The following is a 57671-nucleotide window of genomic DNA, read 5'->3' as shown; positions in this document are numbered from 1 at the left end:
AAGCCTAGCGGCGTAGTGACACCCCCATCTTTTACACCGACGATTTCGTTCGTTTTAACTGCTTGCATCATCGTTCCTCCTCTCGTTTATGGATAAATCGGTACATTGGTGAGTCCTGTTTGTTCATCCCATCCCTGCATCAGGTTCATATTCTGGATCGCTTGACCAGCCGCACCTTTGACGAGGTTATCGATCACAGAAACGATCGTCACCCTGCCAGTCCGGTCATCCACTGTAAATCCGATGTTGCAATAGTTGCTTCCGTACACCTCTTTGGTCGCTGGGATGACACCTTCCGGCCGGATGCGAACGAAAGGATGATCTTTGTAAAATGATTTGTATAACGCGATGAGTTCTTCTGTCGTTTGTCCTGTTGTCAACTTCGAATAGATCGTACACATGATGCCTCTTGTCATTGGAACAAGATGAGGTGTGAACGAAACCTGGAGATCGACGCCGCTTTCATTGGCGAGAACCTGTTCAATTTCCGGGATATGCTGATGCGCGGCCACTTTGTATGCTCGAAAATTTTCGTTCGTTTCTGAGAAATGCGCGGTCAGTGATTGGCTTCTCCCTGCCCCTGAGAGTCCAGATTTCGCGTCGATGATGATCGATTGCGGCTCAATCAGCTGTTCTTTTAAAACTGGAATGAGTGCGAGCAAAGTCGCTGTCGGATAGCATCCCGGGTTCGCAATCAGGGTCGCATTTTTCACATCGTCCGGATAAATTTCGCTCAATCCGTAGATTGCTTGATCTGTATATTGCGAAGGTGGCGCGGTTTTCTTATACCACGTTTCATAGATGTCAGGGGACTTCAATCGAAAATCACCAGCCAGATCGATACACTTCACTCCGTGTTCCATGAATTGCGGGATCAGTTCTGAACTGACTCCTGATGGTGTTCCGAAAAATACGAGATCCACTTCTTCACTGACTTTCGCCACGTCCATCTCAGCAAAAGAAGTGTCGATGATGTCTGATAAATGCGGGTAAATCGATTGAAGCTCCTTGCCGCTGTTCGAGTGGGAAACAATAGTGGAAATTTCAACTAGGGGGTGGTTATGCAGCAACCTTACAAGCTCAACTGCCCCATAACCGGTTCCTCCGATAATCGCTGCTTTCAACTGACTCCATCTCCTATCTGCTCTTCTGTCTTCTGTTTCGGATTATTATACATAGTTAAGTATTTTTATTCAACAGCTTTTATGAAAATTCTTTATTAAAGCGCTTTCATTTTATTGAAGTATACATTTATTAAATAATAATACATTTTATGGGATTGGAGATTGTGAGATTGCGCTTGAATATCGATCGATAATTCCAGAAATCCAACCCATAATTCTAGATTTGCAATTTTTCCACATAAAAAACCGATCCACTAGTCTGGATCGGTCTTTTTGATTCACTTTTGATGTTGATGGTTTAGCGGGCGTTAGGGAAGACGCGTCGGATCGTTTCGTTGAATTCATCGAACAAACCTTGTACAGGCTCTCCGCGGCCGAACTTTTCAGCGTAAGTCTGTGAGCGATCAAAGAACTCTGGGTTTGTCGAAACGAAAACATTGTTGATGTCAGGGTCAGTTGATTTGACTCTCTTAGAAATTTCTTGCTCAATTTCCTTCGTCACTTCGCCTTCTGTTTTTACAGCAGGAGTGAACTGTGCTGCAACATATGCATTCTCGTTTGTAACGAATACATTTGCATCCTCAATTTGTTTCATAGCTTCAATCTTTTCTGCAGCTTTCTCAGCAACTCGGACACGTTCGTTGTTCATGATACCGGCACCATTGTTATCATTGTCATCAATGATCCCGTTATCGCGATCGCCGATGTTCTCCGTTTCAGCGCCGTTTTCACCCATATTACCGTTATCGTTATCGTTGCCCCCCATGTTACAAGCTACCAATGCCGTAGCGAAAAGACATGCAACCAACAAGAACTTTGCTTTCAAGAACATGTAGATTCCTCCTTAAATTTTGATTCGAACTTAGTTTGAAAACATTCTTGGAAAATTATGCATGTCTTATTAAATTTTAGTTTTGTACAAAAAAGCTGCCTGACAAAATATCAGACAGCTCCTCATTATTAAGGCGTTATAAAATCTCCTTGAATAGGCTCATTTTCTTTATCAGACGTGATCCGAATCGATTGTGCTTCCCAAATATCCGGGGAGTCCATCACCTGGAAATGGATATGCGGCTCACTTGAATTTCCTGAATTCCCGCATAATCCGAGCAGATCGCCTTGTTGCACCCATTCACCAACCACAACCGAAAGCGAATCCTCTTTAAAATGGGCAAGCAAGCTATATTCTCCATTCTCATGTTCAATAATGACATGGTTTCCAAGCGGCTTCTCCGAATTCATTTCGCCTGGCACATTATCCTTAATGCCATTGACGACTTCGACCACTTTGCCAGCAGCCGGTGCAGTCACTTCCTCACCGAAGGCATAATAGTGCTTATTTTTCGCAGGGTTTCCATGATAGCTGCTGCCGTTCTTCATCATCACTAGATCATAGGCATACCGTTGATTTTCTGAAGAGTAATGATAATTGAGCAATTGGTTGGTGCCTCCCCAAAAAACAAACCATTTGTCCTGGATCGGCATATTATACGCATTTTCAGTATACGTTTGATCTGTTTCTGGATAAGATTCAAGCGGGGCTAGCTGAAAACCTTCAATTTTGTTGTGTTTATTATAGACAACCTGCATCCCTTTTGTATTATGGTCATCGATCCATACATCCCTTTGCATATGTTTGTTGAATGTAAAACTACTTGCCAATTTATAAGCTTTCACACCGTGATTGAAAGATTCTGCGAGCATTTTAAAGTCTTCATATGGAACGTTATTCTGAAATTCTTCGCTCATCTGCTGATAAATCTTCTTGAATTCACCATCCAAGAAAGCATCACCGAAGTCCTCTGGTGAAATTTTGTAATCGATCTTTTGACTTTTGTTTTCTTCGTATTCCGTCTCTCCGGCAATTCCATACAGAGATTGACCAGGATTCATAGAAAAGATGAGTAATCCAGCAGCGGCAAACGTCATCAGACTGCTTTTTATTTTCAAAAAACACCCTCCTAAATTTAAAACGTTAGTACATTTACGAGGGACACATGGAAAAGTTCCAATACTTTTGAACTGACTTATTTTGTTACGCGTATCCTACATAATAATACCCCCGACATCGATGCCGGGGGTTGAAACAATCATTTATTCAGCTTGCTTTTTTGACGACTAAATCTGCTTGATCAGCATTTTTCCATTTTACAAGTCTGGTGATGAACCAGATGAAAACGACTGTCCAGATCGCAGCACCAATCACCATCGATGTCATGTAAGTCAATCCGAACCCTTCTGGTGCATAAAAGAGATATGTGCTCACCACGGCTGTCATGAATAGGGCCGGCACACTACAGATCCAATGAAACTTCTGATGCATGATCAAGTACATAGCACCTGTCCAAAGCATGACAGTCGCAACGACCTGATTCGACCAACCGACATAACGCCATAAAAAGCTGTAATCGATTTGAGTGAGCAAAAAGGCGGGTGCAGCAACTGGAATGACGAGCAATGCATTCGTCTTCTTTCCGGCTTTTTTGAGAAAAGGCTTTAAAAGGTCCACAAGCATCATACGGGATGACCGTAATGCTGTATCCCCTGTGGTAATCGGTAAAATGATCACACCAAGTACAGCCAGGATGCCGCCCAGTGTGCCAAGGGTCGTCGAGCTTATTTCGTTTACGACACCTGCAGGACCCCCTGCCGCAAGAGCCTCCTGAAGCCCCGCGGTACTGCCAAAGAACGTCATTCCGGCAGCTGCCCAAATGAGCGTGATGATCCCTTCACTGATCATGGCACCGTAAAAGACTTTCCGCCCTTCACTTTCCTTCTTCAACGTCCTGGATAAAATCGGACTTTGGGTACTATGGAAACCTGAAATTGCCCCGCACGAAACCGTGACCATCAGCAGCGGCCAAATCGGCAGTTCCTCAGGGTGCAGATTTTGAACAGTTAAATTAGGAATCGGGTTATCGAAAAAGAACATTCCAACCCCGATCGAAAGCGCCATGAAAATGAGGATTCCACCGAAAATCGGATAAATCCGTCCGATAATTTTATTGACAGGCAATAATGTCGCTACAAGAAAATAAGCGAAAATGATCATGATAGACACCGTGAAGCTTAAAGGTGTGATCTCAGCCATCAGCTGTGCGGGTCCAGCAGTGAATGCTGCTGCGACCAGAATCATCAAACCAATGGAGAGTACATTGATCATGGATTGCGCTGGTTTTCCTAGATATTTGCCTACAATGGTCGGAAATTGGGCACCGTTGTGGCGTAGTGATAACATCCCCGAAAAATAATCGTGTACAGCACCTGCAAAGATACTACCGATGACAATCCAGATGAATGCCACTGGTCCATACAGTGCCCCTAAGATGGCACCAAAGATCGGGCCGAGGCCTGCGATGTTGAGCAGTTGAATGAGGGTGGCTTTCCACCAGCTCATAGGTGTGTAATCGAACCTGTCATTCTTCCTATAAGCAGGGGTCCGATTTAGGTCGTCGATGCCGAAAATTCGTTCAACCACCTTTGCATAGAAAAAATATCCTAGAAGTAATAACATGATGGATGCAAGAAATGTAACCATCGCTAAGCCTCCCTTCAAAATAAACGATAGGGAGTATTCTATACGGAATCTTGTCGAATGACAATAGGTTTTCTGAAAATTATATATATTTCCATTGTTTCGTCATATTTGAAGCGTTTTCATCTCAATGAAAGGGTTTTCGCATTGTTGATATCTACGAAATTCACCCTTTTCCGGGAGCCTTCTCCCTTGTACAGGATGTCAACACAAAAATGAAATCATTTTCGTGTCTGCGAGTAGAATTCTTAGGAGTTTTCCTTATGGTGGCCTTGACGTTCACCACAAGGCCTCAGACTTAGATCCATCATTGTAGTTTTGCGCCGAGTAACCGCAGGCGACGTCGTGGCTTTTAGTCGAAGTTCATCATGATCCGAAGATACTTAATTCTCCGGGGTCTCGCTTGCTTGCTCTTCCAGCAGGAATGTCGCAAATGTCGCTTGAAATCAAAAGGGTCCTTAATGAGAGTCTTAATTAATGGAAAAAGAGGGTTTTGATAAGTTCCATGGTTGCAAATAAAATTTAACGGACATAGGAGACCTTATTTCGTTCATTCCAATATAATTTATAATAATAGCGGACACCAGTGCTCTTATTTTGTGGTTTTCATTGAAATTCAGCTGTATTATTGACAAATAACGGCTCTGGTGTCCGCTAAATTTCCGAAACACGCCATTTTGGCACAAATAACGGCTCTGGTGTCCGCTAATTACTTTTTCTATGTTATCAATCGTATAATCCTCTACCAATCAAATTTGCCGTGACTGGTTTTCTTCCCAATTCACGTGCCCACACAGATAACTGACCGATGTGGTGGATTTCGTGGGCAATGACATGACGCATGACCTCACCATGCTTGAAGCTGACCGTTTTTCCATCGGCATCGGGTTCTGATAGAATCCGGTACTCCATTTCATTTGTCCAGGCTCTCACAAAAGGTTCAACGTCGGCATGACATCGACTTGAAAAATCCTTCACTTTTTGCAAGCTTGCAAATTCTTCAAAAGGAAGTTCTGGCTCCGGTTCACCCTGTAAACCAAGAATCCAACTCCATTCGACATCCACAATGTGAAACAATGTATAAAGGATACTTCCGACTCCTCCAACCCGCTCTTTCAACAATTCTTCCTCAGGCAAATCTTCACACCATCTAAACCAATCCTCACGAACCTGCCAGTTATATTCAAACATTTTCAACATCACACTAACCTCCATTTTTTAAAATCCGTACCGCTTTGTTGTTGTCCATATGATCAAACCCGTGACCCAAAGGATCAGAGCTGAACCAAAACCAAGTAAAGCCAACGAAATCAGTATAGTTCGGTCTCCAACTTCAATGGTCGTCGATAAAAAGGTGAATGAAATAAGCGCAAGTAAACAGAGAAGAGCACCTGTAACATGGTAGAGTTTAACCTGAAAAAGATGTGCTAAAGGAAAAAAGTGAATGCCGACGATAAGCGCGATCATCCCTGGAATAAGATCAGTATGATTGATGAAGTTACAGACTGCAATGGTAATACCAATCGCGATTCCTTCTCCCAGAAATATCATGTTGAACCAGAAGTTGCGCTTTCCTCTTTCATGACCTTCTTTAGACGTTATGGCTGGAAATTCCTTTGATTTCCTCAATAACGAGATGCCTAAAGCCATCACGACCAATCCTATAAAAATCACAGAAACTGAAACGAAAGGAGACCCCCATCCTTGCAACCCCATATTTCCAGTTACCGACCATAGCATCCCGAAAAAAGCCATGAAGATAATGCCTGATCCAGCTCCTATGAGTTCTGATTTATCTATTGTTTTTTCCGTCATGATTACCTCCCTTTCAACATCGTTGCATTTCAATGGACTTTTACCTTTTGATTTTTTGTGGTTTTCACATTTGATAACTAAAAAAATCCTTTCACGCGAATAACTATCTCTACAATTGGAATTATAAAGGTGAACATATTGATAAAAACGAAATAAATCAGGAGGTAGAATGACAATGAAAATTCTTTTGTCTGTCCTTTTTACGCTGACATTAATCCTTTCATCAGCTTCGATTACAGCTTTTGCAGAAGGCAATAACAATCAAATGGACACAACGGACGATGGAAACTATGGTGAAAGGCCACTGAACATTAATGAGGACGATGGTCCATTAAGAATCGGTGATGAAGCAAATCGAGAGGACCGTAATGGCCGAGCAAATGTGACTGCTACTGGCGCTGAAAATGATACGAACTGGGAATGGCTTGGTCTCTTAGGATTAGCAGGACTCTTAGGACTCCGAAAGCGAGATAAAGAACCCGCAAGATAATACTATTTATAGCCTTCTATTACAGAAGGCTATTATTTTTATAATGAATACATATTACGCCTTTTGTCGTATTTACTCCCCATCGATTATCATCTATACTTTAACGCATAAATCCATTAAAGACCTATCCCCCTCCCCCTAAAAGACAGTGATGACCGTCACTGTCGTAGGCTGCCGACGCGATCGGCAGCCTCTTTTTATTTCACATAAAGTTTCAGTGCAACTATGACTGACCTTTCGCTAATTCGCCAAGTTTCTTTTAAAATCTAATATTCAGGACGGACTTTATTTTCAAGCACGTGGTCAGTATCTAGAAGAGGCGCTAATCTGTGTTTTTGCGTTTGGAGGGCAATACCGTCAATGTGACGGCGGTCCATCATGATCACGCTATTCTCGAATTCTTCCATATATGCTTCAGGTCCGACACCACAGAGGATTTTAAAACCTGATTCCACAAGATCCTTAAATTTCGCTCCTCCTGTTTCGACCCTGCTCCCATACGGATAAACATACACATCTGTCTCGCCGATCAACGGCTCCACTTCCGCTTTCCATTGGTCTGTATCGTCAGCCAGACGTTGAAAACCTACTTTGTTTGCATCCAGATGCCCGTAACCATGAGACGCAAATGTCCACCCCGTCTCTTTTAGTCGCTTGATGACCTTGAGTGCCTCTTGCTTTCGATCTTCAATTTCCGCGTTATTCAATTCATTGGTCCGATAGCCTAGAACACCCTCATACCCGGTCAGTGCTATGAGGCCCTTCGCTCCATTGAAAGAGAAATCCGGATGCTCTTCTACAAATTGATCTAAAATAGGAGCAATCGCATGATCACGTGTAATCAGCTCTTTACCTTCTGGTGTCTTTTCATAGGAGGCAACCTCACCCTCTTCATTAAGCACCAGCTTATAAACATTCCCGTTCTTCCTCATATAGTCGTAGTAATTCATATCATCGATTGAGAGGACCAATGGTTTCTTACCTTCAGGAAGCCTCAATTGCCTCGAAACGATTTTGCCATCTTCTTTTTCCTCGACCAGTGAGTTGATGTCGATTAAGATATAGTCATTTTTGTAAAGTTCATCAAGCGTTCTCTTAAATTCATCTACAGTGACAAAATAATCGTTGTATCCTTTAGCCATAGCATCAAAATCGAATGCCAATTCTGGATAGACGATTGTTGGATGAAAAAAGATATGCTCCACCGGTCCGTGATATTCGACCAAATCCCCATCCGGATCCTCTGTTTGAGGTTGAGAGTCAAGCTCCACATTCTTGTCTCTATTGCTGGACTGTTCACGAGTATGTTCCGGTTGCCGTTCAGTCTCTTCGTCTTGATTTTCCTGGAAACCTGCTACTGGAAAAGAACAAGCCACCAAACTCATAGTCATGAACAAGCAAGCAACTGCAACAATAAATAAACGTCTCATTATTTGAATCTCCTTACATACTTTATTCAACGATTTAGACGATATCTGTCAAATAATGTTACGTTAGTTTCGGAAAATTCAAAAAATGAGTCATATGTCTATTCTTCTTTTGGCCTATATCCCTTGCAAGTTTTTATCAGTTCATAATATTGGGTATCACCTAACCCATAGTCCTTGAAGTTTTCTAAGAGTGAGGATACGAGTTCATCTTCAGAGAGATGCTTATGATCCTGGATATACCGCATCAGATCACTGTCAGGGTCGCGATAATCCAAATACAGCTTGATCCCCTTCTGTAAAGGGGCCAGATCAATAAAATCGGGCATATTTTTGCCGATTAAAACCTGTTGATAAAGCTCATGATACCCGTCTGCCTTCACACGATAATGCTCCACTGGTTGAAAACGTTCTTCGACAATATGAAGCTCAACGGCCTCCGTATAATCCGTCTGATCCAACCAGGCTAAAAGGGTCAAGAGATTAATTTGGCAAAACATATCGGTATCAAACCAGAGGTGCAGCTTTGTGAAATTTCCATTCAAAAGGGGCTGCAGCGGTTTTTCCGTAATTTCAGCATATTGTTCTCGGGTCACTTGGTGGACATCGGTACGGATTTTAGAAAATTCGTCGGAAAAGACATCCTTGCATGTTTCGCCATAGCACATCGCCTCGTTGAAAGGGATCATCCGCTCACCCTCAAGGTAACGTGTTTTCTCGAAATAATCATACATCACCTGGCCATTTAAAATATGAAGGGGGATTGTCTGGTTCATAGAAACACCTCCTGATTGATAGGATTAACTCTACATTTTTTAGGGTTTTCAGGGAAAACTATCTGTAAAATTCACAAATGAAAGGATTTTACCTATGATTTGGACCATCTTATGGATCATACTGATCATCTGGCTGCTCGGTGTCATTTTCAACATTGTAGGCGGGATCATCCATATCCTGCTCGTGGCAGCTGCAGCGATCCTCGTTTATAAGTTTTTGAAAAAGCGCGTTTGATGGTGGGAGGCTGGTCCGACAAGGACAGCCTCATATCACTTTCAATCAATAATTCTGCCATGCCTTCTCATAGATATCGATCAAAATCGGACGGATCAGCGTATTCGGTTTGAGTTCGGACTTTTTCCCCTCCTTATTTGTAAAAGAACGATCTTCGTCCTTTCCGAATTTCGTTAATGAAGGGATGATCTCAGTGGTTAAGTACTCTGTCTCAACATCGATCTCGATTTCATTAACATTGATCGGTTTCCTTGAGGCGAGCACAAATCCCCAGTTGCCGAAGCTTGGTATATCAAGGTGGAAGTTTTCCGTTTTCAAACCCGTCTCAGCAAACGTTTGATCGATCGTCCAATACACTTCTCTTGCAAATACTGGACTGGTCGCTTGCGCCATGATCATTCCGCCGGGATCCAGGTGGTTCCGGAGCAAGGAATAGAATTCGAGTGTGTAAAGCTTATTCAGTGATTCATTGTTTGGATCAGGTAAATCAACAAGAATGACATCATAAAAACCTTCCGACTTTTCCATAAAATCATACGCATCTTGATGGTGGACCTCTACTTTTTCATTTTCAAAAGCATTTCCATTCAACTCTTTCAGAAGCGGATTGGTTTCTGCAAGTTCAACCATTCTAGGATCAAGATCGACGACGGTGATTTCTTTGATATCGTTATACTTTTCAAGCTCACGGAGTGCAAGGCCGTCACCACCACCGAGAATCAACACCTTTTCTCTACGCTCTGCCAATGCCATCGGGATATGGACCAACGTTTCATGATACCGGTATTCGTCCGCGGAACTGAACTGGAGCTGGCCATCCAAATAGAGCCTCAGATCACCCTGTTCCTTCGTCAAGACGATATGCTGGTATTTCGTCTCTTCTGTATAAATGATCGGATCCTTATACAACTTCTGTTCAAAAGAAAGCGCCATTTCTTCGCCGAACATCACTCCACCGATCAGGAGCACAAAAAGGATCCCCCCGATGATCGAATACGTCTTCAGACGAGCGATTTCTTTCCTGAAGGTATACAAGACCCAAAGCGCGACGACAAGATTGATGATCGCCACAAGGAATGCTGATTTTACCAGACCGAATTGTGGACGGAAAAGGAAAATGAATAATAAGCCGCCGATCAAGCCACCCGCATAATCCGAAAAAAGAACCCTCGCTGTACTCTTGTTGATTTGAACGCCGATTTCATTCGCTTTACGGATCAGAATCGGTAATTCCAGCCCAGTGAGTGTACCGATGGTGAGGATGACCGTGTATAAAAAAATCGCATCCGAACCATCCGCGAGATACGCCGTTACCCCAAACAGAAGGAACGCTGAAAAACCCCCGATCAAGGCGACGGAAAATTCAATGATGATGAAGGCTTCAATCAGCTTTTTCATCACCTTTTCACTTAAGAAGGATCCGATCCCCATACCAGTAAGAAACAGGGAAATCGTCAACGTGTACTGTTTCACGCCGTCCCCAAGGATATAAGAACCTAACGCCCCAAACAGGACCTCGAAGATGATGCCGCAGATCGATACGATTCCTGATGCCCAGTAAATCCGATTACTTTTGATTGTCCCGTTATCTATCATGATTTCACCTACGTAAATACTAAAATTATGAATCTATGTGCAAAAAAGAATAGGGGAGCCAATGGTCTGGTCCTCCCCGTTCATCTCATATTCCAAATTGTTGATTTCCCACTACACCTTAACGGACACAGGAGACCTTATTTGACCAAAACCACTGGATTTTTTAAATTTAACGGACACCAGGGACCTTATTTCGCAATTATCATAGAAAATCAGCTACTTTATTCACAAATAACGGCTGTGGTGTCCGCTAAATTTCTGAACACGATATTTTGTCACAAATAACGGCTCTGGTGTCCGTTAGCTGAATACATGGCTGCTAGTGTACGTTTCCTGCAGCAGTGTTGCAAATACGCCAATCAATAAGACACTCTATTAAATGCTGATTGCTTTTTAAGAATAAAATAATTGCTTCTTACGTAATCGAAGCACCAACGACAAAAGCCAGTCCGATTGAAACACACATTGAAACGATCCCGACAGAGACGTTTCCATTTTTCAATTCCATTTCCACTGTGAACCTGCGCGTTAGAAAATCGAACAAGTAATAGGCCACCAATTGCAGGACTACGCCATAACCGCCCCAGATCATGGTTTGAGGGATACCATCATTCGTATAGATCGAAAACGCCAGAATGATACAGATACCGATGATCTTGCCGCCGATCGATAAAGCGACAGCTGAATTTCCTTGTTTGATTTCCTCCCAGTCTTTGTACTTTGTCGTCACAAGTTCAAATATGACAAGGCCGATGCCAACAATTACAACAGCTGCAATGAAATAGAGTAAAGTTAAAATAAATGGACTCATGTTAAACCTCCCAAAAGTTATTTACCTGTACCAGGGCCCCCGCCGCGATTTCCTGATCCTCTGAAAGAAGAAGGGACTGCAGGACCTTTATAATTTCCACCTGATTTGTTGTAGCCTTCATAGCATTTTCCGCCACAACGCTTATTCTGCTTATTTTTCCAATCATCCACGTCGAGAATTTCATCTAATATGTAATAGGCGATAAATCCATTGAAAAAGCCCGGTCTGTAGTTGTCACGGACAAATTCATCCGACGCCACTTCGATATTGGTACTCTCAGCATCATCCTCATCTTGGGTCAACGTTACAAAATGATCATCGTACACCAAGACTTGTTTGTTCTCCTTTATTTCGCTGGCATTATTCGGCTCCATATGATCCTGGATCGCTTTAGATACCTCTTGGATACTTTTGTCCTTGGCAACGTATAGCCTTGCAACATCATCCGGATTCGTGCTGCTTTCGACCACATCCTCCAATGGATAGTGTTCGGCGATCCAGTCTAGTATACTTCCAGAACCACACGCCACCAACAGGAGAAATATCGCTGCTATGAAGATTCCTATGGCTTTCCTTCTCATCGACACACCCCCAATAAAAAGGGAAAGAAGGTTATTCTTTCCCCAGTTTTTTCTTTAACTCCGCTAGTTCATCATTCACACTGTCCTTCGTATTCATCGCCTCAAACTCATCATCGAGGGACTTGTTTGAAGAACGCATGTCATCTGTCGTTTCGGCTTCAGCTTCATACTGGAGTACTTTCTCCTCCATCCGCTTGAAGCCCTGTTGGGAACTGTCGGTGCCGATATTCGACATCGTGCGGTTTATCTTGGTCTTCGTCTTCGCTGATTCAGCTCTTGCCTTGAGGGAATCCTTTTTCAGATTCATCTCATCGTATTCCGCTTTCATTTCAGCCAATCTCTCACGCAAGGAATCAGCATCGTCCTTTGCTTTGGTATGCGCTGCGAGCAGTGTATCCGCCTGTTGATTGTGTTTCTGCTTATCTTCCAGCGCTCTGCGGGCAAGGTCTTCATTCCCGGCTTCCAATGCCTGAACCGCTTGTTCTTCCCTCTTCTCGACCATGCTCTTAGCATCTTCATACTTTTTCTTGAGCATCTTTTCATTAGCGATTTGTTTCGCGACAGCCGTTTCAGCTTCCCGGATATCCGCGGACATTTCGCGCATGTACTGGTCAAGCAGTTTTACCGGATCCTCCGCTTTATCAAGTGCTGAATTCAATTCGGATGAAACCATTGTACGTACTCTCTTAAAGAAATTAAACATGCTTTACCTCCTGATTTTTGTTTTTGCGAAGTCTAGCTTGCTGCAATGATCTTTATTTCATAGCTTTCGATTTCATGACCTTCACTGACTTCGATTTCACTGCCCCATATTTCAACGGAAAGGAAGCGGTCATCTGCATCATTGGCGAAATCAAAATACTTCACTTGCTGGCCGTTCACGTTTCTACCTCGGCCTTCTCCCCGCACTGAAGCGGTTCCTTTTTCATCAAGCGTAAATTCGGTCTGATTGATCGTCACCTTATTCGGGATCGGCTCGGTCAGTTTTTCTTTCGTGCTCTTATAGATGCCGAGTTCAAGCTCGTCATCCATTTCTGCACTTAGCCAGATCGTCTCATTCGTTCCGACAAGCTGATAGGCATACCACTCATACCCACCGTCATTGTAGATCAATTTACCGCTGACCTGATAATCCTCAAAATTGTAGGTGATGATGTCGTTGATCTGGATGTTGAAAAAATTCCGTTCTTCAACCTTTCCAATTTCCTTTTCTTTTTTATTGAACAAACGTGAGAAAATGCTCATAATCCCCTCCATCAGTCTATACTTAACCATTTTCGGATAAATCAAACGATGTTCTGCTCACCCGCCATTATTCCTACGGATGATTTCTTAAAAGGTTTCAAAAATCGTATGAAGAAAACTTGGCAAAGTCAAGCCCTTGGAGCAGGCTGATCCTTAGTTGCGCTTATACTGAAGAAAGTATTCTTATACTTTCTTTAAGTGCAAAAAAATCCTTAGTCGACTTTCTGTAAGGCGACCTGCTCTTCCTTTTGTTCGACTTCTTTAACAACTTTCCTCTTTTTCAAATAGCCGGCTGCGATTACTGCCCCTACAACGAACAATTCGAAACCGTATTTAATGAAGCCGTTGTCGAAAAAGCTATGCAGGAATGGCTCTCCGACTATCATTTTCGAAGCCGTCCAGGCAAGGATCGCTGCTCCGATCGTGATGATGATCGGGAACCGGTCCACCCACATCAGAATCAGTTTGCTTCCAAACATGACGACTGGAACCGAAATCAAGAGCCCTAAGACAACAAGAAGCATATTTCCGTGAGCAGCTCCTGCAATCGCCAATACATTGTCTAATCCCATAAGCGCATCCGCAATGATGACAGTCCGGATTGCGGCCCAGAACCCGCCTGCCGCTTGAACGTCATGGTCTTTATCATCGACCAAGAGTTTATACGCGATGACCACAAGCAGTAATCCACCGACTAAAAGAAGTCCCGGAATTTTGAGCAGCCAGACAACCGCGAGTGTTGCAGCGACTCGAATCAAGATCGCCCCGAGCGCACCCCACATGATGACTTTCTTCTGTTGCGATTGCGGTAAGTTTCTTGCTGCAAGGCCGATCAGGATCGCGTTATCCCCAGCTAGGACCAGGTCAATAATCACAATCGATAATAGTGCAGTGAAAAAATCAGCACTGAATAATTCCATTTCCTTCACTCCCTTTTTAATATGTAAAGTAAACTTGGCAAAGCCAAGCCTAGCGTAGGCTGAGCCTTAGTTGTACTTATACTGAAGAAAATATTTTATACTTTCTTCAAGTGTAAAACAAAAATGGCCTCTACCGTCGATCTGGTAAAGGCCATCAAAAAAGACCTCTACCCGCACAGGTAAAGGTCTTGCTAACAACAGTTTCGTTGCCAACAAAGCCGAGAGCGTGAACTCTGGAATGACGACTTTGCTGTAAAAGCTACTCCCCTTTAGGAGAAACGATTTTCATTTTATTAATTAAAGAATACATTGAATTCCCCTCGTTGTCAATATGCAATCATGGAATTGAGCTTGTTCATTCTCTCAGATTCACTTCAAACGCTGCACGGATACCGGATTCGATCGCCCCTTCCATCCACCCATGGAACGATGATGTATGTTCACCCGCAAAGTGGATTCTTCCCTCTGGCCGCCTGATTATTTCTTCAAATTCCTCTTGTTGTCTCGGTGTGAATAACGTAAAACACCCTACAGAATATGGATTTTCACTCCAGTCGAACCCCACAGCATTCTGAAATTCTGTATATACGACATCCCCATATATTTTCGCAAGATCTTTTAACAGGGTGTAGACGAGTTCTGAAAAGGACAAACTGGTCCACAATTCAGCATCGGCTCCCCAGCTATAGCTTGCCAAGAGTACCGCTGGACCCTCTGAGCCGATATTGTGGCTTGGAATATATGAAAATCGAGTCGGTCTATCAGATATAGCATTCCCGATCCCATTCGCTTCCCAAAATCGACGTTTGAATTGGACTCCGATTTTTACAGCTGGTACATTGTATAGCTCCCGAATCACTTGCCATTTTTCAAAAGGAATCGAATTATACGGAATCACATCGATAAACTGAAAAACAGTGAAAGGAACGGTGGCGATTACATAATCTCCATTGTATTGGCTGATTTCCCCGGTCACAGGGTTACGGGCTTGGACCCGTACACCGTTGTCATTTTGCGCAATCCGAATCACTTTTTGGTTGAATTTGATGTCGTTTTGAAGTTGCGGGAAAAAAGATAACGGTAGACGATCATTGCCGCCATCAATTTCATAGAATTTCAAATCTTCACTGAAGATCGGATAAACGATATCGGTCAAAATATCTAAGAAAGCAAACTCCGGAAAGCCCTCAATACCGAGCATGACATTGATCATACGGATTGCAGGCAATGAAAGGGATGGTCCTAGAGGATTGAACTGCAGAAACTCACCCATTGAATAATCTCCGTACTCTTCCCTCAGCTCTTCCTGTTCTTCTGGAGTACTGATTGCATAAAGGTCAACGAAAGGCTTGGTCGCTTCTAAAAGCAATTCCGTTGCTGTCTTCCCTTTTTCTTCAGGTGCAACGGGAAATTGGAGGATATCCGGGTTTTCCTCATACACTTCTCGAGTAGTCAACACATTGTTGACAAAGATCACGTCCCTAGGCGTAGCGTTGATAAATCTATTCAAAGGCAGTTGGAATTGCTTGATATATTCAAGCACCAATGCATGGTTTTCGGGAATTCTCATTGCACCAACATCCAGATAATTCCCCTCAGTAAATGGTTCCCTTAAAGTCAGCACCCTGCCTCCGATCCGACTGTTACCTTCGAGGATCGTGACTTGATGGCCTGCCTGTTTCAAGAGAGATGCGGCAACTAATCCAGAGAGACCCGCTCCGATAATGATGACCGATTTCGAGGTTTCAGCTGGATCCAACCCGTTCCTGATAATCGACAGCATGCCCTCTGGGTACTGCAGTTCTGCATAAGTCTGTCTCTTCATCGCAGCATCCCCCCTTCTCTAGCTATAAATATGCTTGGAAGGAAGAGGAAATAACTGGGACTATACCCTTGGATCGGGTGGACAAAATAGGAAAATCAGAAGGACACTTGTTCGTTTATTCAAACAAGTTTGCGTTTCATCAGCCTTGCAATGTTCTGTTCTTCTGAGTTTAGGCTTTTTTCGAGTTCTTTTATGATACGTTTCTGTCGGGCCATTGGATGGTTCTGACTCAATTTAGCTTTTGCTTCAATTTTGTCAATTTTGATTTTGAAACCCTGGATCCCTTTACTCATCCCAGTGAGGTATCCATCATCCAAATCCTCCAAACTATAAGGACTATTTGGTGCTTCATAATTCGCCACCATTTCTTGCAAGGATTCCATAACCTCATCCTCCTGAGTCACCAACTCCACTTTACCGTAAACATGCACCGTGACATAGTTCCAGGTTGGGACTGCTGTTTTTGTTTCGTACCACGACGGGGATATATAACAATGCGGCCCATGGAAAACAGCTAATATCGTTTGATCCTCAATATCCTTCCATTGTAGGTTCGGACGTGCAAAATGACCGTATAAAGATTCCTGATCATTATCCACAAGTAACGGCAGATGAGTAGCGTATGGCATTCCATTATGTTGAGAAAATAGCGTTGCAAAGCTATTTTCTTTCATTATGTCAGAGGCAACTTGCATATCGGAAATTTTAAAATGCGACGGAATATACATCTTTTCCACCCCTTTTCAAATGTTAACGGACACAGGAGACGTTATTTCCTCTAAATGTGCTCATTTCATGATTTTAGCGGACACCAGAGACCTTATTTTGTAATTTTAGGATGAAATCAGCTGTTTTGTTCACAAATAACGGCTCTGGTGTCCGTAACTTTTCGAAAACGGCCAAATTGTCACAAATAGCGGCTCTGGTGTCCGTTACGAAAAAATCAACCTCAAGTATTTCCGACCAAGGCTTTGGTCAGCTCGAAAAACTTACCAGCAGCAGGCGATAGCCGCTTGAATGCCGGTGCAGCGATCCCGATCGTGCGGTAAACCTCTTTACAAATCCTCGTCGCTTTGATCATATCCATGTGCTTCGGCAATGTCAGTTCAGGCATGATGCTTATTCCGATTCCGGATTTCACCATGGCAATGATCGAATGGACATCCTTGATCACAAAACGGACATCCGGATCGAGATCCTCCGCTTTGAACATCCTACGAACTTGTTCATCACATCCTTTTTTCGGCATGATGAACGGATACGAAGCAACCTGCTCGATCGAGGGCTCACGTTCCTTGCTGAGGGGATGGTCACATGGAATCAGCAAGGATAAATGATCATCTTTAAGCGGTTGGAATTCCACGTTCATCCGTTCCGTTTCAAGGATGAAGCCTAAATCGAGCCTCCCATCAAGAAGCCATTGGATGATATCCTGGTAATCCCCTTCGATCAGCTCCACTTCAATGTCCGGGAACTGTTGTTGAAATTGTCCAATGATATCTGGCATCCAGTTGATCATCACACTTTCGAATGAGCCGACCCGGACTTTCCCTTTCTGTAGGCCCATGATGCTCTTTGCGTCCTGCTTCATAAGCTCTGTATGCCGCAGTATATTCCGTATATGCGCCAGCATTTTTTCTCCGTTTGTCGTAATGACGGCACCCGAACGGTTACGGATGATCAATTGAAATCCCATGGCGGATTCTAAACTGGATATGGCATGGCTCACTGCGGACTGCGTCATGCCCAAATCTTCCCCTGCCTTAGTGAAGCTTTTCGTTTCAACGATTTTTACGAAAACCTCCATTTGGATAATCGTCATATTCATCCCTTTCCCACCCTTCATTAATTTCATTCATATTACTCATTATAAAGATTCATTTTACTAATGTGAAGAGTTGGCGTATGTTATTACTAAACAATCATTAGGAGGTTCATTTTATGTTGAATAGACTGTCTGATTCTGTTGTCGGAATGTTTTATACCCTTGCAGCCTTTATCGCCTGGGGTGTTCTGCCGATCTACTGGTATTTCCTCAAGGGAATACCTGCCTATGAAATTTTTGCCCACCGGATTCTATGGTCCTTCCTTTTTGCTGCATTCATCCTTCTGTTGATCGGTGGTTGGCCACAAGTGAAAAAAGTGCTCGCCAATCGGGTCCAGGCTTCATGGGTGTTCTTGGCAGCTGTTTTAATCAGTGCGAACTGGTTCATTTTCATATGGGCGGTCACATCGAATCATGTAATCGGAGCAAGCCTGGGGTATTACATCAACCCGCTACTAAGTATTGCATTAGGTGTAATCATCTTTCGGGAAAAATTGAACCATTGGAAGATCATTTCTCTGTTGCTTGCTGCAACCGGTGTGTTGATCATGACGATCCAATTCGGTCAAGTTCCCTGGGTAGCATTGATCATCGCATCGACATTCGCTTTATATGGTGTGGTCAAGAAAGTCGTCAAGGTCGAACCACTCGTTTCTGTAACCCTGGAAACGCTTTTCATTTTGCCGATTGTCCTGTCCTATCTTCTTTTCCTCCAGGTAAAAGGAACCGCTGCTCTCGGTCATGTCTCCATTCTTGAAACGATCTTCCTACTAGGTGCTGGCGCTGTCACTGCGCTCCCGCTCTTATGGTTTTCAAAAGGGGCACAAAAGATCCCATTATCGACGATCGGCTTTCTTCAATACATCAATCCGACCATTCAGCTGCTCGTCGGAATCTATTTCTTTCATGAGACATTCACGAACACACATCTCATCAGCTTCGGATTCATATGGGTTGCGCTCACACTCTTCTCCTTATCACAAATCAACTTTAAGCGGTATTTACAGTTCAGACCACGGTTTAAAAGAACATCTCCTGTTATAATCCAGGAATGCGAAAAAAGCAGCTGTCAATAAAGACGAAGCTGAGCCTTATACGTTCGTTATATGCAAAAAATACCGAGGATGCTTGACTCCAATCAGGAAAAAATCTGATGTATGCCGAGTCCCTCGGTATTTTTAACTAATTATGAGTTTACCGCAATCACACAGACACAGTTCACTGGTTTCATGGCTTTATAATGAAACTCAATTTCTGAAAAACCTGCTTCTTTCAAATAGCCCTCGATTTCATTGGCGACTTCTTTGACGGTTTCGTCGTTAGCCCCCTTCATCAACGGTTGCATCGTGATTGCGATTTTTCCATTGGGATTCATTAATTGCCTTAGCTTGTTCAGAGCAAGGACCGGCTCCTCCCAAAAGATGATGTTATTCACACTCATGATGTGATCAAACTTAATATCAAATGATGGCGGAGACGAAACATCAGCCAGCATTAGATCCACGAGACCTTTAGAAATGGCTTCCCGATTTCTGTCACTTGCCTGCTTCAGCATCACTTCAGAGATATCAATCCCGGCAATATAGCCTTTATCGACCGTTTCGGCCAACGCCTCGATCCCGACACCAGGCCCAAAGCCAACCTCCAAAACATGATCATCACGCTCAGGATTCAATAGCGATACCGTCCACCTGCTTTTCTTCCCGCCTTTGGACATCAGGTAGCCCGCAACCCACCCAAGAAAACCATGCGGCATTCGAAATTGTAAGGTAAAACGCTTCAGCAAGCCCACGTGAGCACCCTCCTATTCCGTATGACTACAATATTAAAGTTATCATACCATAGGTGGGTGCACGATTTTATCGGTCTTCGAGCTTAGATATATACTCTTTCACAACTTCATACACATATTCCTGGTTGGCGGCTGCCGTATCTGGGTTATATTCCCCGTCATTCGTCTTATTGTTGGAGAGGATACGGATTCCGAGGAACGGCACATCATACGCTTTTGCAATTTGTGCTGCTGCTGCGCCTTCCATCTCTTCAACTGACGTCCCATACTTCTCGTGGAACCAGTTGATTCGATCGACTTCATTATTCCAGACATCCGCAGAACCGATCGTCCCTTCGACAACCTTACCTTTTTTATACGTATCCTTTACAGAACTGGCTGCTGCGAGCAAATCTTCATCGCCTTTGTAGTATCGGATTTTCTCGGCATTCGGGTCTTCCCCTGCACTGCCTTCTGAAGCCATCAAGTCCATCGGCTTCCATTTCGTAGGCTCGATCCCTTGCCCTTCATCTCTGTCACCCGTTTTCAACGAGCCGAGGTTGGTCGTTCTTTTTCCTAAAACAATGTCAAAAACCTCAAGCTCAGGGTCATGTCCGCCTGATGTCCCTTGATTGATGATTGCTGCCGGATTGTACTTTTCAATTGCCACAGCGGTAGCTGCCGCCGTATTCTCCATGCCCTTTCCAGTCTTCGCGACAATCACTGGATAACCATCAACAGTCCCTTTGTAAAAGACGAACGTGCCTGATTTTTCTTCTTCCACATTTTCAAGCCTATCCGCAAATTTTTCCGCTTCAATCGGCATTGGCCCTTCGATCAGGATCGGCTGTTGGGCTGTTTCCTTTTCGCCTGAGTCAGAACCTGAAGCAGTACTGCACCCCGCGAGTACAACCAATAACAGTCCCGAAATGATTGTAAGTTTTCCAATAAAGTTTTTCATGATGATTCCTCTCCTTCTTCTGATCGTTCGTAGTTGTGGCATTCTCGTCCATAAGAAAACTTGGCAAAGCCATGCTTTAGCACGGGCTGAGCCTTAGTTGCCCTTATATTGAAGAAAGTATTTAGACTTTCTTTAAATGTAGAAAAAGGCCTAGAAAAGTAGAATTCTACCTTCTAGACCAATCAAGTCAAAGTATGGATTAACCTCACAAGCTATCACGGAAAAAAGCATAAAAAAAATGCGAGACAGCCTGATACTTTAACTCGTAGTCCGATTCTTGCATTGGGAACCTGGTAGAAACACTCGGACCATATCACCGAGCATATACGAGAAATGCTATATAAGATTTCTATGCAAATATAGCAAACTCACAATCAAATATCAACGGAAAACCTGAACTTTAATCCGAAAATGACACAAGAATGTTCGTGTTTACCAGAAAACAGGTCCATTGTCCCTTCAACAATGCTAAAGTCTCGGGTACAAGGAATCGACACCCTCTTCCTATTTAAATTGTAGATTGTAAAAAAATGTAGGTTGATAGAATGATTTAGCTTGGAATGTATTGTAAAATGATTTTCCGTATAGTACCCTGACTTCGATTTAAATCACACCGCTTCATAAGTGGACTAGTTCATTGGTGGTATAACAGCTGTTATCAAAAATCAGGAGGAATCATGATGTCCAGGTTACAAAAGCAACTCTTTTCATCCATCCTCACCCTGTTTTTGGCCATAGGGATCATTGCCCCAAACCAGACACAAGCGAGTTCTGACGGCGGAGGCTATTGGCTTCCGGAAGACAAGGTTGAAAAAGCATCGGAACTCATGAAGGAAGGTAAATCCATAGGGGATCTCGGAATCAAGCAAGATCAGATCCAGCAAGAAGATGGTTTTCAGACGTTAGACAAACTGGAGAAAGCAGACCAACAAAGTCAATCAACCTACAGAGCAAACTTGTCCCCTCCGATCAAGACAGCAGTCGGATGGACACCTCCGGAATTCGACTATGATCATATCCAGACGGTAGAAGAATGCCGCCAAAGTCCAGACAGCGGTTCTCAAACCGGATATATCAAAAACCGCTATTCTTTCTGTTGGTCCCACGTAGCGACCTATGAAATAATCGATTGTAGAGGTTGGATCTGTAATACCGAAGCAGTCCAATTCCAATTTACCGAGATTGGATATGGTTCCAATCAAAGCCGGAAGATGAGGGTCTTTTATACGATTGATGACATCCTTGTCACACACCCTTCGTTGAACGGAGCCAAACTGAAAATCGATATAGTATGTGAATCGAAACTGAACCCAGGGGACTGTCGAGAAGATCCTGATTTCCCAGCAACCGAGCGAACGATCGCCCAATGGAAAAACACGAACTTCAGCCTAGAAATGTTCACCTCGGAAGCACCACCAGCAACAGATGCCAATCCTGACCGACTTGGATACATGGATTTCTGGCCAGAACTCACCCTTACACACGCACCAAACAAGTTCAAAAAAACGATTGATGGCATTAAACAGACCGTCCGTTATGACTCTGCAAGATACATGTTCGCGTTCCCTGATCAATATTTCCGCCAAGGTGCCGTATTCAGCAAGGCTACACCTATTTTGGATGTTCCGATCACAAAACCAGAATTCGAAATGTTAGATGAAGCCGGGGAGCATTGGAAATTCGCGATGGATCATCCGGAACAGACAGTACCACAAATCCCTGGTAAACAGATACCAGGAGCAGTGGGAGAAAGTACGCTGAGACGGATGTATACGAAACGCCATCAAGACGATTATAACCGTAATCGGAATAAGACAAGAAGGGTATGTGCTCGTGAATTTGGCGATGAAGACAATACGGGCAAGCAATGCGACGAATATCCGTTTGCTTCCACTTGGCAAGGTTCCGCCACAAACGGTGCAGACGATTTTTCTGTGAGGATGATTTCGGCAGACTCCAATCAAGCTGCAGGTACATGGCTCGGAGCCTGGTACGCATATGATCGTATTCTGGATGGAGATGAGTTTCACGTGGAGGTCGAAGCACCGGAAAAAATAGCGACGATCCGATCGGAAGGCCAGCCTCAGGACGGACAAGACAACCGATCAAGTGATAACTTCACAATCGATAACATTCCTCCATACGCGACCAAGTTACAGTGGAAAATCGTCGATGGGCCTAAGGATGCCAAATTCGATGTCATGAAAGACATCAGCTTTGGCGTAGACGAAACAATCTTCTACGACCTTACAGATGGATCCGAATCAGAAATTGAAACGAGCGAAGATTTCTACATCGCCAGACCGGAAAACACCGGAGGAGAAAGCTTTACAGTCGAGGTCTATGCCATCCCATAAGGATTGCGTTATCCAATTCAATACAAAAAGAGATTGAAGTCCCGATATCTAACGATTCCAGTCGTACCATGCACATATGTAAACGCATGTGATTTTCATGTCCTAAATCACATGCGTTTTTTCTTGGAGCATTTAAGCCTAATTATTATTAAATAAATGGATAATTCCTTTACAGGAATATTCCTATAATGGTATATTACAAACATGGATTAATAAAATTAAAAAGGTAGGTGTTTGTATGGAAAATGAAAACTAGAATCTTAAGCGCTCTTGCCGAGTCCAGTAGGTTGAAGATTGTTGATTTACTACGCGAGGAACGCTAACAAAATTACGGATCGACTGCACATGCGCCAACCTCAGGCGTCCAAACATCTCCGTGTATTACATGAAGTCGGAGTGGTAGAGTTTAACGCAAAAGCGAATCGTCGCATCTACAAACTGAGGCCAGAGCCCTTCAAGGCTTAGACTTATGACTTAAAGTATATCGTGATATTTTGGAAAAAACTAAAATTATTGGGGGAAATACAATGTCAACTCAAGTCAAAATCACTCATACTTTCAATGCTCCACGTGAACTTGTGTTTAAAGCTTTCACAGAATCAGAACATTTACAGAACTGGTGGGGGCCAAAAGGATGGACGTTTAATGTTTCTGAATCAGATTTCCGCGCGGGTGGTGTGTTTCATTACAGCCAGAAACCTGCTGAAGGTGATGCAATGTGGGTTAAATTTGTATACAGTGAAATTATTGAACCAGAGAAAATCGTTTACACCAGTTACTTTTCTGATGAGGAAGGTAACATTGTACGTGCACCCTTTGACGCAAATTGGCCTTTGGAAACCATGAATACTATGACGTTCATCGAGGACGAGGGAAAAACAACTGTTACAGCGATTGTGACTCCTGTATCAGCAACCGAAGAGGAACTTAAAACCTTTGGAGAATCACAAGATATGGTTCACGAAGGATTTTCAGGCACCTTCAATCAATTAGAAGATTATTTGTCAAAGGAATCAGAATCAGCAGAACTGCGGTAAGCAAATGGTGAACCACCTACCACAAACGGACGCAATTCAAGAAAATCGGATTGCGTCCATTGTTCCGTTAAAGGGGGCCGCCCGACAAGTTCTGTTTTAAGTGTTCAGATGCATGAAATACAGAGGATTATGGTGAATGATCTCAACTTTACAACGGAGGATGGGGTTAACGACTCTTCCACCTGTGTAAATTCTCCGTTTTTTTGCATTCAAAACAGAACCCACTTGAAATTAAGCTCTTTTTGCATAGGTTTCTAACGCATTCTTGGGAACACCCCTTCTTATTCAAAATGGCACATAAGGAAAACACACTAATCATTTAATCCTTTTCCATCGAGGATTTGCTTCATATATTTTTCAACCCTCGACGCTCGAGTTTTGGATTGTTTGGCTTTAGAAAAATAAAGAATGTATGCTCTTTGCCGTCCAGGCGTCAATCTTTCAAAAGCAGTTTTCAAATCAGGGATTTCATCGAATTTATTTTGAAGTTCTTCAGGAATGTTGAATTCTGTATTCTTTTTCACTTCCAAACCGGCTTTTTCAACTTCAATGGCTTCATGAATATAAGCTTTCAAAATCGTTTCCATTTCAACGATCTCTTGGACATTAGTGAATCGAATCTGGCGCGCAGCCTGTACATTTTCCGTTTGTTGGACCAGAATCCCATGGGCATCCTTCAACAAGGCACCTTTGTGAAAGAGAAGTGCACAATAATCTTTAAAGCCATGTATTAAAACGATGTTTTTATCCTCATGCATGTAACAAGGATGCATCCACTTAATATCTTCGTCCAGTCCACATTCAAGAACGATCTCTCTCAACGTCTCAAATTCTTCTTTCCACTGTTTTGTTTTCTTTAAAAATCCATCAACCTTACGACTCTTTTTACTAGTTGTCATCAAAGCACACCTCTTTTTAATTTTTCGTATAGCTGACAGTCAAAAAATGAGGCTGACCTTGTCTCAAGATAAGCCTCATTGCTGGTAGTGTTATTCATATTGGAATTCGTCTTTTAATAAGCCCATCACGATGGTGTCATAATAGTTCCCATCGATAAAGGCATCCTTCCTAAGTCGTCCTTCCACGACAAAACCGCATTTTTCGTAAGAGCGTATAGCTTGTGCGTTTCCACTCCAGGTATCGAGCTGTACACGGTTCAAATTCATTGACTGAAACAAATAATGAATAAGTGTTTTCATCGCATCTGTTCCATAACCCTGACCCCAGTAGTCTTTGGCTCCGATTCCAATCCCTACCGTACATCGTCTTGAAACAATATTCAGATCCCGGTACCCGATCAAACCAATATGTGTCGGATTGTCTCCAATTGTATAAATGGAGAATTCTCCATCCTGACGTTTATCTAATTTCTTAACCGCTTTCTCATAATCGTCTTCGATTTTTTCCATAGGTACATGACTATGGCGAAAGAAACCACTTCCTGCTTCCAATTTTGCGGTTTCTTCATCGTTCCGCCATTCATACGTTCTTTTAAAATCTTCTAGCGACACAGGTCGCAATTCTACTTTCAACCCAGTGATCATAGGTGTGATCCCATCCTTTGTATTGGTTTTTAGCTGGTCTGAAGGAACGAGAGATAGAGTGACTACGACGAACCATCAGCACCACACCCTTTTCTTGAACTACCCGCCACTTAGCACTCTTGCGAGTGGCTTGAAGTGGGGATTCCTAAGAACACCAGCGTAACCGCCGGTTATGGATTAGGCGATCCCCGCAGTTCCTGCGGTTAATCGTAAGGCTTCCTTACGAAGATTCCTACTTGCGTTAAGATCTCGATCATGATGCGTCGTGCATTTTGGGCAGTCCCACTCACGTAATGCAAGATTCTTAACGTCTTTATGCCGGTAGTCACAATGGGAACATAGTTGACTGGAAGGAAACGTCTTGGATACCACCACGATCTTTTTCCCGTACCACTTTGCTTTGTATTCAAGCATGGAACGGAAGGTTGACCAACTCACTTCACTTATGGCTTTGGCGAGGTTGTGGTTCTTAAGCATATGGGACACCTGCAAATCTTCCATACCAATAAGGTCGTGGTTTTTGACAATATGGGTAGAGATTTTATGCAAGTAATCGTTTCGTGCATTTGCAATTTTCTCGTGCATTCGGTCAATTTTAATCCGTTGCTTATGCCAATTCGAAGAGCCTTTTTGACGTCTGGACAGGACTTGTTGGGCTTTCACCAGTTTCTTTTCTAAGGTTCGAAAAAACGCAGGGTTCTTATACACCGTTCCGTCTGACAATATGGCAAAGTCCTTTAGTCCGACATCAATCCCCACTGACGAGTTGGTTTTAGACCCATCACCTACTTCTGTTTCAACCAGAATGGACACAAAATAGTTACCACTTCGGTTTCGTCTGATTGTGGCATTGAGGATCCGTCCTTTAACCTCACGACTCTTTGCCAATTTGACGAGGCCCAGTTTGGGCAATTTGATTTTGTTTCCAACAATCGAAATATTTCCGTTTGTATATTTGGTGGTATAGGATTGGACCTTATTCTTTTTAGACTTGAATCGAGGAGGGGTGTTTTGTTTCTTGAAGAATCGTGAAAAGGAATCCGCAAGGTTCCTCAATGAAGATTGAAGGGCAATACTGTCTACGTCGTTCAGCCAAAGGAATTCCTTTTTCAGTTGCGTTAATTGCTTCGAACAAGTCGGATAGGTCAATCCTTTTCCTTTTTCTTGGTAGGTGGTGTTCCATCGTGCTAAAAAGTGATTAAATACAAATCGACTGCAGCCGATTGTCTTCGCAATTCGAATTTCTTGTTCTTTGGTTGGATAGAGTCGAAATTTATAGGCTCTATGAACCAACATGGATTCCACCTCCTGAAAACGAACGTTTGTTCCTATTATATCATAAGATTTCTTTTTAGGGATGAAAAAAGGAACAATTCCAAAAAAATGAGACAAATCATAAGTCGGACAATTGAGATGGTAAGATCCATCCCTTGTCCGAAGGCGATTCATCCCCACCCTACTCATTGGGCTATGCCCTTCCCATTCCTTGAGGATGGGGTCTTCTCGCCTGCTTGATAAAATTTGGAACGATGTATATCTTCTGTATAAACTTTTGATTTCCTTCTCATAATTCTTCGATAAAATCTTTTCGTTCTAAAATAATTTCGGCGTAACTAAACTAAAATAGCGATTCTTTTATGAGAGGAGGGAATTATGATGAATAATAATCAACCAACCCCAGGGCACTTTTATTTGGATCCTAAAAACCCTATGCTTACCCCACCTGAAAAGCAAGCAGCACAACCTGAAGCGATAACGGAGAGGACATTCATCGAAAGGTCGTTAGCCGAAAATAGGTTTTGGCTCCGAATAATGAAGGAACATGCACTCTTCTTAGGAGAAGGCTTCAATCGGAAAGATAAGAACTTGATTCAGCAAACAGATCGATTTTTCCAATATTTCGAGCAACTAGAGAAACGGGCACTTCAAGCACCTACATCTGTTCAGGCAGTTAGAAAATTGAATGAAGACAGCATACAACTGGTCTATGGATTCCGGAACTTCAAAAGGAATCTCTTGATCCTGATTGTCAACTGTAAAATCGCAGGTTTCAATTTTCCGCTCTTGGTCGATCATATCGCCAGGGAAGCAGAGTATTTTATGAGGACATTACAAAAGTTCAATCAAGGTGTTCTTGATCCTGTCCAGGATGCGATCATTAGTGAAAATGTGTTTTGGTTACGGATCATGATGGAGCACTCCCGTTTCATCTCGGCTTTACTCGATCAATCGGAACGTAATCTTGTAAACACTGCCCGAAAATTTGGAGATGACTTTGAAGTGCTTTTAAATCAGGCAAGAGATGTTGAATCGATGTTATACAATAAAAAACCGACCTATCCGATCATTACCAGGATGAACCAGGAAAGCGAAAGTGCAACAGAAGAGTTACGAGATTTTAAAAAGGCTGGATTAGAATTGATAAAAACATGCCAAATCAGGAATGTAATCAATCCGCTACTTGCAGATCACGTTGTACGTGAAGCAGAACACTTCCTTTACATGATCCATGTTTTAGAAGACAGATTAACGACAAAAATAAATCAGGAAAAAGGATGATCCGACGATTTCGCAGAAACACTTAACCCAATATCCTAAAAACCTTGAATTTAGCCGAAATCGGTTGAATTCAGGTTTTTTTATGTAGCAGCAGGTTTGTTGTAAGCTGAAAGATTAAGATAATAACCTTATTCAGATTTAAAGGAAAGTTTATCCGGATTGTTTCATACAATTAGTGCAATTGATCAATAGGGGGAATTACCATTGAGAAAGATACCTGTATCGGGGTTTGTTTATGAAGATGATGAAAATCACTCCGGATCAGAACATTCGCATACTTTGTATATAACACACTGGGATGGTAGATCTGTCCATATTCACGAGTTTGAAGGCGTGACATCTTTTAACGTTGGACACCGTCATGGATATGAAGGAACAACAGAGCCTGCTCCTAGTGGTGAACAACATACCCATCGGTTTCATACCATTACAACCTTTGATGATGGGCATCAACATGAAATGATAGGTGTCACCGGACCGGCTATTCCCGTTCCTGAAGGCGGGCATATCCATGAGTTTGAGGGTGAGACTACGGTAGATGGAATGCCACCACATGAACATTCCTATAGTGGCAGGACGAGTGCCGAATGATAGACCCCATATTAAAAGCAGCCTTTGCAAAGGCTGCTTCAAATTATCATTATTGTTTTAAATCAGGATTTTCACGTTTTGCTTCTTTTACCTTAGGTTTGCGATAACCGCCAGCAATGTCCGCTTGTTTAAATTCTTTCGCATATTGGACTTCTTGCGCGTCTGATAGTTGGATCCCATCTCCTCGGATAGGCTGATACTGAGCTTTACGTCCCATAGTGCTCATCCTTTCTGTTGGAATTGGGTTACATGCATGTTTTACCCGTCGTAAAAAGGTGTTAAACATATGAATAATTACACCGATTGTTTTGTTTATTAATTTAGTAAAATTTCTTCTTGCCCAGTGGATTTAGATAATTTACACCGCACTTAACGAAAATAATGGAATTCGTTTTTGATAATGTTGAATTAATTTCCGGTTATGCTCATCAGCCCCCTCAATGTTCCCGCTTAAAAATATGGGAGGATCCAACTTTTTGTCTGCCAACGATTTGATAGTCTTGGCGAATATTGCATTCAGTATTACAGCACCACTCACTGTAGAGGTTGGGGCAAAAGGAACTGGAACTTTATCATATTCTAGGACCGCATCACCTTTGACTGACTTATTATCGATCACAAGATCAACCGAGTTATATAAATGCTTGCCACTTTTATGGCGAGAAGGTTGACTTTGGGAATACTCAATAGAGGTGATTCCGATAACGTAAGCACCTTTTTGTTTCGCATAGTAAGCTACATCAACTGGAACTGGATTGCGACCTGAGGTTGAAATGACAAAAACCACATCGTTAGGCTGTATATCCTGTTCTTTCAAAAAAGTATCAGCATAGTCATTTTTTCTTTCTAATTGTGAGGATCGAAGTGCTCCTTCATGGATCATAAGCGGTTCATGAAGAATCGGTTTGATTGGGACTAATCCTCCGGCGCGATAGAACACTTCCTCTGTTAATATATGAGAATGCCCACATCCGAATAATTGGATGATCCCTCCGTTTTGAATACCTTCTGTGACTTTTTCAGCAGCTTCATTTAAGTTTTCTCGTTCTTCATTAAATAGAACTCTTAATTTCTGCTCAACTTTTTGAAAATAAGCCTCCAACATATTATCACTCCATTGCTTTCATTACGTTTTCACTTTACCTGGGATGGTTGTTCCTATCCTTTGACCACACAATAAATGTGATTTATTCGAGATCATTTCTAAGAATTTCTTATTTCTTGAATCAACTTAACCATATTTTCCACGGCAACTTCAATTACATGTTCGCCCTTATCTTTCGTGGCCAGTGTCGCATCTCCGAGCACTGCAGATTGGGTAAACTCCTCCCAAGGGGTCGGGGTCACATCTGCACTCATAGGGATGACAGGAATGTCACAGATTGCTTGCCCCATATTTACAAACTCTGGTGCCAAATAAAGCATAAAGGACGTTTCAATCTCACATGCATGAAAATAAGTACCGTGAGTAGAAGGAGTTTCCCTCACTTCTTCTACCGGCTTTTTCATTCCTGGATAAAATAAATAGAGAACCTTCAAATCGGGGTAATTTTCATAAAGTATCCTAGCTGCATCCTTTAATGCTACGGCATTACCCAAGTGACCATTGACCATCGCAAAAATTTCAAATCCTTGATGATAGAGACTCTCTCCAATATCAACCAGAAAGCTGCTCAACGATTGATTCGAAACACTAATGCTCCCAGGGAAGTTCTTCAAGCTCCAGACTTGTCCATAAGGTAGTGTAGGCAAAACAAAAGCATTCGTCTTTTTAGCAACCTTTTCACTCAACTTCTCTGCCAAAAAGTTGTCCGTCCCTAATGGCAAATGTGGACCATGAGCCTCCACTGCCCCGATTGGTAGAATCGCTATTTTCTTTTTTGAAATTTTTTCTTTTACTTCGAATGAATTCTCATGTTGAAAATGCAAAATAATCACCTCATGATTATGTCTTGAACGTAAAGCAACGTGCAGGATTATCCACAAAGATTTTTCGTATCAACGTTTCTCCATCAAAACCATATCTGTTCGCTTCATCAATAAAACGCGGCACCCACTTTGAAATGATATATTCAAAACCTAATCCATAATCATAATGCTTGAAATAGGTTTTACGAGCTGTATCGCCTGAAACCAGGATTTGATCTTCATAGCCCTTTTTAACCAGTTCTAATATACAATTGATTCTAGTCGACTCAGGTGCGTATTTGATTTTTGCAATTCCATCAAAACTTAAAAAGGCCCCTGTCCTTGCAATCTGTTCATGATAATAGGGATCAGGATTTCGATCCATGTGACCGATACTAAGAAAATTCAAATTGATGTCTTCAGATTTCAAAAAATCGATTTGTTCCAATGCCATTGTGCCAGCTTCTGTATGGGAATGGATCGGCGCTTTCGTAACATGATGAGCCCGAGCCACTGCCCGTAGGGTTTTTTCTTCTAAAGGAGTTATACGGTTATAACCTGTTCCAAATTTCACCTGACCAGCTTTAAATGGTGTACCCTCTAGCCCTTCTTCTACTTCCTTGACCACAAAATCAGTTAATTCTTCGATCGTTGCGTTTTCAATCCACTCAGTATACGTTTTATAATCTCCGACTATCGGTTTCAGCTCTTCTTTAATGTCTGCATCCCAAAGGAAACTTTTATTAAATCCTGCGGTTCCGACAATATGAATGTCCAATTCTTCAGAGATTTCTTTGACTGCCTTTACATCTCGTCCATAATCTACAGCTGTGGCATCAACGATCGAATTTCCGCCATGACTTTTAAAATCCTCGACGTCTTTCTTTGATTTTTGCTTATCATCCAGCAATAAGTCACCTTCCCCGCGTTGTTTCCAATAAGCAGGACGACAAACAATATGCTCATGGGAATAAGTAAAACCTAAATTCTTTGGCTTGATATCCCCACGTAATGTCCGGATAAAACTCATGACATTTCCTCCTCTATTTTTTGTTAAAAAAGGGCTGTCCCATAAGTGTCTAACACTCTCTTACGGGCAGTCCCTCCCTTACTTTAAAACAACAATTGCGCTAAGAACTTAATGATTGGACCCAGGATGAACATGTCAGAGTCTGCTGCCCACATTGCTGTATCTGGAATGGTACTTCCAATAAAGAAGGTGACCATCAAATATTGACCCCATGCTACAACAGTAGCTGTGATGAACCCGCCGAGTACCGCCCCGCGCACACCTCCAGTTGCGTTACCGAAAACCCCTGCAGTAGCTCCATGGAAAAATAACACGATCATGGTTGGAACGAAAATGTAGGCAACAGTATTTCCTATAACTAACAACCAAAGTAATGAACCAGCAAAAGCACCCAAAAATCCTAAAATCACAGCATTTGGAGCAAATGTAAATACGACTGGACAGTCAAGGGCCGGCTTTGAACCTGGAACTAACTTAGTGGCGATTCCATTGAATGCAGGTACGATTTCACCAATGAACATCTTTACACCCATCAATACGATGGCAATACCACCAGCAAATGTGAAGGATTGAATGATTGAATAGATGATAAAATCTTGATCTCCTGATTGAGCAATCAGTTTTTCTGCGCCTGGAGTCCCTTTGCCTGCAAGGATAGCAGCACCAACAAAAAACAAAATTCCCATCGTCAATGCAGTAATGACATTCGAATCACGCAGGAACTCCAAACCTTTTGGAAGCTTGATTTTCTCTGAATCATTGTCTTTATTTCCTAACACCTTACCTCCTAAAGCCGCAAGCAGCGCAACGGAAGCTGAGGTGTGCCCTAAAGCGATGTTGTCATTCCCCATGATTTTACGCATGAAGGGCTGGGTGATCGCAGGTTGAAGTGTCCAGTATAGACCCATGAAAATCGCCAGGAAGGCGACTAATTTACCAAATGGTACATCACCAACTGAATCGACTATGATCCCTGCAAATATCGTTGTTGTCCAAAACATCATATGACCTGTCAAATAGATGAATTTAAATCGGGTGAACCGTGCAAGTAACACATTTATAAGAAACCCTAAGAACATGGCTAACGTTACAGCACTTCCAAACTTAGCAGTGAATTTCTCCTGACCGAGAAAGTCGCCTAAATCTTCGGTTTTTAAGTTGAAAACTTCTTTCCACATTGGCTGGAATACATTCAACGCTTCAATAATGACAGCTGAACCAGCACCAATTATCAAAAATCCAATGATAGCCTTGAATGTTCCACTGAAGATCTGACTAATATTCTTCTTTTGTAATAATAAACCTAGTAATACAATGAATCCCAACATTATTGCAGGTGTACCGAAGACATTGGTAGCAATCCACTTAATCGCTTCCATGATTTACCCTCCTTAATAGATGGTCAACGGACATGGTTTTCAAGGGCTGATTTTATTTCATCTGAATCAAAAAAGTTGTTGACGATTATGACCTTTGCAGGATGTCCTTCCAACGATTGGGCAAGTTCATTACTTGTAATGATGAAATCAGCACTTTCACTTGATGCACTGGATACATCAGTATTTTCAACATCAGCTTGAATACCCATCTGTCCTAAGACTGTTTCGACATTCATTCTTAAAATCAAACTCGTCCCTTGTCCTAAACCACAAACACATAAAAACTTCATAACACGATACCTCCTAGTAAACTTTGTAAATCTTTTTTACTATTTAACCTTATTAAGCTTGAAACATTATCGGGATTCCCTAGAAGTTTCATCAATTTTTGCAATACAATCAAATGTTGATCGCTCGAAGTCGCACTTAACGCAAATACGAGTTGTACAGGATCGTTCGAAGCATGTCCGAAACTGATCGGCTTTTTTAATCGGATCAATGATACAGCCGATTCCTTCGCACCATCTTCTGGTCTAGCATGAGGCAATGCAATATTCGGAGCGAGGACAAAATATGGTCCATTCTTCTTGTACGAGTCCATCATTGCTTTTACATAACGCTCTTCAGCTATATCAGCCTCAACTAATAAATATCCCGCTTGTTTTATTGCTTCTTCAGGACTGGAAATATCGACATCCAGTCGTACTACTCTTTCATCTAAAAATCTCATTCTCATTCCCTCTTCCATAGGCGTAGGGTCAAGTTAATTAAAATGTCGTTCCAACTTGTTGGAAAGGTGGAAAAGCGATTAAATGCCGCAATCGCCTTAAGCATTGACATGTCGATCGATCAATTCCATCATGGTGGTGCTGTCTTCCGCTGAAATCAATCGTTCCACGTTTTCTTCATTTGATAAAAGCTCTGTCAATTGAGCCAGCGCTTTCAGATGCGTCTGGTTGTCGATCGCAGCAAGCACGATGATCAATTGCGCCTGATGCTTCGATTGTGAAGAGAAATAGACCGGTTCCTTCAATCGCAACAGGCTCATCCCCAGCCGTTCCACGCCTGCCTCGGGACGTGCGTGAGGAATCGCGATTCTCGGAGCGATGACAATGTAAGGTCCAAGCTCCTTTACATTTTCGATCATCGCTTCCACGTAATCTGCCCGGATCGACTCCAATTCGATGAGGGGTTTTGCCGCGACTCGGATCGATTCCTCCCAATCAGCAGCTCTGCCTTTCAACTGGATCGTTTTCTCTGTCAATAATTCATTGAGCATAGGTTTCCGTAGCTCCTTTGTGTGTGGTGACTTTGCTTTCAACAACTCCGATAATTTCCTTTTCAATTCCTCTCTTCCATAGACGGTTGCATACCGTTCCACAATTTCCAACACCTGATCTGGCAATTCCTTTCGTCTCGACTCTTGTCCGAAAAGCTCATTCATCCGATGGAACACGTATTCTTTTTCCGAGGTGGATAAGATGGCCGGTACATGGATGACTGGAATTCCCTTCGGCTTGATGAAATTCGTGGAGAAAATCACATCCACGTTGTAATCCTTCTTCCGGAACTCCCTCATAGAAAGCGTTTCGATCACCTCTAGTCCTGTAATCAGGTTTTCTAATTGCGCCTTCAACATATTGGATGTACCGATTCCATTTTCACATACGATGATTGCTTTAAATTTTGTCTCGACCTGCTTCTTTTCTTTCGATAGCCAACCGCCAAAGTGTAAAGTGATATAGGCGACTTCCTCATCAGGAATCGGTTGGCCGACATAATACTCGAGGTGAAGCATCACCCTTTTTGTCAAATGGAACAGGTCCTTATAGTTCTCCTGGATGCTTTCAGATAATTCGTTTCCGATCTTCACTCCGTACTTCAATCGGTAATAGGTCGGTTTTATATGGGAGATGAGATTCTTTTCAAGTCCTCTACGGTCATCAAAAATGACACACGCATACGTCTGGAAGTCGGAAATCATCCTGCTGACAACCTGTTGGAGACCGATCAGTTCACTTTCAGCATAACGACTGAAATCATCATGATGCACTTTCGACCCAAGGAGGTTCATCGTTATGAAACAAACTTCATCATCTGGAATCTCGACCTCCCGCATTTCCTCAAGCTTTTTCGTGATATGCAATGCGGCCTGGTAAGCCTCCGTCTGTTGGAGCACCCTCTTCTCTTCCGGGTCGACAGCGACAAATTGCCGTAGATGGATCCGTTTCAACATGATGAATATTTTGAGGGATAAGATCTCGACCATCTCATCCGTAAGGGTCAATCCTAGTTCTTTTTCCGCTTCATAAAGCAGCGTTTTGACGGATTCTTTCTTTCCTTGATCCTTTCCTTCATCGCCCAGCTGGATCATCCGCAGGATTTCATTGCGTACATTAACCAGTTCTTTATGTGAAAGGACTGTGGACAATACGTCTGACAGCATCCGTCTTTTGCGATCTTCTGGTCCATCCAATACATAACCGTATCCAGGTTTGTACTGGAGCCCAAGATCGTTCCGAGCGAGTTCCTCCTTGATCGACTTGAGTGTCTCAGCGACCGTTCCCCGGCTCATACCTGTAAGTGCCATGAAACGATCCATAGACGCATCTTGTTCTTCTAATAGAATCGTAGCTTTGATCAGCAATTCACGCTCTTGTTTGGACAATTGATAGTGCCAGCCAACATATCCCTCTTGATGATGGACCTGATCCACCTTAGTCCGTGTATTACCCGGCAAGTATAGACCTTTTCCTCTGATATTTTCGATCGGTTCCAAGTGTTGTTCTTCCAACCAGTGGTTGATCTGATGCAGGTCATAATAGATGGTGCGTTGTGAAACCCCCATCTTTTTGACCAATTCTTTTGTCGGAATGGGACTATTCGATTGTTGAATGATGGATAACAAGTGTGCACGCCTTCTATCCAATACCATGGGGATCCCCCTTATCTCTGAATCTCTCTTTGCAAAATTATACTCCAGTTATTCCGATGGCCATCATTTGTTTCTATAGTAACGCTTATACCAAGCTGTTGTAAGGGTTTTCAATGTGTAAATGTTGTAAATTCAAAGTTTGCAAAAATATACTCTGTTTGTACGAAAAAAAGACCATATTAGATTGCCTGCCTCTAACATGGTCCGTATGATAGCTACCTGTGGATTTTTTATGTGTCAACTTCTCAGTCGATCCCTTTCCTTTTTAAAAAGAAAAGTCCTATTCCATTTATCAATAATAACCTAGTTTAATAGTAACCTGGTACGAGACAAGTTTACAGTTTTTGCTTCTTCCCTGGTCCCAATAACGCCGGTTTATGGACAGGTCACCATTCTTTTCTTCTCCTCCTGTCCCAATAAAGCCCCGCAGGATACACTCCAAAAAAATGCGCCTCAAAAATATTTGTTTCCATAACAAAAACTACCACAGTGGTATGCATGCTGTGGTCTAGCCAAATTTCATCTTTCTCTTCTTAAAGAAAGCAGCCCCTAATATGGAGCTGCCTTGGTCTTTTATTCTCTTTTGCTTAATGCTTTCCTACCTACCTCGACGATTATGGGCATACCCTACCTTTCAAATACAAGGTCGGCAACCTCATTGTTCTGGTTGGGGCGCACAACTATTCTATAGCTGTGCTCGTAGTTCATCTGTCATTTGTTCTACTAATTCAGGTCTTCCATGAAATTGTGCTGGAGTATTTTGAAATAATTCTATATGCCACTTATGATTGTCATGAACAACAATAAGAGTGTGATGTGCATTAACTTCTGGCTTAATATCCGACCCACCGGGTGGTACCATACCCGCTATGGCTCTTAACATTGCCACACTTTCACCCAAGAAACGAATATCTTTTACCTTACTGACAAATTGTGCAGTAGGATGATCCCTGAAAACAGGACTTAAGTGGGAGAAAATTTCTTCAGGACCTTTAGAATGGCTTCCATCAAATCCTATGCTCTCCCCATTTTCACTAAACAAACTTGCCATTCGCTCAGCATCACGATTGTTCCATGCCTCAATAAGTTGTTCATAAACTTTTTCAACAAGTTCTTTACTTTCCATACTAGTATCGCTCAATGGAACTACCCCCTCTCTGGAAAAAACTTTTCAGATCCTCACCGTGTTATATAAGCATCCGTTTCAATGAGGTCCGTATCCGGCGGGATATACCCGAGGTGTCTGCCCATTTTTACGATTTGTCCTTTATGGTGAAACTCATGTGTGATCGTGTGTGTGAAAAGCCATAAGGTCGTGAATTCCGTCTTACTGTCTTTTTCAAAGGACACTTGAATGGTTTGGTCCCATTTTCCTTGAAATTCAGTCAGAAATTCACGAACAAGGTCATCCATTCCCCTAAAAACCTCACGCATTTCCTCGACGTTGTTGATGGACTCCGCATTTAATCTAGGAATTGATTTTCCAAGCGCACGTCTTCCCAACCATACCCGGTAACAATCGGCAACATGAGCATGCAAACTGCAAATCGAATCTCCTCCAAAGGTTTCAAGCTCTTTAACATAATCGGCGGGGGACAATGTTTCGCAATAACTGAATAAGGATTCCCTTGTTCGCTGGATCCAATCATACTGGGTTACGAATACTTCCATCTTCTCGCTCTCCTTTTTAAACCGAATTTAAAATCACTATTAAAGAAATTCTCTCCAACTGATAAAACTCCTACCAGGTGTTTCTTATACATCAAAAAACCTGAGTGGGCTTATGTCCAACTTCATGTAGCTTTTTACGAGTCAAATAAAAAAGCGACCTTTTCCAGACCACTTTTTCAATCTTTCATATAGGTGTTTTAACTGTTGATTCTTGTGTTTCCCTTTTCCCTCTAGGCAATTCTATCTTCCGAACTTCTTTCGCTTGTAAATGGTTGACAATAAAGTCTGCTGCAATGATTGGGTTTACTTCAGTGCCACACGTATAAATGTCTATACTTGCGTATCCGTGTTCCGGGAAACTATGTATGGTCAAGTGTGACTCTGAAATGATTACGACTCCGCTTACACCTTGTGGGGCAAACTTATGGAAACTAACCTCTCTGATTTCTGACCCTGCTTTTAATGCTGCTTCAACAAAAACATTTTCAATAAATGTCATATCGTCCAATCGTTCATTATTACAAAACCACAATTCCATTATTAAATGTCGCCCCACAGTATCCATTTAAATCCTCCCAAGTGAACTTTTTTCAAAAAATAACACTTCACCTTTTACATATTCATCATTTTTTGAAAATGTATCGAACATCCTGCACATCTTTTCTTGTAATAACTCCTTTACTTCACTTTCAAACGGTTGATTTTCTAATTCACACAGATATTCTTCACGTTGAACGATTAAATCAATTACTTCATTTTGAGTCGTTTTATTCTGCAATGTGGGCAGAGCATAAGATTTCTTCACCTGGAAACCGCACTTCTTATACAACTTGATATATTCCTCTAAATTGTAATCTAATATATCCGATTCAAGTACCTTGGATGCTTCTTTTACGATATGTTCAGGAGGTTCTTTCTCATAATAAAGACAAGTATCAATCACAATGCCATCTTCCTTCAACACTCTTCTCATTTCACAGAGTGCCTTGTCATGTCCCTCTGATAAAAAGGCGAGTGTTCCAGTAGTTGTAATGATAGAAAATGTTTCATCATCAAAAGGCAATGCTTTGATATCACAATCATAAAACTCAGCCTTACTGCTTATCTCTTTTGCAATTTTTTCTGCAATCTGGACCAGGTCCTTCCTGATATCAATACCTACCACTTTTGCTTGTGAATAGTATTCAATGAGAAATGAAGAATGACCAGTATTGGATCCAACATCAAGAATGCTATCTTGATCAGATACATGAATATGATCAAACAAATTTCTGATGGTCGTCCACCCACCAGGTGCCACATTCGGATCTCCGATATAGGCCGAAAACGCTAAATAATCCATTCCTTTTATATCATTCAAACCTTTTCTAGGAATCAGATAAGCTAATTTGTCATACGCATTATCGATAAAATCCTCTTCATTTATTAGTGATTGCATGAAATATCCTCCTATGTAGTAGTAGAGTCGTCCTTTGAAAAGAACGACTCTGACGAGGTACATTTAGTTAAGAGCGTTCTTGATGTTGATCGGCTTTTTCTTAACTGGCTTAGCTTTCATTATGTATCACCTCCTTTGAAAAACATTTACATTTCTTATCAGCTTTAAGAGGTTCTTTCAAAAATTCAAAATTCAGCGTATTGATCGACACTATGGTGTTAAGCGTATTGGGTTGAAAGATCTGGGTTAAATACCTGATGACTTCGAGGGTTGTAATTGAAGAAACGATATTACAAATTGGTCCGATTGAAGGTGGTTGCAATGCAGAATCGAAATTGTTGACCTTTTCTATCACATCGGATGGTAGATTCTGAGCTAATCTTTCTTGTTCTTCTGTTCCGCATTCTAAACAATATGTTTCGCCTGGTACGATGAGGGGACCGACAATACCGAAATCCCCGCTATATCCTGTGAAAATAAATGGTATTCCTTTTTCAATACATGCTTCATTAACCATGAAAGGCATTTTCCCCCTCGGGGTATCCGCCGAAACGATGACGATATCAGAATCGTCTATGACTTGTTTGATTTCATCGACACTTTTCATTTCTTGGGTCAATGCCTCTATTTCTACTTGACTATTAATCGTATTCAATTTTTTTTTCGCAATTTCAACTTTTAATTCACCAACATCGTTTTCTGAATATAAAGTCTGCCGGTTCAAATTACTGAGTTCTATCCGGTCTCCATCAATAAGACGTAACTTCCGGATCCCTGATCGGACAAGTAGATCTGCAACAGGCGCACCCACTCCTCCGACACCTAATAATGTGACCTTTGCGTCCAATAACCTATTTAATTGATCCAGCTCTTGTGCCGTATTCTCATTGAAAATGGAAAAGTAACTTAGTTGCCGGCTGAATCGATTTACATTCAGTTTGGTCAGCGATTCCCTATGGTCTTGCACCTCATAGACAATATGGCTTGAGATAAGAATATCCAATACTTCTAAACAATCGTCTTTGGATATTCCATGAAGAAAAGCCATTTCATTAATTAAGGAGTCTAGTGTTATATTTTTTTTAAGTAAATTGACAAAGTCTATGATTACGTCTGGGTCTCCATCGATTTTAACCTCTTCATCCCCTCTTATTAGTAAATTTACTGAACTCGGGGCGACTTTGGAAATAAAGGTCGATCGCTTCAAGAGGTACCTCTTTTCAAGTTGAGAGCCTACATCATTGGACATGATTACCACCACACGTTCTCAGGCAATTTTCGATAAATCAAAATACAGAAACCCAAATATTTTCTGTTTTCAAATAACACCTCATAAAGTTCCAACCATCTGTTTTTAACAGCCTCTTTTATATCTTGTGGCAATTCGAAGCTTTCGACTTCATTCGTCACATAATGAGTAATATCCATATTGTCAGGGTGCGAGAGGTCACCTGTTTCGAAGAACATTTGCTGCAGATTGTCCTGAGATTCAAACCAATTTACCCAGTCATTCACAGAAAACGCTTTCATATTTGTGTTCAACGTTTCATTTACCTTTTCAAGGATTCCGTCTTCAGGGGATTCTTTATAGAAAAATTCGATTTCCGCTATGTATCCCCAGTCCCTTACTACACGAGAATATTCCTTGATTGCTGATTGTGGATCATCCATGAAAGCCGTTGATCCACCGCAGATCACCATGTCGAACAATTCATTCGGCAAGTTAAGATTAGTCGCATCCCCCTGGGTAAAAATACTCCTTCCAGGATAAGCCACATTTTGATTTGAAGCGTATTCTTTAGCTGCCTCGATCATATGTCCACTAAGATCGACTCCAACGACTGTACTCCCTGTCAGCCGGGCAATTTCATTAGTTACATATCCCGTATTACAACCAGCATCCAAAACTAGTGCGCCTTTAGTGAGGTTACAAAAATCCAATACCTTTTTAATGGAGTCGAAACCTCCAGGAGGTATATTAGGTTGGTTCAGAAACGAAAAAAACTCAACATACGACATGTTTTTAATTTCCTCGATCGTTGGAAAATCCCTGGAAAGCACTTCGGTTGTTCTTTGCCTCATCTCTATCACCCTTCATTTTTTCAAAAATGAAAATATTTTAATTATTTATCAAATTACCAAGATTTTTTAGAATATTCAACCATTTTTGTTCCTTTTTGTAATTTTCCATCTTTGGGCCTAATTAAGTAATTTAATATAATAATAGTTGCAAGGATATAAAAGCCTAATGCAACCAGGAACGAATGTTGAACACTGAAGAAATCCGCAATATTACTTAGAATCATGATGGAAAGTCCATGAATGAGGCTGTCCATGACATTATAGACAGAGAATATTTCAACCCGTTTACTCGTGCTTCCTACACCCTCGTTTTGCATGATGGAAACCTGTGAAACTTCTTTTAGGTTCGCAGGAATGCCAAAAATCAAAAAGAGTGTTGCTGCTAAGAAAAACGTATGATTAATCGTAAATAACACCGTTACCGCACAAAATACGATTCCTGAAGCGAACATCAAGGAGACTAAATGTTTTTTTACAAACTTATTAACCCTCAACACGATAAATCCACCAATAGTCGCACCTACCATATAGGTCGCAACTAAATATCCCCACCATGTTTCATTTTTTTCCAGCACTTCAATAACATAAGCTAAAAGGATTGTTCCAGTCCAAATTCCCCCACCAAGCAGAAAAAAGAATTCTGAGGTGAAAACCATCCTCAGTGTTTTATTTTTGAAGATATTAGTCAACGGAGTAAAGATATCCGATATTTTTTTCAACTTTACCGGGTCCTCACCGTCTGGATTATTTTCTTTGTTTAAGATATTACTATTAATAATGCTGAATGAGATCACTGAACACAATATTAAAAAAATGACGATAACCATTACCTTGACTTCCCCGATCCAACTTACTAAGGCTCCACCAATCCCCCAACCAATCAGATTGACCAGGTTCCTGACTACTGCTAAAATGCTGTTTCCTTTCACCTCATTTTTTTCAATCAGGGGTATGATCGGAAAATTTAAAGCTGCATTAACCCCTCGGAAAATAGGAATCAAAAATACTAGACAATAATAAAAAACAAGTGAATCAGTCAAGAAAATCAAGTTCAACAAAAATAAGAGTGTCAGAACCAGGATTATGATTGTACTGATCAAATAAAGTGCTTTGATATTAGGGTATAAAAGGATAACTTTATTGGTTAATAGACTCCCTAAACTGTATGCAATCATGGCTAACACAATCGGGATCGATGCCAAAGTTAAAGAATCAGTCAAGAAATAAATGAAAGTTGTAGATACGACTATGTAAAGAACATCAGCAATTGTTGAAAAGAAATAAGCAACGATGAATTTCTTATAATCACGGGACATTTTTTCATGCTCCTTTTCTTGAAGTACGACTTCACTTAACATATTTTCATTCATACATGAGGTATCTTCTTTAAAAGGTGCTATATCCCTTTTTTGGAACAAAAACCATAAAACAGGATAATAACCGGATGTACATTTTATTGAGTAGTCATTTTATCCTATTCGCCTAGGAAGTAACAACTATTAAATAAACCAGTAAGATCGACATAATAAAGAGCCCTGCTTGAGACAGGGCTAAACCCGATTATATGCGGGAGTCCATTTTAATATCGACATAATTGAAGGGTTGTTATTAAGCCGAAATGGAGCATAATGTTATAAACTTCTTGAATCATAAAATTTAGAATTGTGTTTTTTACCGGGCATCATTCATATCAATGCCTTTTATAAAGTTTACAAATTCGCGGACCATGTTCAATCTCAAGGTTTCCTTGTGGTATAACATCCACGTTTTCCTCAATAGAGGCTTATCCTCTTTTGTTTTCAGGTCGATTGTAAATAATCCTTCTGTATCCCTTAAGATCATACTCGGAATGATGGCATAACCTAAGCCATTAAGAATCATCTCTTTACAGGTATCGACTTTATCCACTTCTATATTGATCAATGGTGGATGAGAATAATTTTCAGACCACCAGTTATCGATGACACTCTTCAAGGAATACTCAGCACGATAATCAACTCTAGGCAAGTTAGGGAGATCCTTCAAATCGATCGGTTCCCTGGAAACGATGCAAAGTGTTTCTTCGAATAACAAATGCTTTTCGTCGACCCAATTGAAATTACCCTTCACCAGTGCAAGGTGGATCTCCTTTTTCGGCAACAGCGGGGCGATCTCGCTGCTCCATCCTGACGTGACCTTGTATTCAATGTCTGGAAACCGGTCTTTGAACTCCTTCAAGAGAGCGGGTAATTGATAATGGGAAAAATAATTCGATACGCCCAAACGCAAGGTTCCTGACACACGATCCTCCATGTCGTGGACATGTTCCTTAATCTTTTGGATTGCCAACAACATCTCATCCGCACATTTCGCAAGGTACTCCCCTTGTGATGTGAACTGGATGCCGCGTCTTCCTCTGTTGACAATCGTGACACCGAATTCTTTTTCAATCTGTTTCAGCCGGTTGGTCAGAGCGGGTTGTGAAATATAAACCCTTTTCGCTGCTTTCGTAATGTTTTTCTCCTCGAATAGTACCTGCAGAATCAGCCAATCACGTGTCTCCATCATCATCACTCCCTGACATAACGAAAACTTATCGATATCCATGCGATACCAATATTTTATTTATATCATCCAGTATACTATACTTTTACATAGAGGGAGAGAAATGTATGACAAACATGAATAACGAATTCTTACGTAACGTCGTTTTCATTCTATTGAGCAGTATCGGTGGATTCCTGCTCTCGCTGACCGGGATGTCGATCGGCTGGATGATCGGAACCTTGATTGTTTCGGCGATGCTTTCGTATCGGACACCGGCCTTCCTGCAGATGGATAAGAAAGGGATTGCAAAATATTGGCTATGCATCGGACAATGCCTTTTAGGGATCGAGTTAGGGCAAAAGATCAACCTTTCCGTCCTCAATATACTGGCAAATAATACGTTCACGATCATCTTCATGTTGCTCATGTCGATGGTTTTTTCAATTCTTTCAGGCTATATCCTTTGGAAATACAGCAAGACGGACATCCTGACAAGCTTTTATGGTACTGCCCCTGGCGGATTGATTGTCATGCCCACCATCGCCGGAGAAGCAGGAGCCAATACCGCAGTTGTGAGCATCATTCAGACAATACGTGTTTTCCTCGTGATCTTGATGATTCCCATGATTGTTTCTTATCTATTGGTTTCCCCGCACACCGCAGCAGGGAATGCCTCTGTGATGATGGTGACAGCTGATTTCCAATTCACACATCTTTTATGGACGTTTGTACTCGCATTTGCAGCGTGGGGAGGAGCTTTGTTAGGAAAAAGGGTGAAGCTCCCGGCTCCATGGACGATCGGAAGCATGCTCTGTGTCACACTCTTCCAAACAGGCGGATCTTCAATTGCAGGGCATGACCTCATTGCCTGGTGGCCCTCTACGATCATGGTCCTCACACAAATCTTGATCGCTTCAAGCATCGGCGCGATCTTCCATAAGAAGATGCTGATCGGGGTGGGGAAAATCATCAATCTTGCTTCAATATGTACGGTAGTCTTCATCCTTGCCATGTTCGGATGTTCGTTTCTGGTATCAAAGCTTACAGAAATCTCTTTCGTGACTGCCACCTTAGCTTTTGCACCAGGAGGGATTGCAGAGATGGCAACCACATCGATTCTGTTGAATGGAGATTCGACCTTCGTCGTTGCAGTGCAGGTTCTGAGGATCATCGTCGTCCTTATCCTTCTGCCGCCTTTTTTCAAACTCATCGAACATCACGAAAAGAAAAAGGTTGGATTATCCGGTTGAAGAGCTAATCAGGTTTCAAACAAATTCTATGTAATTTCGCACATAGAACAAATAAAATGAGCTTTAACAGAAAAAACACACCACTGTAATCGTATGAGAATACGTTTATAGGTGGTGTTCTTCTTATCTACTAAATTTTGCAGATAAGAAATAGTATTACTCATACGGTGCATGAAATTCTCTAATAGCAATTCAAGGCCGGAACAAGAACAAAAACCTGCAAAGGGACCATTGCAGGCAGATTCAGGATATGGATTGGTTAGTTGTGTGTACTTAGAAACCAAAAATAAGAATTCACTTTATACTACTGGATATGAACATGGAGGCATCCTGATTCATAAAAATACGATTTCCATGATAGAATGTCTTCATTTCAATTGATTTGAATCCAACTTCGGATAAACTTTTTTTCAGTTCTTCATGCGAAAAACCGTTATGGACTTTCGGATGATTTATTTTATCGTTTTTGTCAAAATCAATAATAATCAGCTTGCCACTATCATTTAAAATGTTGAACAATTCTTGTAAAATTTTTTTAGTGTCCGGAATATGAAGAAGGACGAGTGACATTAAAACGATGTCTGCCTTAAGTTCAGGAGTTTCTTGAGTGAAATCTGAATAAAGTACTTCTGAGTTGGTAATTCCTTTGTGAGAAATTTTAGCCTTCGCAACCTCCAACATTTGTTTTGATGAATCGACCAACAAAATGGAATCTACTAAATCTGATAATTCTAAACTAACCAGACCAGTACCACTCCCATAGTCTATTAAGGATTTTGGTTTACTATTTCGTAATTCTGGTCTTACTTCCTTAACGATCACTTTAGCTAATTCAATTCTTTCTTCTGTATCATATCTTTTTGCCATCTGTTCAAAAACGTTATTTTCCATATTCACTCCCCGATTTATTAAAAATTAAAGGTACATTAGAGGTCATTAGTCTTCATATCCTCCACCATTTTAAACATTTCTAAATTCGCCTTGGGATTTTATTCAAGTTATCTAATCATTCTCATATTCAAATTTAAGATCGTCAATTTGGAGACTAGGAAGCTGCTGGTCGTTGTACACAATTTGTCCACCAAGATGTCCAGTGAAAGATATAAGTCCTGCACCAATAAGTGAGAGCACTATTACAAGTATGCGAATACTCTTTTTATCTCTTAAAGTTAACTTAATTAAAACAATACTACTAAAAACAATTAAAGTGGTTACACCAAGTGTTTCATGTATCTCGATTATGTCTTTAACGTCATCCCCAAAATAGTCTTCTGCATAATCCTCATCTAACTTCCCTGTTAAATATGTGGGAATCCCGCTAACTACTCCCCCTAGAAATAGGTAGGTTGCCATTTTGTCATAAAAAGCAGGCTTCCATATTACAATAATTTGGATCAATACACCAAATAAAAATAATGCAATCGGAAAATGTACAAGAAGCGGATGAATAGGAAAAGTAATGATAATGTTCTCCTCCTTCACAACTTATTAGAATTATTATATTCTAATTTCAAAGAAGGAAGTATATCGTTTTTCTGAATAAGTAATTAACTTAAAAGCAAAAAGATTCCTCCGTTCAAGGAAATCTTTTTGACTTTATTAAACAGATTGACCAAAACTTGTCTTTCATCGGTTATTTAACTTTCATTTATTCATCTTCTGCTATGCGCTTAATCCAATCTAACTTTCTATCCCAATCCGTAGCTAGATTTGCCATCCACTCTGCTGTTGAAGATAGTTGATGTGGACACACCTTATATCTTACTTCCCGCCCGACACGGTCGCTGGATACAAGCCTGGCATCTTTTAAGATTGTTAGATGTTTAACAACTGCCTGACGAGATACAGTCACCGTAGTTGCTAATGTTGTTGCTGTAGCTTGTCCTCTTAAAGCGATCAGGTCAAGTAACTCTCGACGTGTGGGGTCTGCTAAGGCGATCAAGACATTTTCAAAATTACTACTGTCTGTGGTTTCCAATTTATTCCTCAGCACGCTTCCGCAGTACTTCCATTTGCATCTCCCAGCCATGGACATTTCCATTAAAGAACTTTATTCGCTCTTGTTCGGATATTGCAAGGTGTGAAAAGCCACTTTCAACTACTCTAAGTAAAGTTCCCCCATCTTTTGAAGTCAAGTTGAACTCAACTAGCGTAGAGTTTTCTCCTTTTGGTTCCTCTCCTGGAAATGAACTTGCCCACCTACATGCAAGGTAGTTTGGCGGTTCTGATTGTTCAATCAACACTGGGAATTGTCCGTACTTCGTGTCCGCCACCACACGTGGGCCATCTACCTGAACCTTGTCCGGACCAGGTGCATCACCAACCCACCATGCCGGTTGGCTTATTAACTCCCATACCGTTTGGATAGGTGCATTAATAAAAATTTCTCTTTTAATTTGATCATTATCCATTACTACCCCTCCTTTTCACAAGTGCAACCAAAGTGTAGCACATATTGACATTTTAGTGCAACCATATAGTTGCACATTTAGGATGAAATTTTCGCAAAAAAGTATTTATTCCTTTCTATAATGACGCTTTCCTTACTCTGCTAAAGCCCTCCAATTGTGGAGGATCCGACTATTTTATTAAAGGCGGTTGAGCATGCTTACGCTTTAATATAGATCAGCGAACTACTTCCGTACCAGCTAACCAGTCATAAACATTTTTCCTTCTTTTATTAGTGAGAGGGATTATTAGATATATTAATAGTGCAAGATTGACAGCATTTAAGATCACATAAACAGAAATCTCAGAAAAGTCAGATGGTAGCATTAGGTGCCATATCCCAAAGTGCGCAACCTCCCAAGGGAGAAACTTGATAGCTGTTCGAGAAACTGAGCGACCGATTCCGATCCGCTGACCGACACCATCAATAACACGGATGCCCATTTTTCTCTTCCCCAATGTTCCTTGCCAACTAGAACATTCGCATAAAATAAAATAAAGCGAAACCGGTAACGTCATCATAAAAAAACCTGTCAGTTCTGCTGTTAATGGGGAATTTGAAAATAAGGTGTTAATAGATGATCGAAAGATGAAAGAAATAGTACCTACAATAAAAATACTGTATATTACGATAACGAGATAATCTAATAAGAAAGCATAAATACGGATTTTATATGACGCATGAGACATAGCGATCGACTCCCTCTATTTCTGTTTCATTATCTCCTATAAACCACTCTTTTCTAATGATATTTCTATTAATATCTAAAACTTGATTCCATATAATGACCCTAAAATGAAAAATAAGGGCTTATCACCTAGTATCCATTTAACCGGAAGACTAATTGTTGAGCAGTTGGATTCCGCCCCAGCTGCTTACATCGCATTGGCTATATTCGTTATCCTACCCACAGCCGCCACAGTACTGTCAATTCAAGACCGATTGTATGAACTGTTGTTTGTTTCCATATGAACATTACCAATACCGCTACTTGAGCTTATTCACTTAGCCTTTTATATGAGAATCCTATCTAGATAACTGCCCTCTTGATCAATACCAATTATTTCAAATCACCATATCTAACTCAATAGCTATTTTGATTATAAGCCACCGATTGTTGAAAACTCGAAATTAAGATAACTTTGAGGCTGACAGTAATAGTTGTTTTTATCTCTCTCCACTGACCGTAAAGTTTCATATGTGCTTTTAGAGGATACCGTCTTTTCATATTGCATGCGAGCTGATTTAGGTTTAGGTATGAGAAATTAAAGGAATTACCATTTACACCTTTTAAAAAAACATATGTTTGATTAGGAACGTAACGAGGATTGTTTGGTCCTTGAATTTACATTATTCAGGCCACGTTAGGTTTCTAATAGCGTGATCAAAATTCGTACCATTACTTATCTTTAGGAGGCACACGATGAGATTTGCAGGTGTAGGCTTAGTTATGCTAGCCGCTATATGCTGGGGCATTAGTGGGGGAATTGCCGATATTTTAATGAACAAGGGCTGGGATCCTATTGTGATTTCCCTTTACCGAGGTGCTGTTGGTTTTATATGTTTTTTCGCGTGGTTTCTCTTTCGCTTCAGACAAAATTGGATCTTCTCTCCTCGTTTATACATATGGTCCCTATTGGCGGGTGTTGGTGTTGCTGGGAATTTCACTTTTTATTTTCTCAGTATCCAAGCCTCAAGCATTGCTGTTGCCGCTACTTTAATGTACACCGCACCTGTGTTCGTCCTTTTAATCTCCTTTTTATTACGAATAGAACGTTCGACCTGGTTTAAATGGGGATGCATTTCCGGTGTGCTTATGGGGATTATCCTGCTCACGGGTGCCTACAACACCGATTCGATTTCAGTGAGTTTTCTAGGGGCGGCAGCGGGACTTGCTGCTGGCCTTTCCTATGCATTGTTTATATTCGGGTTTAAAAATGCTTCTTCAATCGGAAAGCCTCAGACCATCTTAACCATCGCCTTTTTTTCATTTTGTCTCATCCTTTTTCTTTTTACGGACAATGATGAAGCAGCTAGTGTGGTGACGTCAAGCTACATAGGATGGTTTCTTCTATTAGGGATAGTGGGGGCTGGAATTTCATTTATAGTTTATGTGATTGGCATTCGGTGGACTACCCCGACAACAGCTTCGATGGTCGCTATGGTAGAGCCGGTGACAGCTTCATTATTTGGCGTTCTGCTAATCGGAGATCATTTGACCAGCATTCAACTTCTTGGAATGGTACTCATCCTGGTTACGATCACCATACTTAGTGTGAAGCAGTCTGACTGAGAACGTTTATTTCCAGTAAACGAATTAATTTAAAAGGGCAATCCACGTTACAGAAATTCCCCCTTTAACAGAACAACGGAGGCAATTCAATTCACTTGAATTGCTCCCGTTTCTTAAACATCTGTCACATAATATTTATACATAAGTGAACGACATTGATTACTAATCGCTCTTATTTGAGTGACAACAAGAATCCGATGCACAAGAGTGTACATATTCGTCATGACGACGAAGCCATGTCTTGCCGTTGCCGTCACTACGTCCAGGTGGCTGTTCCCAGTCCTCTTGCCTGCCAAGAGCTGTTAAATCGAGGTAGTTGAAGGTGTTAATTATTAGGTCAGTTCCGCGGGCGTAAGTCGTATACGTGTGAAAAATTCTTTCACCGTCACGAAGAAAAGTACTAACGCCAGGCACTTCCATTGACTTACCGGATTCAAGGGGTACGCCTTTCTGAACAAGTTCATCCCTGGTCAAGTAATTGTATTCAATCGGAGCGACGGATTCGTCCAATGTAACATGAAAGTCATAGTTGAAATCGCTATCGTAGGATGAGTACCAGGGAAGGTTCCAACCCATGCGTTCCTTGTAGCGTTCGAGCTTGGGAAGTGGAGCACGGGATATTAGAGCTAGTGACGTATTGCGTGCATGCAGGTGAGAGAGATGGCCGATGTTGTCCGCAGCGAACGAGCAAGCAGGACAACCCGCTTCCCAATCAGGGTCGAACATAAAGTGATGCACGATAAGTTGAGGACGACCTTCAAACAGATCAAGCAAACTGGTCTTACCTTGCGGGCCATCTAAGACATAGTTCTTATCAATCTCCACCATTGGGAGTCGGCGACGTTCAGCATTCAGCGTATCCCGCGCCTTAGTGAATTCCTTCTCTTTGGCCAGTAATTCCTTACGCGCTACAAGCCATTCGTCTCGCGACACGACATTCGGTAGTTGCAGATGATTTTTCGTTTTTTTCATAGCTTCTTCCCCTTCTTTTATTTTCCTAAGCTTATACAACACGATGGCTACTCGATTTCTTCTCGATTGCTAAAAACAATTCCTTTATTTTTTTGGCATTATTTATTCAATAAATGGCCCTTTATATGGAAAACGGACACTTCTTATTCCAGAAGTGCCCCCCTTTCTTGAAGACTTGAATTAAAGATCAGATAGATTGTTATTTTTCGTAAATAAACAAAAAACATCTCCAGATTCATATGGACGAAACATGATAAAATGAATAGGAGATATTTAACAATCGAAGAAGTGATTTCTTTTCCCGACCTTTCAGGATATGGAAGTTAGTGAATCAATAGATGAAATGCGTAATAATCTTAAAGATCTACGTGAAAAAGAACTGAACTTCGGACCCTAAGGAGGAAAAACATATGTCGCATAATTATTTGGAGGATTCCAAGTCCTCGGAGACGTTTGGAATGAAACTTCTGCTAACTTCCGCGGGCGTCAATAACTCGACTATCCACAACGAGCTGGTTGACATGCTGGGCAAGCCGATCGCCGACTCCAACGCTCTGTGCATCCCTACCGCTATGTACGGACACCCCTGGGTCGGTCCTGGCGTCAAAGCCTGGCAGTTCATCAGCGGGAATTCCGAGAATCCCATGGTCGACCTGGACTGGAAGTCTGTCGGCGTTCTAGAGCTCACAGCGCTGCCAAGCATCGACGAAGACCGTTGGGTGCCTCTTGTCCGGGAGACGGACGTCCTGCTGGTGTCGGGAGGCGACGCCCTCTACCTGTACCACTGGATGCGGCAATCCGGGCTGGCAGAACTCTTGCCATCACTGGATGCAGTCTATGTCGGAATGAGCGCTGGGAGCATGGTGATGGCCCCGAATATCGGTGAAGAATTCGTAGGCTGGCGTCCGCCTACAGGGGGAGATAAAACACTGGGTCTGGTGGATTTTGCGTTGTTTCCTCACCTGGATCACGAGATGTTACCAAACAATACCTTGGCCAATGCAGAAAAGTGGGCTGCCGGCGTCTCAGTACCAGGGTACGCGATTGACGATCAGACGGCCATCAAAGTGACCGATGGGGCCGTTGAAGTTGTTTCAGAGGGGCAATGGAAGCTGTTCACCCCTTAACACCGAGATGGTCAGCCCATTAGCTCGCGATTTTTTGGTTGCAATGAAAAAAGCCTGATTTCTTCACTTAAATTGAGAAATCAGGCTTTTTAATATTGCTGTAAATCCGCATTTTCCTGACATTCCCCCTTTTTGCTGTATTATCTCGAAACTGAGTCTTCAAGAATCCTGCCCTTTCTTATAATAAGGTCCGCCAGTCAAAAGTTATTCTGTCATTCGTAATACATTGCCTAATTAAATGTTTGTAAGACCTTGATATTAACGCAAAATGTCCTGTGTCAAATCACAGGACATTTTAGTGGCATTTAAAACTGTAAGATATTCAGCAATTATAATATTTCGATATACCCTTCTGTTCCATGCACGCGGATTCGTTGTCCATCTTTTATCTCTTTGGTGGCATTTTCCACTCCGACAACTGCTGGCAAGCCATATTCCCGTGCGATAACCGTTCCGTGGGTCATCAGTCCACCGACTTCGGTGACCAGGCCTTTAATGGATACGAACAATGGTGTCCAACTCGGATCAGTGAAGGAGGTGACCAATATATCGCCATTTTCCAGATCTGCATCTCCCATGTCCAAGATGACACGAGCCCGCCCCTCTATGACTCCGGTGGAAGCAGGAATTCCCACAATCGCTTCGGCTGGGAGATTTTCTCGTTTGAACTTTCCATTCATGATTTCACCATCAGAAGTGATGATACGTGGCGGAGTCAATTTTTCATATACTTTGTATTCGTCCTTCCTGTTGCTGATGATCTGGTCATCCATTTGATTTGTGCGTACGACCTCGCGCAGTTCCTCAAGAGTGAGGTAATAAATATCTTCTTTTTCATGAATGACACCCGCCTGGACGAGTTGTTCGGCTTCTTTCATCAAAGCTTGCTTATAAATGAAGTAGTGATTCACCATGATGTATTTTGGATATTCCCTATACCCGCTGAAATTCCGGATCAGGTCGATCCTACGTTTTGTTTCTATGGCTTTTTGTTCCCCATCCGGTAATTGCTTCAATCGCTCCAATAATTCTTGTTCCTTTTTCAAAGCTTCTTTACGCCCTTGCTCAAATTTCCGCTTGCTAGCATCAGGCTCAAAGTTCTTGATATTACTGAGTATCATTGGGACAAGCGTGATCGGTTTTTCGCTCCAGCGGGTTTTCGTAATATCGATTTCTCCGACACATCGCATTCCGTATTTATTAAGATAAGCATGGATCGCATCCTTGGTTTCCTGTCCTCCATCAAACTTGACCAATCCATCCAAAAAGTCATCCTCTTTTACTTGTTGCAGATAAGAGACCACTTCTGGATATGGTCGGATCACATCGGCGAGATCCAATAACGCCAACCCCATTTCCGAAGTGATGTTGTTCGGCACAGATTGAGAAAGCGTGTCTGCTACGTTTTTTTCACCCAACCACTCGTTCATTTTTTCATTGATCCATGATGAAGCGTTAATACCAACCATAATCATGCCCAAACTTTGAGGATCGAATAAAACCTTCTTCAGTAGCTGGATATCTTCCAGTATAAAGTCAAATAAATCCGGTCCTGATTTCACCTGGATGTCATGCTTCACCTCTTCGATCGATGTTTGGCTGCGTTTGATCAATTCAGAAACGAGTGCCGGATCGTCATCGATTTGTGTTTGAAATCCAGCAGAGGGCGTACCTTTATTGCTGTTATCTTTTTTATCATCTGGTGACGTTTTAATAAAATCGCCCCGCTCTAGGATGGTCATGAGTGCGTCTTTAATGAGTGGATCGGATTGTCCCAGGTGATTCAATATCATCCCTCTGCGTTCTGGTGAAGTCAGATTAGGTGTAACATCCACAAACAACCTTCCGCCCGCTTTACGCATTGGCGCATAAGTCGTTAACAGCCAAAAAGACAATCCCAATGGTTTTATGGGGTAAGTCATCATCTGCTGATGCCCGACAGATACATAGACGTGATTTTCTTGATCATTCGCTTCAGGGATGGGGTATAAGGTGGTGATTGGTCGGCTCTGGAGGATATGAAATGTATCATCGACGATACACCATTCGATATCTTGTGGACAACCATAATGAGATTCGATTTGTCTTCCTATGTGTGCTAGTTGTAAAATCTGTTGATCAGTAAGTGTTTGTGCCTTTTGCTGATCAGGATCGACCTGTTTTGTCTCTGTCCCGCCTTCCTTTTGTCCGTAAATAGCCAATTCCTTGGTTGCGATCCTCTTATCGACGATTTCCCCTTCTTGTACTTTATAACAGTCCGCAGAGACCAGGCCGGAGACCAGTGCTTCCCCAAGCCCGAAACTGGCATCGATCGATAGCAACTTTCGGTTTGAAGTAATAGGATCAGCGGTGAATAAAATCCCGGAAGCTTGCGGGAAAACCATCCTTTGAATGATAACGGATAAATAAACTTGGCTGTGGTCAAAACCATTTTGCATGCGGTAAATCACGGCACGATCTGTAAATAAGGAAGCCCAACATTTTCGGATATGCTGCAAGATCGCTTCTTTGCCGATGATGTTTAAATACGTATCTTGTTGACCAGCAAAAGAGGCATGTGGCAAGTCTTCAGCTGTCGCACTAGAACGCACTGCATACGCATGTTCTTCTCCATACTGGAAGAGATAGTGTGTAACTGCTTCCACGACATCGGAAGGCATTTCTACTTCCATGATAAGTTGTCGGATCTTCCCGCTGATTTCACCAATTTGGCCGCGATCATCTGATTTCAGCATAGTCAGTCGAGCCAACAACACATGATATGTTTCGTTTTGGCCGATGGCTTTTCGAAACCCTTCAGTAGTAACACAAAATCCTTCTGGAACTTGGATTCCTTCCATCCTTGATAATTCTCCTAAATTCAATCCTTTACCGCCAACAAGTGAAAGCTGAGTCTTCTCCATTTCTTGAAAACCGAGAACCGGACAACTCATTCCACATCACTCCCAATTATTAATATTCTTTAGATTTTAGCAGGATAAAACCGTAAGAAACAGTCTATTTTTACCATTTTCTATATGTTATAATTAAACTGGGAAGAGAGTCAGATTATCGAATGATAAACATTTTTCAACTGATTCATTTGCCAGGGAAACATTATGAATCCCACACCTAATAGGCTTAGAGGAAACCCTCCAAGCCTATTTTTTATTCAATACGAACATCATCCCGACTAAACATCCAGTGAATTTTCATCGATTACATTTTTTTAGTTAGCGGAAACAATACACAGTCTTTAATCGTCTCACAGTCAGTTAACACCATCAACAGACGTTCGATTCCAAACCCCCAACCTGAAATCGGCGGCATCCCATATTCCATAGCTGTCAGGTAATCTTCATCCATCTCCATAGCTTCCAAGTCCCCCTCATTCTTAAGAACTGCCTGGGCTTCTAATCGCCTTCTTTGCTCAAGTGGGTCGACCAGCTCTGAATAAGCATTTATGATTTCAGCTCCATTCACCACTAATTGGAACCGATCCGCACTCGCAGAATCATGGTCATTCGCTCTAGCTAGTGGAGATAAATCAATAGGGTGCTGCACTAGAAAAGTCGGTCTTACAAGATGAGGACGACACATTTTCTTGTAGAGCAGATCAATGAAATTGCCCCTCCCTAAAGATTCGATATCACTATCAGCGTAATCTAAATCAATATTCCTTCTCTTCGTTTCTTCATACAAATCCTCAACATCTGGATACAGGTCCATATCAATCCCTGTGTCCTTTACTATCAAATCTCTGAAGGAGACAACATCCCATTCCTTTGAAAAATCAATCGTTTGTCCTTTTATGGTAATGGTAGTTGTAGTAAATGCTTGATCAAGAATGAAGAGAACCATATCACGCATTAATTTCATTGAATCCTCATAGTTCCAATACGCTGCGTATCCCTCTACCATGGTAAATTCCTGAAGATGTTGAGGGCTGATCCCTTCATTCCTGAAACACTTTGCAAATTCAAAGACTTTCGTAAAACCACCTGCAATCAATCTCTTCAAGTAGGTTTCCGGTGCTATTCGTAAATTCAATTCCATATCTAAGGCGTTATGGAAAGTCCTGAATGGCTTAGCTAATGCACCCGAGGATGTATGCTGTAATACTGGCGTTTCCACTTCCAAGAAATCTTGGTCCTCAAGGAACCTCCGAATCGCACGCACCATTTTAGTCTTCATCAGCAAACGGCGTTGTGTATCTTTCGTCATTAATAAATCCAAGTAACGCTGTCTGTATCGAAGTTCAACATCACTCACCCCGTGCCATTTTTCCGGAAGAGTCCGTAATGCCTTCCCGAGAAATACATAGCTCTCGATTCGTAGCGTTTTCTCATTCGTTTTGGTCGTATACATTCGACCTTCTACTCCTATAAAATCACCAATATCTATAACCTCAAAAAATTGTTCAAAGAGGTCTACGTCTATTTCCTCTTTTGTTAAAATAAGTTGCAGACGTCCCTTAATGTTTGAAAGCGTCACGTCATAAAAGCAAATTTACTGAACTTCCTAATCCCCATTATTCGTCCAGCGACTCTGACACCTGAAGTTCCATCTTCAAGTTGGCCGGCTTCAGACAAATCAAAGTTGATTGTGAATTTTTCAGGATATGGTGCAACCCCATGGGACCTTAAAGTCTCTAACTTTTCCATTCTTTGCGTTCTTTGCTCATTGCTCATTCTTTTTCCCTCCAATTATTAAAATCAAAATTCATGAAAAACAAAAAACTCCCACCCCCAAGACTGTTCATCTTGAGGACGAGAGTTATAACTTCGTGGTACCACCTCAGTTAGTTGATAAGTTGCCCTATCAACCTCTTCGGGTACAGCAATTGTTCAAAAATTGAGTATACCCTATCTCTGTAACGGGAGATCACGTCGCAGCATCACTAAGGATAATCTCCTAGATCCGTGCGAAAGCTCCAAGACTTTTTTCATTAAGATCATCATTACTCCTTCCCACCAACAGGAGCTCTCTGGAAATAATTAATTAATGTCTTTAATAATGAATAAACAGTATATTTTGGGTGCATAAGTAGTTGCTAAAATTAAAAGTTAAGTGTGCTCAATGTGACGGAAATGACCAACAATACGAACGCTGGTATGGATTTACTAAACGGATCTTTTACTCTGATATGAGCGATCATTCCAATCAGCATGGTAATGCCAAACCATAATCCTGCAATGACCACAACCCACGTCACCCAAAAGCCAATAATCAATCCCACGACACCAACTAATTGTACCCAGCCTGTTACTACCCGGAACCACTGGGGAAGTTTTAGGTTCTTAAAGATGTTAACTTGTTGCGGATGACCCGATATTTTCTGCAGGCTGACACTTAAAAATAATGCAACTAGAATACTTTGTAGCACAAATGAGGTAATCAAGTTAATTCCTCCTTACAATTTGAATCCTAAAAATGACATATTAAGCTTCACAAATTATTTCTCCCCAATATTTTCCGCTGTAATAATGGAAAGGAAAATACTGAGACTTCCCAAAACTGACAGCACTGCTAAGACTAGATTAAAATTAAGGTTAATTATTGATGAGAGATATGGTGACTGCATCACGATAATTGCGCAAATCACTG

At 41.7% G+C, this 57671-nt stretch carries 60 protein-coding genes, 1 pseudogene and 1 riboswitch (2 of these 62 cut by a window edge); of the genes and pseudogenes, 11 read left to right on the top strand and 50 right to left on the bottom strand.

What is annotated here, in order from left to right:
- The 7 genes from argJ to ACTWQL_RS12515 all read right to left on the bottom strand — a co-directional run.
- A protein-coding gene (gene argJ / locus ACTWQL_RS12545; RefSeq protein ID WP_443142782.1) for a bifunctional ornithine acetyltransferase/N-acetylglutamate synthase crosses the window boundary here: on the bottom strand, nucleotides 1-68 show its 5' portion. The gene continues 1159 nt to the left of window position 1, outside the view; 68 of the gene's 1227 nt are visible here — the first part of the coding sequence; the start codon lies at nucleotides 66-68; its stop codon lies off the left edge, out of view.
- An 18-nt stretch (nucleotides 69-86) separates the two neighbouring features.
- A complete protein-coding gene (argC, locus tag ACTWQL_RS12540) occupies nucleotides 87-1124 on the bottom strand; it encodes an N-acetyl-gamma-glutamyl-phosphate reductase (RefSeq protein WP_443142781.1) in 1038 nt (345 codons plus the stop codon).
- A 298-nt stretch (nucleotides 1125-1422) separates the two neighbouring features.
- On the bottom strand, nucleotides 1423-1956 hold the full coding sequence (locus ACTWQL_RS12535) for a YhcN/YlaJ family sporulation lipoprotein (RefSeq protein ID WP_443142780.1): 534 nt from the start codon (nucleotides 1954-1956) through the stop codon (nucleotides 1423-1425).
- Nucleotides 1957-2084: 128 nt separating this feature from the next.
- Nucleotides 2085-3074, bottom strand: coding sequence for a M23 family metallopeptidase (locus ACTWQL_RS12530; RefSeq protein WP_443142779.1), 990 nt, complete (start codon nucleotides 3072-3074; stop codon nucleotides 2085-2087).
- Between the two features lie 148 nt (nucleotides 3075-3222).
- The gene (locus ACTWQL_RS12525) at nucleotides 3223-4662 is read right to left on the bottom strand and encodes a carbon starvation CstA family protein (protein ID WP_443142778.1); all 1440 of its coding nucleotides are present in this window, start codon (nucleotides 4660-4662) and stop codon (nucleotides 3223-3225) included.
- Between the two features lie 723 nt (nucleotides 4663-5385).
- Nucleotides 5386-5859 carry a DinB family protein gene (locus tag ACTWQL_RS12520; protein ID WP_443142777.1) on the bottom strand — a complete coding sequence of 158 codons (474 nt, stop codon included), beginning with the start codon at nucleotides 5857-5859 and terminating at the stop codon, nucleotides 5386-5388.
- An 18-nt stretch (nucleotides 5860-5877) separates the two neighbouring features.
- Entirely contained in the window at nucleotides 5878-6474 is a 597-nt protein-coding gene (locus ACTWQL_RS12515) for a DUF7010 family protein (RefSeq protein WP_443142776.1), read from the bottom strand.
- Between the two features lie 175 nt (nucleotides 6475-6649).
- Between ACTWQL_RS12515 and ACTWQL_RS12510 the strand changes: the two genes are divergently transcribed.
- Complete coding sequence (locus tag ACTWQL_RS12510) at nucleotides 6650-6964, top strand: WGxxGxxG family protein (protein WP_443142775.1); 315 nt, start codon at nucleotides 6650-6652, stop codon at nucleotides 6962-6964.
- A gap of 266 nt (nucleotides 6965-7230) precedes the next feature.
- On the opposite strand, the gene ACTWQL_RS12505 is transcribed toward ACTWQL_RS12510, so the two are convergent.
- Both ACTWQL_RS12505 and ACTWQL_RS12500 read right to left on the bottom strand, forming a co-directional pair.
- A complete protein-coding gene (locus ACTWQL_RS12505; protein WP_443142774.1) occupies nucleotides 7231-8394 on the bottom strand; it encodes a polysaccharide deacetylase family protein in 1164 nt (387 codons plus the stop codon).
- A 98-nt stretch (nucleotides 8395-8492) separates the two neighbouring features.
- On the bottom strand, nucleotides 8493-9167 hold the full coding sequence (locus ACTWQL_RS12500) for an AraC family transcriptional regulator (RefSeq protein WP_443142773.1): 675 nt from the start codon (nucleotides 9165-9167) through the stop codon (nucleotides 8493-8495).
- Nucleotides 9168-9261: 94 nt separating this feature from the next.
- Between ACTWQL_RS12500 and ACTWQL_RS12495 the strand changes: the two genes are divergently transcribed.
- Entirely contained in the window at nucleotides 9262-9402 is a 141-nt protein-coding gene (locus ACTWQL_RS12495) for a lmo0937 family membrane protein (protein WP_443142772.1), read from the top strand.
- Nucleotides 9403-9447: 45 nt separating this feature from the next.
- Here the strand turns inward: ACTWQL_RS12495 and ACTWQL_RS12490 are convergent, their stop codons facing one another.
- The 9 genes from ACTWQL_RS12490 to ACTWQL_RS12450 all read right to left on the bottom strand — a co-directional run bounded on the left by ACTWQL_RS12490 (nucleotide 9448) and on the right by ACTWQL_RS12450 (nucleotide 18235).
- Nucleotides 9448-10998 carry a polyamine aminopropyltransferase gene (locus tag ACTWQL_RS12490; protein ID WP_443142771.1) on the bottom strand — a complete coding sequence of 517 codons (1551 nt, stop codon included), beginning with the start codon at nucleotides 10996-10998 and terminating at the stop codon, nucleotides 9448-9450.
- Between the two features lie 415 nt (nucleotides 10999-11413).
- Nucleotides 11414-11809 (bottom strand): DUF350 domain-containing protein, encoded by a 396-nt coding sequence (locus tag ACTWQL_RS12485; protein ID WP_443142770.1) that lies wholly within the window; start codon nucleotides 11807-11809, stop codon nucleotides 11414-11416.
- 17 nt (nucleotides 11810-11826) lie between these two features.
- On the bottom strand, nucleotides 11827-12390 hold the full coding sequence (locus tag ACTWQL_RS12480) for a DUF4247 domain-containing protein (RefSeq protein ID WP_443142769.1): 564 nt from the start codon (nucleotides 12388-12390) through the stop codon (nucleotides 11827-11829).
- A gap of 31 nt (nucleotides 12391-12421) precedes the next feature.
- Nucleotides 12422-13093 (bottom strand): PspA/IM30 family protein, encoded by a 672-nt coding sequence (locus tag ACTWQL_RS12475; RefSeq protein WP_443142768.1) that lies wholly within the window; start codon nucleotides 13091-13093, stop codon nucleotides 12422-12424.
- Nucleotides 13094-13125: 32 nt separating this feature from the next.
- Nucleotides 13126-13635 carry a DUF4178 domain-containing protein gene (locus ACTWQL_RS12470; protein ID WP_443142767.1) on the bottom strand — a complete coding sequence of 170 codons (510 nt, stop codon included), beginning with the start codon at nucleotides 13633-13635 and terminating at the stop codon, nucleotides 13126-13128.
- Between the two features lie 212 nt (nucleotides 13636-13847).
- Nucleotides 13848-14555 carry a TerC family protein gene (locus ACTWQL_RS12465; protein ID WP_443142766.1) on the bottom strand — a complete coding sequence of 236 codons (708 nt, stop codon included), beginning with the start codon at nucleotides 14553-14555 and terminating at the stop codon, nucleotides 13848-13850.
- A 355-nt stretch (nucleotides 14556-14910) separates the two neighbouring features.
- On the bottom strand, nucleotides 14911-16380 hold the full coding sequence (locus tag ACTWQL_RS12460; RefSeq protein ID WP_443142765.1) for a flavin monoamine oxidase family protein: 1470 nt from the start codon (nucleotides 16378-16380) through the stop codon (nucleotides 14911-14913).
- Between the two features lie 119 nt (nucleotides 16381-16499).
- Nucleotides 16500-17108 carry an FMN-binding negative transcriptional regulator gene (locus ACTWQL_RS12455; protein ID WP_443142764.1) on the bottom strand — a complete coding sequence of 203 codons (609 nt, stop codon included), beginning with the start codon at nucleotides 17106-17108 and terminating at the stop codon, nucleotides 16500-16502.
- A 221-nt stretch (nucleotides 17109-17329) separates the two neighbouring features.
- Nucleotides 17330-18235, bottom strand: coding sequence for a LysR family transcriptional regulator (locus tag ACTWQL_RS12450; RefSeq protein WP_443142763.1), 906 nt, complete (start codon nucleotides 18233-18235; stop codon nucleotides 17330-17332).
- A gap of 86 nt (nucleotides 18236-18321) precedes the next feature.
- On the opposite strand from ACTWQL_RS12450, the gene rarD reads away from it, so the two are divergent.
- Complete coding sequence (gene rarD, locus ACTWQL_RS12445; protein WP_443142762.1) at nucleotides 18322-19281, top strand: EamA family transporter RarD; 960 nt, start codon at nucleotides 18322-18324, stop codon at nucleotides 19279-19281.
- Between the two features lie 110 nt (nucleotides 19282-19391).
- Here rarD and ACTWQL_RS12440 read toward each other — a convergent pair whose 3' ends face one another.
- A complete protein-coding gene (locus ACTWQL_RS12440; RefSeq protein ID WP_443142761.1) occupies nucleotides 19392-19997 on the bottom strand; it encodes a class I SAM-dependent methyltransferase in 606 nt (201 codons plus the stop codon).
- A 67-nt stretch (nucleotides 19998-20064) separates the two neighbouring features.
- A complete protein-coding gene (locus tag ACTWQL_RS12435) occupies nucleotides 20065-20937 on the bottom strand; it encodes a 5'-methylthioadenosine/S-adenosylhomocysteine nucleosidase (protein ID WP_443142760.1) in 873 nt (290 codons plus the stop codon).
- 246 nt (nucleotides 20938-21183) lie between these two features.
- Nucleotides 21184-21287: riboswitch (purine riboswitch) on the bottom strand.
- A gap of 330 nt (nucleotides 21288-21617) precedes the next feature.
- On the opposite strand from ACTWQL_RS12435, the gene ACTWQL_RS12430 reads away from it, so the two are divergent.
- The 3 genes and pseudogenes from ACTWQL_RS12430 (at nucleotide 21618) to ACTWQL_RS12420 (ending at nucleotide 24331) form a co-directional block, all read left to right on the top strand.
- Nucleotides 21618-23294 carry a NucA/NucB deoxyribonuclease domain-containing protein gene (locus ACTWQL_RS12430; RefSeq protein ID WP_443142759.1) on the top strand — a complete coding sequence of 559 codons (1677 nt, stop codon included), beginning with the start codon at nucleotides 21618-21620 and terminating at the stop codon, nucleotides 23292-23294.
- 245 nt (nucleotides 23295-23539) lie between these two features.
- Nucleotides 23540-23756: pseudogene (locus ACTWQL_RS12425) on the top strand (ArsR/SmtB family transcription factor); the annotation flags it as partial.
- 65 nt (nucleotides 23757-23821) lie between these two features.
- Complete coding sequence (locus tag ACTWQL_RS12420; RefSeq protein WP_443142758.1) at nucleotides 23822-24331, top strand: SRPBCC family protein; 510 nt, start codon at nucleotides 23822-23824, stop codon at nucleotides 24329-24331.
- A gap of 311 nt (nucleotides 24332-24642) precedes the next feature.
- Here ACTWQL_RS12420 and ACTWQL_RS12415 read toward each other — a convergent pair whose 3' ends face one another.
- From ACTWQL_RS12415 to tnpB, 3 genes are all read right to left on the bottom strand, one after another.
- On the bottom strand, nucleotides 24643-25230 hold the full coding sequence (locus ACTWQL_RS12415; protein ID WP_443142757.1) for a YdeI/OmpD-associated family protein: 588 nt from the start codon (nucleotides 25228-25230) through the stop codon (nucleotides 24643-24645).
- Between the two features lie 90 nt (nucleotides 25231-25320).
- Nucleotides 25321-25875, bottom strand: coding sequence for a GNAT family N-acetyltransferase (locus ACTWQL_RS12410; protein ID WP_443142756.1), 555 nt, complete (start codon nucleotides 25873-25875; stop codon nucleotides 25321-25323).
- A 177-nt stretch (nucleotides 25876-26052) separates the two neighbouring features.
- Complete coding sequence (gene tnpB, locus ACTWQL_RS12405) at nucleotides 26053-27171, bottom strand: IS200/IS605 family element RNA-guided endonuclease TnpB (protein WP_443142755.1); 1119 nt, start codon at nucleotides 27169-27171, stop codon at nucleotides 26053-26055.
- Nucleotides 27172-27531: 360 nt separating this feature from the next.
- On the opposite strand from tnpB, the gene ACTWQL_RS12400 reads away from it, so the two are divergent.
- Nucleotides 27532-28434, top strand: coding sequence for a DUF2935 domain-containing protein (locus tag ACTWQL_RS12400; RefSeq protein WP_443142754.1), 903 nt, complete (start codon nucleotides 27532-27534; stop codon nucleotides 28432-28434).
- A gap of 204 nt (nucleotides 28435-28638) precedes the next feature.
- Entirely contained in the window at nucleotides 28639-29025 is a 387-nt protein-coding gene (locus tag ACTWQL_RS12395; RefSeq protein ID WP_443142753.1) for a YmaF family protein, read from the top strand.
- 49 nt (nucleotides 29026-29074) lie between these two features.
- Here the strand turns inward: ACTWQL_RS12395 and ACTWQL_RS12390 are convergent, their stop codons facing one another.
- The 16 genes from ACTWQL_RS12390 to ACTWQL_RS12315 form a co-directional block, all read right to left on the bottom strand.
- Nucleotides 29075-29242 (bottom strand): YfhE family protein, encoded by a 168-nt coding sequence (locus tag ACTWQL_RS12390; RefSeq protein WP_221563253.1) that lies wholly within the window; start codon nucleotides 29240-29242, stop codon nucleotides 29075-29077.
- A 141-nt stretch (nucleotides 29243-29383) separates the two neighbouring features.
- Complete coding sequence (locus ACTWQL_RS12385; protein ID WP_443142752.1) at nucleotides 29384-30130, bottom strand: SIS domain-containing protein; 747 nt, start codon at nucleotides 30128-30130, stop codon at nucleotides 29384-29386.
- Nucleotides 30131-30228: 98 nt separating this feature from the next.
- On the bottom strand, nucleotides 30229-30954 hold the full coding sequence (locus ACTWQL_RS12380; RefSeq protein WP_443142891.1) for a creatininase family protein: 726 nt from the start codon (nucleotides 30952-30954) through the stop codon (nucleotides 30229-30231).
- 16 nt (nucleotides 30955-30970) lie between these two features.
- A complete protein-coding gene (locus ACTWQL_RS12375; protein ID WP_443142751.1) occupies nucleotides 30971-31963 on the bottom strand; it encodes a phosphotriesterase family protein in 993 nt (330 codons plus the stop codon).
- A gap of 83 nt (nucleotides 31964-32046) precedes the next feature.
- Nucleotides 32047-33342 (bottom strand): PTS ascorbate transporter subunit IIC, encoded by a 1296-nt coding sequence (locus tag ACTWQL_RS12370; RefSeq protein WP_443142750.1) that lies wholly within the window; start codon nucleotides 33340-33342, stop codon nucleotides 32047-32049.
- A 23-nt stretch (nucleotides 33343-33365) separates the two neighbouring features.
- A complete protein-coding gene (locus ACTWQL_RS12365) occupies nucleotides 33366-33632 on the bottom strand; it encodes a PTS sugar transporter subunit IIB (protein WP_443142749.1) in 267 nt (88 codons plus the stop codon).
- Nucleotides 33629-34072 (bottom strand): PTS sugar transporter subunit IIA, encoded by a 444-nt coding sequence (locus tag ACTWQL_RS12360; protein WP_443142748.1) that lies wholly within the window; start codon nucleotides 34070-34072, stop codon nucleotides 33629-33631. The genes ACTWQL_RS12365 and ACTWQL_RS12360 overlap by 4 nt, the downstream gene beginning before the upstream one ends.
- A gap of 96 nt (nucleotides 34073-34168) precedes the next feature.
- A complete protein-coding gene (locus tag ACTWQL_RS12355; RefSeq protein WP_443142747.1) occupies nucleotides 34169-36277 on the bottom strand; it encodes a BglG family transcription antiterminator in 2109 nt (702 codons plus the stop codon).
- A 685-nt stretch (nucleotides 36278-36962) separates the two neighbouring features.
- Entirely contained in the window at nucleotides 36963-37403 is a 441-nt protein-coding gene (locus tag ACTWQL_RS12350) for an SgcJ/EcaC family oxidoreductase (protein WP_443142890.1), read from the bottom strand.
- A gap of 53 nt (nucleotides 37404-37456) precedes the next feature.
- Nucleotides 37457-37948: a DinB family protein gene (locus ACTWQL_RS12345; RefSeq protein WP_443142746.1), complete on the bottom strand. Its 492-nt coding sequence runs from the start codon at nucleotides 37946-37948 to the stop codon at nucleotides 37457-37459.
- Nucleotides 37949-38132: 184 nt separating this feature from the next.
- Complete coding sequence (gene speD, locus ACTWQL_RS12340; protein ID WP_443142745.1) at nucleotides 38133-38513, bottom strand: adenosylmethionine decarboxylase; 381 nt, start codon at nucleotides 38511-38513, stop codon at nucleotides 38133-38135.
- On the bottom strand, nucleotides 38514-39386 hold the full coding sequence (locus ACTWQL_RS12335) for a class I SAM-dependent methyltransferase (RefSeq protein WP_443142744.1): 873 nt from the start codon (nucleotides 39384-39386) through the stop codon (nucleotides 38514-38516). It abuts the gene before it with no gap.
- A gap of 109 nt (nucleotides 39387-39495) precedes the next feature.
- Nucleotides 39496-40635 (bottom strand): HesA/MoeB/ThiF family protein, encoded by a 1140-nt coding sequence (locus ACTWQL_RS12330; protein ID WP_443142743.1) that lies wholly within the window; start codon nucleotides 40633-40635, stop codon nucleotides 39496-39498.
- Nucleotides 40636-40637: 2 nt separating this feature from the next.
- Entirely contained in the window at nucleotides 40638-41468 is an 831-nt protein-coding gene (locus ACTWQL_RS12325; protein ID WP_443142742.1) for a class I SAM-dependent methyltransferase, read from the bottom strand.
- Nucleotides 41469-41521: 53 nt separating this feature from the next.
- A complete protein-coding gene (locus ACTWQL_RS12320) occupies nucleotides 41522-42838 on the bottom strand; it encodes an MFS transporter (protein ID WP_443142741.1) in 1317 nt (438 codons plus the stop codon).
- Nucleotides 42839-43139: 301 nt separating this feature from the next.
- Entirely contained in the window at nucleotides 43140-44012 is an 873-nt protein-coding gene (locus ACTWQL_RS12315; protein WP_443142889.1) for a LysR family transcriptional regulator, read from the bottom strand.
- A gap of 107 nt (nucleotides 44013-44119) precedes the next feature.
- Here ACTWQL_RS12315 and ACTWQL_RS12310 point away from each other — a divergent pair, with 107 nt between their 5' ends.
- On the top strand, nucleotides 44120-45244 hold the full coding sequence (locus ACTWQL_RS12310; protein WP_443142740.1) for an AbrB family transcriptional regulator: 1125 nt from the start codon (nucleotides 44120-44122) through the stop codon (nucleotides 45242-45244).
- Between the two features lie 294 nt (nucleotides 45245-45538).
- Here the strand turns inward: ACTWQL_RS12310 and ACTWQL_RS12305 are convergent, their stop codons facing one another.
- From ACTWQL_RS12305 to ACTWQL_RS12285, 5 genes are all read right to left on the bottom strand, one after another.
- On the bottom strand, nucleotides 45539-46135 hold the full coding sequence (locus ACTWQL_RS12305; RefSeq protein WP_443142739.1) for a class I SAM-dependent methyltransferase: 597 nt from the start codon (nucleotides 46133-46135) through the stop codon (nucleotides 45539-45541).
- Between the two features lie 111 nt (nucleotides 46136-46246).
- Nucleotides 46247-46726, bottom strand: coding sequence for a DUF2231 domain-containing protein (locus ACTWQL_RS12300; protein ID WP_443142738.1), 480 nt, complete (start codon nucleotides 46724-46726; stop codon nucleotides 46247-46249).
- Between the two features lie 166 nt (nucleotides 46727-46892).
- On the bottom strand, nucleotides 46893-47222 hold the full coding sequence (locus tag ACTWQL_RS12295) for an ArsR/SmtB family transcription factor (RefSeq protein ID WP_443142737.1): 330 nt from the start codon (nucleotides 47220-47222) through the stop codon (nucleotides 46893-46895).
- Nucleotide 47223: 1 nt separating this feature from the next.
- Complete coding sequence (locus ACTWQL_RS12290) at nucleotides 47224-47655, bottom strand: SRPBCC domain-containing protein (protein ID WP_443142736.1); 432 nt, start codon at nucleotides 47653-47655, stop codon at nucleotides 47224-47226.
- A gap of 214 nt (nucleotides 47656-47869) precedes the next feature.
- On the bottom strand, nucleotides 47870-48382 hold the full coding sequence (locus tag ACTWQL_RS12285) for an RDD family protein (protein ID WP_443142735.1): 513 nt from the start codon (nucleotides 48380-48382) through the stop codon (nucleotides 47870-47872).
- A 734-nt stretch (nucleotides 48383-49116) separates the two neighbouring features.
- Here ACTWQL_RS12285 and ACTWQL_RS12280 point away from each other — a divergent pair.
- A complete protein-coding gene (locus ACTWQL_RS12280; protein WP_443142734.1) occupies nucleotides 49117-49986 on the top strand; it encodes a DMT family transporter in 870 nt (289 codons plus the stop codon).
- Nucleotides 49987-50148: 162 nt separating this feature from the next.
- Here ACTWQL_RS12280 and ACTWQL_RS12275 read toward each other — a convergent pair whose 3' ends face one another.
- Entirely contained in the window at nucleotides 50149-50958 is an 810-nt protein-coding gene (locus ACTWQL_RS12275) for a DUF899 domain-containing protein (RefSeq protein ID WP_443142733.1), read from the bottom strand.
- A 458-nt stretch (nucleotides 50959-51416) separates the two neighbouring features.
- On the opposite strand from ACTWQL_RS12275, the gene ACTWQL_RS12270 reads away from it, so the two are divergent.
- Complete coding sequence (locus ACTWQL_RS12270) at nucleotides 51417-52085, top strand: Type 1 glutamine amidotransferase-like domain-containing protein (RefSeq protein ID WP_443142888.1); 669 nt, start codon at nucleotides 51417-51419, stop codon at nucleotides 52083-52085.
- A gap of 329 nt (nucleotides 52086-52414) precedes the next feature.
- On the opposite strand, the gene ppsA is transcribed toward ACTWQL_RS12270, so the two are convergent.
- The 5 genes from ppsA to ACTWQL_RS12245 form a co-directional block, all read right to left on the bottom strand.
- Nucleotides 52415-55018 carry a phosphoenolpyruvate synthase gene (gene ppsA, locus ACTWQL_RS12265; protein ID WP_443142732.1) on the bottom strand — a complete coding sequence of 868 codons (2604 nt, stop codon included), beginning with the start codon at nucleotides 55016-55018 and terminating at the stop codon, nucleotides 52415-52417.
- Nucleotides 55019-55283: 265 nt separating this feature from the next.
- Complete coding sequence (gene lysS / locus ACTWQL_RS12260; protein WP_443142731.1) at nucleotides 55284-56558, bottom strand: lysine--tRNA ligase; 1275 nt, start codon at nucleotides 56556-56558, stop codon at nucleotides 55284-55286.
- Nucleotides 56555-56755: a hypothetical protein gene (locus ACTWQL_RS12255; protein ID WP_443142730.1), complete on the bottom strand. Its 201-nt coding sequence runs from the start codon at nucleotides 56753-56755 to the stop codon at nucleotides 56555-56557. The genes lysS and ACTWQL_RS12255 overlap by 4 nt, the downstream gene beginning before the upstream one ends.
- Nucleotides 56756-57123: 368 nt before the next feature.
- Nucleotides 57124-57465 carry a DoxX family protein gene (locus ACTWQL_RS12250; RefSeq protein WP_443142729.1) on the bottom strand — a complete coding sequence of 114 codons (342 nt, stop codon included), beginning with the start codon at nucleotides 57463-57465 and terminating at the stop codon, nucleotides 57124-57126.
- Between the two features lie 54 nt (nucleotides 57466-57519).
- A protein-coding gene (locus ACTWQL_RS12245; RefSeq protein WP_443142728.1) for an ABC transporter permease crosses the window boundary here: on the bottom strand, nucleotides 57520-57671 show its final stretch. Its footprint extends 532 nt past the window's final position; 152 of the gene's 684 nt are visible here — the last part of the coding sequence; its start codon lies beyond the right edge, outside the window; it ends in the stop codon at nucleotides 57520-57522.

It is taken from the genome of Pseudalkalibacillus sp. R45, from assembly GCF_052246725.1.
GTDB lineage: Bacteria > Bacillota > Bacilli > Bacillales > Fictibacillaceae > Pseudalkalibacillus.
This window is presented reverse-complemented; position numbering and strand designations above follow the sequence as displayed.

What these genes read in the sequence shown, in the direction of transcription:
- ACTWQL_RS12320 (WP_443142741.1), bottom strand. Translation starts at nt 42,838, where the DNA reads ATGAATGAAAATATGTTAAGTGAAGTCGTACTTCAAGAAAAGGAGCAT.
- ACTWQL_RS12475 (WP_443142768.1), bottom strand. Translation starts at nt 13,093, where the DNA reads ATGTTTAATTTCTTTAAGAGAGTACGTACAATGGTTTCATCCGAATTG.
- ACTWQL_RS12375 (WP_443142751.1), bottom strand. Translation starts at nt 31,963, where the DNA reads ATGAGTTTTATCCGGACATTACGTGGGGATATCAAGCCAAAGAATTTA.
- ACTWQL_RS12345 (WP_443142746.1), bottom strand. Translation starts at nt 37,948, where the DNA reads ATGGAAGTATTCGTAACCCAGTATGATTGGATCCAGCGAACAAGGGAA.
- ACTWQL_RS12455 (WP_443142764.1), bottom strand. Translation starts at nt 17,108, where the DNA reads ATGTATATTCCGTCGCATTTTAAAATTTCCGATATGCAAGTTGCCTCT.
- ACTWQL_RS12315 (WP_443142889.1), bottom strand. Translation starts at nt 44,012, where the DNA reads ATGGAGACACGTGATTGGCTGATTCTGCAGGTACTATTCGAGGAGAAA.
- ACTWQL_RS12460 (WP_443142765.1), bottom strand. Translation starts at nt 16,380, where the DNA reads ATGAAGAGACAGACTTATGCAGAACTGCAGTACCCAGAGGGCATGCTG.
- ACTWQL_RS12370 (WP_443142750.1), bottom strand. Translation starts at nt 33,342, where the DNA reads ATGGAAGCGATTAAGTGGATTGCTACCAATGTCTTCGGTACACCTGCA.
- ACTWQL_RS12430 (WP_443142759.1), top strand. Translation starts at nt 21,618, where the DNA reads ATGTCCAGGTTACAAAAGCAACTCTTTTCATCCATCCTCACCCTGTTT.
- ACTWQL_RS12515 (WP_443142776.1), bottom strand. Translation starts at nt 6,474, where the DNA reads ATGACGGAAAAAACAATAGATAAATCAGAACTCATAGGAGCTGGATCA.
- ACTWQL_RS12465 (WP_443142766.1), bottom strand. Translation starts at nt 14,555, where the DNA reads ATGGAATTATTCAGTGCTGATTTTTTCACTGCACTATTATCGATTGTG.
- ACTWQL_RS12420 (WP_443142758.1), top strand. Translation starts at nt 23,822, where the DNA reads ATGTCAACTCAAGTCAAAATCACTCATACTTTCAATGCTCCACGTGAA.
- ACTWQL_RS12505 (WP_443142774.1), bottom strand. Translation starts at nt 8,394, where the DNA reads ATGAGACGTTTATTTATTGTTGCAGTTGCTTGCTTGTTCATGACTATG.
- ACTWQL_RS12520 (WP_443142777.1), bottom strand. Translation starts at nt 5,859, where the DNA reads ATGTTGAAAATGTTTGAATATAACTGGCAGGTTCGTGAGGATTGGTTT.
- ACTWQL_RS12490 (WP_443142771.1), bottom strand. Translation starts at nt 10,998, where the DNA reads ATGATAGATAACGGGACAATCAAAAGTAATCGGATTTACTGGGCATCA.
- ACTWQL_RS12500 (WP_443142773.1), bottom strand. Translation starts at nt 9,167, where the DNA reads ATGAACCAGACAATCCCCCTTCATATTTTAAATGGCCAGGTGATGTAT.
- ACTWQL_RS12435 (WP_443142760.1), bottom strand. Translation starts at nt 20,937, where the DNA reads ATGAAAAACTTTATTGGAAAACTTACAATCATTTCGGGACTGTTATTG.
- ACTWQL_RS12470 (WP_443142767.1), bottom strand. Translation starts at nt 13,635, where the DNA reads ATGAGCATTTTCTCACGTTTGTTCAATAAAAAAGAAAAGGAAATTGGA.
- ACTWQL_RS12270 (WP_443142888.1), top strand. Translation starts at nt 51,417, where the DNA reads ATGAAACTTCTGCTAACTTCCGCGGGCGTCAATAACTCGACTATCCAC.
- ACTWQL_RS12365 (WP_443142749.1), bottom strand. Translation starts at nt 33,632, where the DNA reads ATGAAGTTTTTATGTGTTTGTGGTTTAGGACAAGGGACGAGTTTGATT.
- ACTWQL_RS12535 (WP_443142780.1), bottom strand. Translation starts at nt 1,956, where the DNA reads ATGTTCTTGAAAGCAAAGTTCTTGTTGGTTGCATGTCTTTTCGCTACG.
- ACTWQL_RS12350 (WP_443142890.1), bottom strand. Translation starts at nt 37,403, where the DNA reads ATGGAAAGTAAAGAACTTGTTGAAAAAGTTTATGAACAACTTATTGAG.
- ACTWQL_RS12255 (WP_443142730.1), bottom strand. Translation starts at nt 56,755, where the DNA reads ATGAGCAATGAGCAAAGAACGCAAAGAATGGAAAAGTTAGAGACTTTA.
- speD (WP_443142745.1), bottom strand. Translation starts at nt 38,513, where the DNA reads ATGGATACTGTGGGGCGACATTTAATAATGGAATTGTGGTTTTGTAAT.
- ACTWQL_RS12305 (WP_443142739.1), bottom strand. Translation starts at nt 46,135, where the DNA reads ATGGAAAATAACGTTTTTGAACAGATGGCAAAAAGATATGATACAGAA.
- ACTWQL_RS12400 (WP_443142754.1), top strand. Translation starts at nt 27,532, where the DNA reads ATGAATAATAATCAACCAACCCCAGGGCACTTTTATTTGGATCCTAAA.
- ACTWQL_RS12495 (WP_443142772.1), top strand. Translation starts at nt 9,262, where the DNA reads ATGATTTGGACCATCTTATGGATCATACTGATCATCTGGCTGCTCGGT.
- ACTWQL_RS12310 (WP_443142740.1), top strand. Translation starts at nt 44,120, where the DNA reads ATGACAAACATGAATAACGAATTCTTACGTAACGTCGTTTTCATTCTA.
- ACTWQL_RS12360 (WP_443142748.1), bottom strand. Translation starts at nt 34,072, where the DNA reads ATGAGATTTTTAGATGAAAGAGTAGTACGACTGGATGTCGATATTTCC.
- ACTWQL_RS12355 (WP_443142747.1), bottom strand. Translation starts at nt 36,277, where the DNA reads ATGGTATTGGATAGAAGGCGTGCACACTTGTTATCCATCATTCAACAA.
- ACTWQL_RS12510 (WP_443142775.1), top strand. Translation starts at nt 6,650, where the DNA reads ATGAAAATTCTTTTGTCTGTCCTTTTTACGCTGACATTAATCCTTTCA.
- ACTWQL_RS12485 (WP_443142770.1), bottom strand. Translation starts at nt 11,809, where the DNA reads ATGAGTCCATTTATTTTAACTTTACTCTATTTCATTGCAGCTGTTGTA.
- tnpB (WP_443142755.1), bottom strand. Translation starts at nt 27,171, where the DNA reads ATGTTGGTTCATAGAGCCTATAAATTTCGACTCTATCCAACCAAAGAA.
- ACTWQL_RS12450 (WP_443142763.1), bottom strand. Translation starts at nt 18,235, where the DNA reads ATGAAATTAATGAAGGGTGGGAAAGGGATGAATATGACGATTATCCAA.
- ACTWQL_RS12335 (WP_443142744.1), bottom strand. Translation starts at nt 39,386, where the DNA reads ATGCAATCACTAATAAATGAAGAGGATTTTATCGATAATGCGTATGAC.
- ACTWQL_RS12275 (WP_443142733.1), bottom strand. Translation starts at nt 50,958, where the DNA reads ATGAAAAAAACGAAAAATCATCTGCAACTACCGAATGTCGTGTCGCGA.
- ACTWQL_RS12390 (WP_221563253.1), bottom strand. Translation starts at nt 29,242, where the DNA reads ATGGGACGTAAAGCTCAGTATCAGCCTATCCGAGGAGATGGGATCCAA.
- ACTWQL_RS12290 (WP_443142736.1), bottom strand. Translation starts at nt 47,655, where the DNA reads ATGGATAATGATCAAATTAAAAGAGAAATTTTTATTAATGCACCTATC.
- ACTWQL_RS12410 (WP_443142756.1), bottom strand. Translation starts at nt 25,875, where the DNA reads ATGATCACTGGGTTGAAAGTAGAATTGCGACCTGTGTCGCTAGAAGAT.
- ACTWQL_RS12415 (WP_443142757.1), bottom strand. Translation starts at nt 25,230, where the DNA reads ATGACAACTAGTAAAAAGAGTCGTAAGGTTGATGGATTTTTAAAGAAA.
- ACTWQL_RS12525 (WP_443142778.1), bottom strand. Translation starts at nt 4,662, where the DNA reads ATGGTTACATTTCTTGCATCCATCATGTTATTACTTCTAGGATATTTT.
- rarD (WP_443142762.1), top strand. Translation starts at nt 18,322, where the DNA reads ATGTTGAATAGACTGTCTGATTCTGTTGTCGGAATGTTTTATACCCTT.
- ppsA (WP_443142732.1), bottom strand. Translation starts at nt 55,018, where the DNA reads ATGAGTTGTCCGGTTCTCGGTTTTCAAGAAATGGAGAAGACTCAGCTT.
- ACTWQL_RS12330 (WP_443142743.1), bottom strand. Translation starts at nt 40,635, where the DNA reads ATGTCCAATGATGTAGGCTCTCAACTTGAAAAGAGGTACCTCTTGAAG.
- ACTWQL_RS12385 (WP_443142752.1), bottom strand. Translation starts at nt 30,130, where the DNA reads ATGTTGGAGGCTTATTTTCAAAAAGTTGAGCAGAAATTAAGAGTTCTA.
- ACTWQL_RS12325 (WP_443142742.1), bottom strand. Translation starts at nt 41,468, where the DNA reads ATGAGGCAAAGAACAACCGAAGTGCTTTCCAGGGATTTTCCAACGATC.
- ACTWQL_RS12280 (WP_443142734.1), top strand. Translation starts at nt 49,117, where the DNA reads ATGAGATTTGCAGGTGTAGGCTTAGTTATGCTAGCCGCTATATGCTGG.
- ACTWQL_RS12285 (WP_443142735.1), bottom strand. Translation starts at nt 48,382, where the DNA reads ATGTCTCATGCGTCATATAAAATCCGTATTTATGCTTTCTTATTAGAT.
- ACTWQL_RS12480 (WP_443142769.1), bottom strand. Translation starts at nt 12,390, where the DNA reads ATGAGAAGGAAAGCCATAGGAATCTTCATAGCAGCGATATTTCTCCTG.